The sequence below is a fragment of the Chryseobacterium sp. HNCC26DJ241 genome (assembly GCF_057180505.1).
In genome coordinates, this window is record NZ_JBXUGL010000002.1 from 1 (window position 1) to 57,671 (window position 57,671).

Annotated in this window: 51 protein-coding genes and 1 pseudogene (1 of these 52 running past the window's edge); 24 read left to right on the top strand and 28 right to left on the bottom strand. The window is 33.2% G+C overall.

Annotation, left to right across the window (positions count from 1 at the left end; all coding sequences use genetic code 11):
- Positions 1-1,187, bottom strand: a pseudogene (locus AC2A1C_RS02555) (hypothetical protein); the annotation flags it as partial.
- A 16-nt stretch (positions 1,188-1,203) separates the two neighbouring features.
- Entirely contained in the window at positions 1,204-1,740 is a 537-nt protein-coding gene (locus AC2A1C_RS02560) for a T9SS type A sorting domain-containing protein (protein WP_484023165.1), read from the bottom strand.
- Positions 1,741-1,791: 51 nt separating this feature from the next.
- On the opposite strand from AC2A1C_RS02560, the gene AC2A1C_RS02565 reads away from it, so the two are divergent.
- Together AC2A1C_RS02565 and AC2A1C_RS02570 are read left to right on the top strand one after the other, a co-directional pair.
- The gene (locus AC2A1C_RS02565) at positions 1,792-3,705 is read left to right on the top strand and encodes a tetratricopeptide repeat-containing sensor histidine kinase (RefSeq protein ID WP_484023166.1); all 1,914 of its coding nucleotides are present in this window, start codon (positions 1,792-1,794) and stop codon (positions 3,703-3,705) included.
- Between the two features lie 282 nt (positions 3,706-3,987).
- Positions 3,988-4,584 (top strand): response regulator transcription factor, encoded by a 597-nt coding sequence (locus AC2A1C_RS02570; protein WP_484023168.1) that lies wholly within the window; start codon positions 3,988-3,990, stop codon positions 4,582-4,584.
- A gap of 122 nt (positions 4,585-4,706) precedes the next feature.
- Here AC2A1C_RS02570 and AC2A1C_RS02575 read toward each other — a convergent pair whose 3' ends face one another.
- From AC2A1C_RS02575 to AC2A1C_RS02585, 3 genes are all read right to left on the bottom strand, one after another.
- Positions 4,707-5,210, bottom strand: a complete 504-nt coding sequence (locus AC2A1C_RS02575) for a GNAT family N-acetyltransferase (protein WP_484023169.1) — start codon at positions 5,208-5,210, stop codon at positions 4,707-4,709.
- A gap of 1 nt (position 5,211) precedes the next feature.
- Positions 5,212-5,685 carry a YdeI/OmpD-associated family protein gene (locus AC2A1C_RS02580; protein WP_484023170.1) on the bottom strand — a complete coding sequence of 158 codons (474 nt, stop codon included), beginning with the start codon at positions 5,683-5,685 and terminating at the stop codon, positions 5,212-5,214.
- Positions 5,686-5,759: 74 nt separating this feature from the next.
- Entirely contained in the window at positions 5,760-7,901 is a 2,142-nt protein-coding gene (locus AC2A1C_RS02585) for a S46 family peptidase (RefSeq protein WP_484023172.1), read from the bottom strand.
- 84 nt (positions 7,902-7,985) lie between these two features.
- Here AC2A1C_RS02585 and AC2A1C_RS02590 point away from each other — a divergent pair, with 84 nt between their 5' ends.
- The 12 genes from AC2A1C_RS02590 to AC2A1C_RS02645 all read left to right on the top strand — a co-directional run bounded on the left by AC2A1C_RS02590 (position 7,986) and on the right by AC2A1C_RS02645 (position 22,074).
- Entirely contained in the window at positions 7,986-8,429 is a 444-nt protein-coding gene (locus AC2A1C_RS02590; RefSeq protein WP_484023174.1) for an META domain-containing protein, read from the top strand.
- 159 nt (positions 8,430-8,588) lie between these two features.
- Complete coding sequence (locus AC2A1C_RS02595; protein WP_484023175.1) at positions 8,589-8,912, top strand: SemiSWEET family sugar transporter; 324 nt, start codon at positions 8,589-8,591, stop codon at positions 8,910-8,912.
- A gap of 214 nt (positions 8,913-9,126) precedes the next feature.
- Entirely contained in the window at positions 9,127-10,347 is a 1,221-nt protein-coding gene (gene hflX / locus AC2A1C_RS02600) for a GTPase HflX (RefSeq protein ID WP_484023177.1), read from the top strand.
- 22 nt (positions 10,348-10,369) lie between these two features.
- Positions 10,370-11,089: a DNA alkylation repair protein gene (locus AC2A1C_RS02605; protein ID WP_484023179.1), complete on the top strand. Its 720-nt coding sequence runs from the start codon at positions 10,370-10,372 to the stop codon at positions 11,087-11,089.
- Between the two features lie 66 nt (positions 11,090-11,155).
- A complete protein-coding gene (locus AC2A1C_RS02610) occupies positions 11,156-11,824 on the top strand; it encodes a hypothetical protein (RefSeq protein ID WP_484023181.1) in 669 nt (222 codons plus the stop codon).
- 7 nt (positions 11,825-11,831) lie between these two features.
- Positions 11,832-13,829, top strand: a complete 1,998-nt coding sequence (locus tag AC2A1C_RS02615; RefSeq protein WP_484023183.1) for a hypothetical protein — start codon at positions 11,832-11,834, stop codon at positions 13,827-13,829.
- A gap of 11 nt (positions 13,830-13,840) precedes the next feature.
- On the top strand, positions 13,841-15,115 hold the full coding sequence (locus AC2A1C_RS02620) for a hypothetical protein (RefSeq protein WP_484023185.1): 1,275 nt from the start codon (positions 13,841-13,843) through the stop codon (positions 15,113-15,115).
- Between the two features lie 124 nt (positions 15,116-15,239).
- Complete coding sequence (locus AC2A1C_RS02625; RefSeq protein WP_484023187.1) at positions 15,240-17,759, top strand: ATP-dependent Clp protease ATP-binding subunit; 2,520 nt, start codon at positions 15,240-15,242, stop codon at positions 17,757-17,759.
- 175 nt (positions 17,760-17,934) lie between these two features.
- Complete coding sequence (gene mnmA / locus AC2A1C_RS02630) at positions 17,935-19,122, top strand: tRNA 2-thiouridine(34) synthase MnmA (RefSeq protein ID WP_484023189.1); 1,188 nt, start codon at positions 17,935-17,937, stop codon at positions 19,120-19,122.
- 477 nt (positions 19,123-19,599) lie between these two features.
- Entirely contained in the window at positions 19,600-20,439 is an 840-nt protein-coding gene (locus AC2A1C_RS02635; protein ID WP_484023191.1) for a hypothetical protein, read from the top strand.
- Positions 20,440-21,231, top strand: a complete 792-nt coding sequence (locus AC2A1C_RS02640) for a hypothetical protein (protein ID WP_484023193.1) — start codon at positions 20,440-20,442, stop codon at positions 21,229-21,231. It begins immediately after the preceding gene.
- Positions 21,232-21,237: 6 nt separating this feature from the next.
- Positions 21,238-22,074 carry a hypothetical protein gene (locus tag AC2A1C_RS02645; protein WP_484023195.1) on the top strand — a complete coding sequence of 279 codons (837 nt, stop codon included), beginning with the start codon at positions 21,238-21,240 and terminating at the stop codon, positions 22,072-22,074.
- Positions 22,075-22,332: 258 nt separating this feature from the next.
- On the opposite strand, the gene hemL is transcribed toward AC2A1C_RS02645, so the two are convergent.
- The 6 genes from hemL to AC2A1C_RS02675 all read right to left on the bottom strand — a co-directional run bounded on the left by hemL (position 22,333) and on the right by AC2A1C_RS02675 (position 30,796).
- Positions 22,333-23,613: a glutamate-1-semialdehyde 2,1-aminomutase gene (hemL, locus tag AC2A1C_RS02650; RefSeq protein WP_484023196.1), complete on the bottom strand. Its 1,281-nt coding sequence runs from the start codon at positions 23,611-23,613 to the stop codon at positions 22,333-22,335.
- Between the two features lie 44 nt (positions 23,614-23,657).
- Complete coding sequence (locus tag AC2A1C_RS02655; RefSeq protein ID WP_484023197.1) at positions 23,658-24,935, bottom strand: DUF6080 domain-containing protein; 1,278 nt, start codon at positions 24,933-24,935, stop codon at positions 23,658-23,660.
- A gap of 145 nt (positions 24,936-25,080) precedes the next feature.
- Positions 25,081-26,622 carry a protein adenylyltransferase SelO gene (locus AC2A1C_RS02660; RefSeq protein ID WP_484023198.1) on the bottom strand — a complete coding sequence of 514 codons (1,542 nt, stop codon included), beginning with the start codon at positions 26,620-26,622 and terminating at the stop codon, positions 25,081-25,083.
- Between the two features lie 71 nt (positions 26,623-26,693).
- Positions 26,694-29,075 carry a penicillin-binding protein 1A gene (locus AC2A1C_RS02665; protein ID WP_484023200.1) on the bottom strand — a complete coding sequence of 794 codons (2,382 nt, stop codon included), beginning with the start codon at positions 29,073-29,075 and terminating at the stop codon, positions 26,694-26,696.
- Positions 29,076-29,082: 7 nt separating this feature from the next.
- Complete coding sequence (locus tag AC2A1C_RS02670; protein WP_484023202.1) at positions 29,083-29,547, bottom strand: gliding motility lipoprotein GldH; 465 nt, start codon at positions 29,545-29,547, stop codon at positions 29,083-29,085.
- Positions 29,540-30,796, bottom strand: coding sequence for a PSP1 domain-containing protein (locus AC2A1C_RS02675; protein WP_484023204.1), 1,257 nt, complete (start codon positions 30,794-30,796; stop codon positions 29,540-29,542). Before AC2A1C_RS02675 ends, AC2A1C_RS02670 begins: the two co-directional genes overlap by 8 nt.
- Positions 30,797-31,089: 293 nt before the next feature.
- On the opposite strand from AC2A1C_RS02675, the gene AC2A1C_RS02680 reads away from it, so the two are divergent.
- From AC2A1C_RS02680 to AC2A1C_RS02695, 4 genes are all read left to right on the top strand, one after another.
- A complete protein-coding gene (locus AC2A1C_RS02680; protein WP_484023206.1) occupies positions 31,090-32,331 on the top strand; it encodes an OmpP1/FadL family transporter in 1,242 nt (413 codons plus the stop codon).
- Positions 32,332-32,339: 8 nt separating this feature from the next.
- Positions 32,340-33,857, top strand: coding sequence for an SGNH/GDSL hydrolase family protein (locus tag AC2A1C_RS02685; protein ID WP_484023208.1), 1,518 nt, complete (start codon positions 32,340-32,342; stop codon positions 33,855-33,857).
- Between the two features lie 87 nt (positions 33,858-33,944).
- Complete coding sequence (locus AC2A1C_RS02690) at positions 33,945-34,883, top strand: ribose-phosphate pyrophosphokinase (RefSeq protein WP_484023210.1); 939 nt, start codon at positions 33,945-33,947, stop codon at positions 34,881-34,883.
- A 57-nt stretch (positions 34,884-34,940) separates the two neighbouring features.
- Entirely contained in the window at positions 34,941-35,582 is a 642-nt protein-coding gene (locus tag AC2A1C_RS02695; protein WP_484023212.1) for a 50S ribosomal protein L25/general stress protein Ctc, read from the top strand.
- Positions 35,583-35,661: 79 nt separating this feature from the next.
- On the opposite strand, the gene AC2A1C_RS02700 is transcribed toward AC2A1C_RS02695, so the two are convergent.
- From AC2A1C_RS02700 to AC2A1C_RS02730, 7 genes are all read right to left on the bottom strand, one after another.
- Entirely contained in the window at positions 35,662-36,411 is a 750-nt protein-coding gene (locus AC2A1C_RS02700; protein ID WP_484023214.1) for a LytR/AlgR family response regulator transcription factor, read from the bottom strand.
- Between the two features lie 27 nt (positions 36,412-36,438).
- On the bottom strand, positions 36,439-36,738 hold the full coding sequence (locus AC2A1C_RS02705; RefSeq protein ID WP_484023216.1) for a 2TM domain-containing protein: 300 nt from the start codon (positions 36,736-36,738) through the stop codon (positions 36,439-36,441).
- Entirely contained in the window at positions 36,725-37,003 is a 279-nt protein-coding gene (locus tag AC2A1C_RS02710; RefSeq protein WP_484023218.1) for a 2TM domain-containing protein, read from the bottom strand. Before AC2A1C_RS02710 ends, AC2A1C_RS02705 begins: the two co-directional genes overlap by 14 nt.
- Positions 36,993-38,309: a 2TM domain-containing protein gene (locus AC2A1C_RS02715; protein ID WP_484023220.1), complete on the bottom strand. Its 1,317-nt coding sequence runs from the start codon at positions 38,307-38,309 to the stop codon at positions 36,993-36,995. Before AC2A1C_RS02715 ends, AC2A1C_RS02710 begins: the two co-directional genes overlap by 11 nt.
- 89 nt (positions 38,310-38,398) lie before the next feature.
- On the bottom strand, positions 38,399-38,806 hold the full coding sequence (locus AC2A1C_RS02720) for a DUF2141 domain-containing protein (protein ID WP_484023222.1): 408 nt from the start codon (positions 38,804-38,806) through the stop codon (positions 38,399-38,401).
- A 162-nt stretch (positions 38,807-38,968) separates the two neighbouring features.
- Positions 38,969-39,613 (bottom strand): hypothetical protein, encoded by a 645-nt coding sequence (locus AC2A1C_RS02725; RefSeq protein ID WP_484023224.1) that lies wholly within the window; start codon positions 39,611-39,613, stop codon positions 38,969-38,971.
- 106 nt (positions 39,614-39,719) lie between these two features.
- Complete coding sequence (locus tag AC2A1C_RS02730) at positions 39,720-41,930, bottom strand: TonB-dependent receptor (protein WP_484023226.1); 2,211 nt, start codon at positions 41,928-41,930, stop codon at positions 39,720-39,722.
- 205 nt (positions 41,931-42,135) lie between these two features.
- Between AC2A1C_RS02730 and AC2A1C_RS02735 the strand changes: the two genes are divergently transcribed.
- Positions 42,136-42,636 (top strand): superoxide dismutase family protein, encoded by a 501-nt coding sequence (locus tag AC2A1C_RS02735; RefSeq protein ID WP_484023228.1) that lies wholly within the window; start codon positions 42,136-42,138, stop codon positions 42,634-42,636.
- 201 nt (positions 42,637-42,837) lie between these two features.
- Here the strand turns inward: AC2A1C_RS02735 and AC2A1C_RS02740 are convergent, their stop codons facing one another.
- Entirely contained in the window at positions 42,838-44,988 is a 2,151-nt protein-coding gene (locus AC2A1C_RS02740) for a carboxy terminal-processing peptidase (RefSeq protein WP_484023230.1), read from the bottom strand.
- Positions 44,989-45,113: 125 nt separating this feature from the next.
- On the opposite strand from AC2A1C_RS02740, the gene surE reads away from it, so the two are divergent.
- Positions 45,114-45,884, top strand: a complete 771-nt coding sequence (gene surE / locus AC2A1C_RS02745) for a 5'/3'-nucleotidase SurE (RefSeq protein WP_484023231.1) — start codon at positions 45,114-45,116, stop codon at positions 45,882-45,884.
- 105 nt (positions 45,885-45,989) lie between these two features.
- Here the strand turns inward: surE and AC2A1C_RS02750 are convergent, their stop codons facing one another.
- From AC2A1C_RS02750 to AC2A1C_RS02760, 3 genes are read right to left on the bottom strand one after another with little or no spacing between them, the layout of a single operon-like run.
- Positions 45,990-47,393, bottom strand: a complete 1,404-nt coding sequence (locus AC2A1C_RS02750) for a radical SAM protein (protein WP_484023233.1) — start codon at positions 47,391-47,393, stop codon at positions 45,990-45,992.
- 10 nt (positions 47,394-47,403) lie between these two features.
- Complete coding sequence (locus tag AC2A1C_RS02755; RefSeq protein ID WP_484023235.1) at positions 47,404-47,640, bottom strand: hypothetical protein; 237 nt, start codon at positions 47,638-47,640, stop codon at positions 47,404-47,406.
- 18 nt (positions 47,641-47,658) lie between these two features.
- Positions 47,659-48,399, bottom strand: coding sequence for a prolipoprotein diacylglyceryl transferase (locus tag AC2A1C_RS02760; RefSeq protein ID WP_484023237.1), 741 nt, complete (start codon positions 48,397-48,399; stop codon positions 47,659-47,661).
- 62 nt (positions 48,400-48,461) lie between these two features.
- On the opposite strand from AC2A1C_RS02760, the gene AC2A1C_RS02765 reads away from it, so the two are divergent.
- Both AC2A1C_RS02765 and AC2A1C_RS02770 read left to right on the top strand, forming a co-directional pair.
- A complete protein-coding gene (locus AC2A1C_RS02765; RefSeq protein WP_484023239.1) occupies positions 48,462-49,502 on the top strand; it encodes a GMP reductase in 1,041 nt (346 codons plus the stop codon).
- Positions 49,503-49,528: 26 nt separating this feature from the next.
- Complete coding sequence (locus tag AC2A1C_RS02770; RefSeq protein WP_484023241.1) at positions 49,529-49,972, top strand: GNAT family N-acetyltransferase; 444 nt, start codon at positions 49,529-49,531, stop codon at positions 49,970-49,972.
- 9 nt (positions 49,973-49,981) lie between these two features.
- On the opposite strand, the gene AC2A1C_RS02775 is transcribed toward AC2A1C_RS02770, so the two are convergent.
- The 6 genes from AC2A1C_RS02775 to AC2A1C_RS02800 all read right to left on the bottom strand — a co-directional run bounded on the left by AC2A1C_RS02775 (position 49,982) and on the right by AC2A1C_RS02800 (position 55,894).
- Positions 49,982-51,298 (bottom strand): DUF6056 family protein, encoded by a 1,317-nt coding sequence (locus AC2A1C_RS02775; RefSeq protein WP_484023243.1) that lies wholly within the window; start codon positions 51,296-51,298, stop codon positions 49,982-49,984.
- Positions 51,298-52,041, bottom strand: coding sequence for a 3-oxoacyl-[acyl-carrier-protein] reductase (gene fabG / locus AC2A1C_RS02780; protein WP_484023245.1), 744 nt, complete (start codon positions 52,039-52,041; stop codon positions 51,298-51,300). Before fabG ends, AC2A1C_RS02775 begins: the two co-directional genes overlap by 1 nt.
- A gap of 51 nt (positions 52,042-52,092) precedes the next feature.
- Positions 52,093-52,767, bottom strand: a complete 675-nt coding sequence (gene rsmI, locus AC2A1C_RS02785) for a 16S rRNA (cytidine(1402)-2'-O)-methyltransferase (protein ID WP_484023247.1) — start codon at positions 52,765-52,767, stop codon at positions 52,093-52,095.
- Positions 52,768-52,771: 4 nt separating this feature from the next.
- Positions 52,772-53,365 carry a DapH/DapD/GlmU-related protein gene (locus AC2A1C_RS02790; protein ID WP_484023249.1) on the bottom strand — a complete coding sequence of 198 codons (594 nt, stop codon included), beginning with the start codon at positions 53,363-53,365 and terminating at the stop codon, positions 52,772-52,774.
- A 15-nt stretch (positions 53,366-53,380) separates the two neighbouring features.
- Entirely contained in the window at positions 53,381-54,760 is a 1,380-nt protein-coding gene (locus AC2A1C_RS02795; protein WP_484023251.1) for a UDP-N-acetylmuramate--L-alanine ligase, read from the bottom strand.
- A 63-nt stretch (positions 54,761-54,823) separates the two neighbouring features.
- The gene (locus AC2A1C_RS02800; RefSeq protein ID WP_484023253.1) at positions 54,824-55,894 is read right to left on the bottom strand and encodes a hypothetical protein; all 1,071 of its coding nucleotides are present in this window, start codon (positions 55,892-55,894) and stop codon (positions 54,824-54,826) included.
- A gap of 60 nt (positions 55,895-55,954) precedes the next feature.
- Here AC2A1C_RS02800 and AC2A1C_RS02805 point away from each other — a divergent pair, with 60 nt between their 5' ends.
- A complete protein-coding gene (locus AC2A1C_RS02805) occupies positions 55,955-56,548 on the top strand; it encodes a thymidine kinase (RefSeq protein ID WP_484023255.1) in 594 nt (197 codons plus the stop codon).
- On the top strand, positions 56,548-57,671 hold the beginning of the coding sequence (locus tag AC2A1C_RS02810; RefSeq protein ID WP_484023257.1) for a bifunctional UDP-N-acetylmuramoyl-tripeptide:D-alanyl-D-alanine ligase/alanine racemase. The gene runs 1,324 nt beyond the window's last position; only the first 1,124 of its 2,448 coding nucleotides appear in the window; the start codon lies at positions 56,548-56,550; its stop codon lies beyond the right edge, outside the window. Before AC2A1C_RS02805 ends, AC2A1C_RS02810 begins: the two co-directional genes overlap by 1 nt.

Below are 57,671 nucleotides of genomic sequence, written 5' to 3' on the forward strand. Positions count from 1 at the left end.
GATGAGGTACCGATTCCGACATTGCCATTACCTGCAACTCTCATTCTTTCAGCAATATTACTTCCATTGTTAGTGTAAAATAATATAGAAGCATTTATATCCGTTCTAGGAGCAATTCCTAAATCTCCTGCTTGCGTATTGCTTCCAGATTCTGTCCAAAAAATTTGTGCTGGAATTTTTGCAGAAACACTTGTTAAGCGATTATCAAGAACTATCCCTGCTTCAGTATCATCCCCAACATGAAACTTACCTTTTGGATTAGTTGTCCCTATTCCTACATTACCACCAGTAGGATTAATCAAAGTATTATTACCTACATTAGAAGGATTAATATAAAGAGGACGACTATAATGGCTTTGAATCCAAGAATAATCATTTGTGTTTCCAAATCTTAGATTGGGTGCACTTGTATTTCCAACAATAAGCTCTCCACCATCATTAGGATTGCTAAAGTCACCCACAATATGTAATTTTGCTTGAGAGGTTGTCGTTCCTATTCCTACGTTACCATTGGGTCTAACAGACATATTGATATTATTATTAGTAACGAAATTAATAGCACCATACGTACCTCCTGTTTGATTATTGACCAAATTCATATCAGCATAACTTCCATATCGAAATCCTGTCCCTGTATATAATGAGTTTAATTCTATATCTGCACTACTATGGTATGAAAGCCTTAAAATATTACTTCCACCTGTTGCACCAGCAGTTGTAAACATACCTGTTATAAGGTTTTGATTGTTTGTGTTGTCTTTATAAACGTGAAATTTGGCTGTTGGATCTGCAAATCCTACTCCTACATTACCATTATCATGCAAAAACAATGAAATATCACAGATACCTCCTGCGCAACGATTTACAGCATCATATCTCATAAAACCTAGTCCTTTAAGCCAAGTATTGCCTTTCCATATAGACCATTCCTGTACTTGCCCTGGTTGAGTATACGAATCATCAATAAAGCGTAAACCTGTTGGAATGTACCCTCCGTTACCTCGAATAACAGGAATATTTCCATTGGCATTAATATCTAAAGCACCTTGTGGATATTGAGTGCCTATTCCCACATTTCCTGTAGAAGAATTCAAGGTTGTTCCGGCAACAGCTCCAGTTGGGGTATAAACTTGCGCAGATACCAAACCTGCAGACAATAGTCCTAAACTTAATATTATTTTTTTCATATGTAATTGTTCTTTTTTACTGTTTTATAAATTGCTTTGATAGTTGCTGTCCGGAAGTGGTATCTACGATCAGAATATAATTTCCTGTAGGAAGACTTGTTGCATTGATATCAAACTTATCCTTAGCTGGAGATATCGTTCCTTGCAAGTAAACCGTCTGGTTAAAGTCTACAATTTTATACGTTGTCGCTTTTGTACCATCTATTCCCACATGCATAATATCAATTACCGGATTAGGGAATATTCTAATTCTTCCATTACCGCCACCACCTTTAGTTATCCTTATATCGCCTCCAGACTGTCCTTTTAAAAGAATATCCCATATTGGCTTAATAATTATTCTAAAAGGTCTTTCAGGATTTGGTTTTATGATAACACGGGTTTCAGATTCAATCTGTCCTGAAATAGTAGTATCGATATTGCTGGTAACAATAACTGGAGCAATCCTGTTTATGGATACTACTTCTGTACTTTTACTGATGGTAATAGTATCTGATTGGGCTTTTACTAAACAATTCGCTAGTAATAATAGAATAAATAAAATGTTTTTCATAACTTTTTCGCAAATTTTATAAATAAAGGATTACAAAGTAATAACATAAATATGGTATATTTTAATAAATTTTTAAATAAGGTTCTTTATATTATTTTAATCCTATCAATAAAAGTCGTTTATGCTCAAACCCATGAAAACCCAAAAATTGAAAAATTAATTGAAAAATTTGTTAATAATCTTAATACACAAAAAGATTCTGCTTTGTTTTATATTCAACAAGCTGAGAATAAAAGTGTACAAATAAAAGATAATTATTATTTATCCAGATGTCTTTATAATAAAGGAAGGTATTATTATATATATAATGATAATGTGAAAGCATATAAGCTATTGCTAGACGCTCAAAATTTAGCTTTTAAGGTTCCAAACAATAAAATAGTTGTAAAATCATATGCTCAATTAGCAACTATTGAGATGGAAGTGGGTAATTTTGATAAATCATCCGATTATTTATTTAAAGGATTAAGGTTTGCAAAATCGAAAAAAATGCCCGAACAAGGTCTTATACTTAATGATCTAGGAAGACTTTATCTTAAGCAAAAGGACACCATAAACTCTATAAAAAATTTTAAAGAAGCCGAAAGAATTTTTATTAAAAACAATGATCAACAACAACTTATTAATGTTTATAATAATTTGGCTCTTTGCTATAATATTAAAAACATTAATGAAAGTATTAATTACTTAAAAAAAGCATTGAAGATTGCTTATATTTTGGAAGATAAAAATTCTCAGTACGATGAGTTAATAAATATTAGTGTTACATATAGTATGGCTCATCAATATACTAATTTTTATATATACTTAATGAAAGCGCTAAAAATAGCGAAAGAATTAGATGACAAATCAAAATTATATTATGTATATCAAAACCTTGGGTCTTATTACTTCAAAACCAATAATTTACAAAAAGCATTAAAAATGCATTTGCTTGCATTACAAAATCTACAGGATAATGATTTTGAACAAAAATTAGCTCTTTACAAGGGGCTCTCCGAAACATATGAAAAAACAGGGAATTCTAGAGAAGCACTCAAATATCAAAAGGCCTACCAACAGGTAAAAGACAGTGTCTTCACCATAGAAAAAGATAAAAACTTCAATGAGATCGTTACCAAATATGAAGTAGAAAAAAAGAATGACCAGATCAAACTCTTAAATCAACAGAAAGAAATCGAAAGAAAAAGGAAAAACAATATTATTATTATTTCTGTTTCTATTGGGCTTTTACTGCTTACTTTCGCCTATTTCATCTTCAAAAGAGCGCAGTTGCAAAAAAGACTGAGATTGCAGGAAGAAAAAAACCATAAACAAGAAACCGAAAAACTGATAAAAGAACAGGAGCTGAAAGAAGTTCAGGCATTAGTAGACGGACAGAACAAAGAGCGGAATCGTATCGCCAAAGATCTGCACGACGGAGTTGCAGGTGATCTTGCGGGAATAAAACTAATTCTGAATCAGGAAAATCGGAATTTGAAAAACGAGATTTTGGAAAAAGTACAAAATGATCTCTCCAGTGTTTTTCAGGAAATCCGTAGTATTTCCCACAATCTGAGCCAGAATTATACCCAGAACAAAACCTTGAAATCATTATTGATGGATTTGCAAAGACAATATAAAAGCAAAAAAAGTTTTAATCTCGATATCACCATTTACCCCGAAAATGCAACAGACAATTTGGATGAGGTGAAGAAACAGCATCTGTACAGAGTATTTCAGGAATTATTGCAGAATGTATCCAAACATTCTAAAGCAACGGAAGTAGAACTGAACATTCATAAGAACGAAAACCATCTGAATATCATTTTGGAAGATAACGGAACCGGCTTTGATGTCCAAAATTCTTTAAACGGAATTGGATTAAAAAATATTGAAGAAAGATTAAAAATAATCGGGGCAAAATTATCCATTGACAGCTTTATTGGAAGAGGCTCCACTTTTATAATAGAAATGGAAGAATAGAAGGCTTCAAATAATAATAACCACTCTGCTTGTCATTCCGAGGAACGAGGAATCTATGTCATTATTAAAAAATGAAGACGCTTTGTTTTGTACAAATAACCAGTAATAACATAAAAATTAAAGAACTTGTACAAAGAAAATATAACAATATTTTCTTATTCTCCGTAATCTTTTATCGAATTCTAATCCGGAACAGCATAATTCTCATTTGTCTACGTTATATTGTTTTAATTTTTGTAAATTTAGACTAACATTTGAAAAAAAAATATAACACGGAAGATCATGGAAAAAATAAAAATCGCCATTATTGACGATCACCTTATCTTTTTAGATGGGTTGAAGTTGATTCTACAAAATGATTTTGAAATTACTTATGCATCCAACCAACCAAAAGATTTACTTCATAAACTAAACTCTCTTGAGGTTGATCTTCTGATTACTGATATCTCGATGCCGGAAATCAGCGGAATAGAAGTAGTAAAACTGGTAAAAGAAAAACATCCGAATATTAAGATTCTGGTGATGAGTACTTTCAAAAATATGTTCAATAAAAAGGAAGTGGATGCCTATTTGCTGAAAGACACGGATTCTGAAATTTTGATAAAAACCATAAAAGAAGTGGTTCTTGAAAATAAAAAAATCTTTTATCAGGATCTCAGCAATGTTGAAGGTTTTGATTTTAATAAAAGTCTTGTGAGCAAAAGAGAGCGCGAAATCATTTGCCTTATCAGCGAAGAATACAGTACAGATGAAATTGCGGAAAAACTGTTCATCAGTAGGCACACTATAGAAACACACCGTAAAAATATTTTTGCAAAACTTCAGGTGAATAATATTGCCGGTCTTGTGAAAAAAGCAATTAGTCTGGGAATTATCTAAATGTTTTTTGTATAATCTTAATAACTTGCCATTCTGTAGGAATATCAACTCACTTTGTAGAAATTCCTACGGAATGGCAAAGAAAATTATTATGATAATATACTGAAAAACATATTTATCCATCAATTTTCATAATAGAGCAATTCCTCATCTTCATCAGGAAGTGTCACATATTTCTGAAACTTCAATCCGAGTCTTTCGATAAGTTTTTGTGAAGAAAAATTATTTTTAGAAGTAATGGCCGAAAGTTTTTCAATCCCGAAATCTTTTTTTGCTGCTTCTTTTAATTTATATGCCGATTCATAAGCATATCCTCTTCCTTCAAATTCTTCAAAAAAGGAAAAACCAATATCCAGAATATCCAATCCTTCTCTTTCAAAAATTCCGACTGCTCCTATTTTTTTGTTGGTTTCTTTCAGAATTACTACATAATTTCCGAATCCAAGCTTCTCCATTTGTGGAAGAAAGCGATTCTGAATATAATTTTCGGCATCTTCTTTTGTCCGAATATTGCGATCGCCTATAAATTTTATAAATTTTGGCATATTATACAATTCTAAGAAGAAATCGGCATCTTCCAAATGGGCGGGCTTCAAAATTAGCCTTTCCGTTTCGTAATTTTTCATTTTAAATTCCTTTTTTTCCGGCGAGTATCATTTCTATCATTTTCATTTTCCGATTTTCTCGGGTTTCCGGCTTTTTGGCTTCTGTAATCCAGCGTATATATTCTTTTCTGTGAGTATAACTCATTTTTTCATAAAGTTCAAAAGCAGCTTTATTTTGCTTGAAGATCTCCATTACATCTTCAGGAACTTCTACAACTCTTTCTTCATTATCTTCCCATAATTTTATGAATACTTTATCTCCAAATGTCTTTTCAATATTTTTTCTGACTTCCTGAGTCAGTATTAATATATGGCAATTCGTTTTCATTTTGGCGAGACTTCCACGATATTCAGCTTTATCATCAAATAAAACTTTCACTTTCACCTGTCCTTTCTTTCCGAAAAGCTCTTCTGTGGAAAAAGGAAATTCCACAAATGCTGCATCCATATTTCCATGTTGTTGGATTTGAGCATCAAATTCAATACTTTTTTTCATAAAGTGAATTTAACAAAAAACCGCTGAAAAAATTCAACGGTTCTTTTAAATATTAAAATGGTATCGTCAAATTATTATTTTACTAATTTCATTTCACTAATGAGGTGTCCTGCTTTTCCATATTTTTCAATAATCCACAAAACAAAACGAACATCTACATTTATAGTTTTTTGCCATTCTGGTTCGAAAACAATATCACCACTTAAAGCCTCACTATTTCCGTCAAATGCTAATCCAATAAGTCTTCCATATCCATCCATAATCGGAGATCCGGAATTTCCACCTGTAATATCATTATCAGAAAGGAAATTTACCTGTAGTTGCTTTGTTTTTTTGTCGGCATAGGTTCCATAATCCTTTTTCTTCATCAGATCAAGGAATCCTTGTGGAAGATCAAACTCTTCATCTCCTTTTTTGTATTTAGAAACCATTCCTCTCACATCGGTGTAATAATTATCTTTTTCGGAAATTCCGTAATAATTTCTGTCTGTGCGCACCGGAAGTGTAGTTACTTTTCCATAAGTGAGCCTCATAGTAGAATTTGCGTCCGGATAGAAACTTTTATTAGGTTGAGATTTCATCAATCCGTTTAAGAAAAGACGAGTGTTGTTTTGGAAATTACTGTCAATTTTAGAATATTTTTCTTCCATCAATTTTTGGTCGTTTACATATCCATCTGCAATTTTTTTCATTGGATCTGCATCAATTTTTAAACGATCCGGATTATTAACAAAATTCATTGCAGATTCTTTATTTGCAAAAATGGAAGAAAAAGCGGTATTGGAAACAGTAGAAGCATCAACACCAACAAGTGTTTTAGAAGCGACCTCCTGATCTACTTTTCTTTGGTATAAAGAGATCATATTATTCAGCATATCTCCTTCCAACTGAGAATTGAAGTGTTCATAAGAAGAATTAATAGCGTCTACCACTTTTTGTTTCATTGCCGTTTTTCCTGCATCATCCTGATCTGCATACGTTTTGAAAAGGCTTCCCAATTTATATGCTAAAGAAATATACTTTGCATTTCTTTGCAATTGAGCTCCATAGTTTCTTTCTACATTTCTGTTGGATATCTGCTTATAATATGCTTCGATATTAGGTAAAACTCCACTATATGTTACTTCATTTTCCGGCATGGAAGCCCATTGTTCATAGGCTTGCTCTACTTTTTGCTTATCTCCGATTGTTCCGTTCTTGTTTACAGCATCTATTGTACCTTGTCTGTTTTTCCAATAATTGGCTACAGACGCATATTGGGAAGCATATCCAAGTTTTGTAGCCTGATCTTTATCCATATATTTTTTCATCACATCCATTGCTGTTTTGGATGCTTCTACCCAAGCTGGATAATCTTTGTTTACCATTTGGCTGATTCCATAAGAAGTAAGGTATCTGTTGGTTCTTCCCGGATATCCTACAATCATAGTGAAATCTCCTGGTTCATATCCTTTTAAAGAGACAGGCAAAGAATGTTTCGGTTTTAGAGGAACATTTCCTGCTGCATATTCTGCCGGATTTCCGTTGGCATCACCATAAATTCTGAATACAGAAAAATCGGCAGTGTGTCTTGGCCATTCCCAGTTATCGGTATCTCCTCCATATTTTCCTAAAGAATTGGGAGGTGTTCCTACCAAACGTATATCTTTATAGTCTTGATAAACAAAATAATAAAACTCATTTCCATTGAAGAAATCTTTTACAACAACGGTATATTTTCCGTTTTCAGAATTTTCATTTTGGATGGCTTTATATTCATCTTCAATTGCTTTTTTTCTGTCTTCCGGAGACATATTGTTATTCAGCTTTGCATTGATTCTTTGGGTCACATCATCCATTCTTACTAAAAAACGAACAGAAAGTCCTTTCGCAGGAAGTTCTTCTGTTTTTTTCATTGCCCAGAATCCATTGGTAAGATAATCTTTTTCCGGTGTGGAAAGTTCAGCAATACTTCCGTATCCACAGTGATGGTTGGTAAAAAGAAGACCTTGTTCCGAAACAATTTCTGCAGTACAGCCTCCATTAAATTGCACAATTGCATCTTTAAGACTGGAATTATTTACAGAATAAATTTCTTCGGCTGTAAGATGCAGACCTTCTTTCTGCATATCTACATGATTTAGTCTTTTAATAAGCATAAGAAGCCACATTCCTTCATCTGCACGAAGCTGCAGAAAACTTAATAGAAATGTTGCCAGCAAAAATATTTTTTTCATTTTGGAAAATTTTAATTTGTGCTAATTTAATGAATATTTGCTCTATGTGATATAGAATTCGCTGTTTCTTTATAAATTTATCTCATGAAATTCTTTAAAACCATCACTTTCATTTTTACTGTTATTTTCTTTTTCATTGCTTGTTCTTTTGTAAAGAAAAACGAAAGTGGGAAACAAAATATCCACAGAAAATGGATGATGATTGAGTATAAAGGTTTTACAAAACAAGAATTAATGAGCTTAAATGCTTATATTGATTTAGAGCAAAACTCGGAAGATAAAAATCAATATACCGCTAAAATGGGCTGCAACAATATGTCTTTCATAGCTAAGTTTGAAAATAATGGAAGCGTAAAGTTTTCACAATTGATATCGACGATGATGTATTGTGAAGGAAAAATGAAATTGGAAGAAGAGTTTGGAAAAAAACTGCCCAAAATGAATAATTATAAAATCGAAGGACATTTTCTTACACTTTCTGATGATCAAGGAAATACCATGAAACTTGTTGCCGAAGATTGGGATTGATTATTTTAAAAAATCTTTGACTTTTTGCCTTGTGAACTTTTAACAAGCAAGACAATTTAAGATGTAACAATTTGAAATATAGCACTTTGCATTAAATTATATCTGCTGTTTTTCTGCTGAGTTTATGTAAAAATAAACAGACGTTTTGAAAGTATAAATTTGATTTTTAACATATTAAATGAAAATCTATTACATATAAACCTTACCATTATTAATCTTATGAGTTTTAATCCGGAAATTCTTGGACTTTTCGCAGGGACACTTTCTTGCATCACTTTTGTCCCTCAAATTTTCAAAACACGAAAATCAAAATCAGTGAAAGATATCTCCGTAACTTCTTTTGCTATTGTAGTTGTAAGCACATTAATTTGGCTGATTTATGGAATATTGAAGCAACTTCCATCCGTAATCATTACTAATGTAATTGTCTGTCTATCAGCTATTATTATGTTAATCTTCAAGTGGAAATTTTCAGAAAAATAAAAGTTTTACCTGAAATTTTAAAAAACTGATGATTTTGCAATGTTATAAGCTCAAAAAACAATTTTAAAATATTGAAAACAAATGTTTTAACTATAAAAATAAATAAATTTTTTGCAGAATTTATATCCATGTACATCTATGCAAACAAAGGAAAATAATTTCACTAAATTTGCAAAAAAGCGACAATCCAACTGCTAAAAGCAAACAGCAAACTATGCTAGAAAAAAAAGAACATCAATACGAAAAAGCCGTTTTGGTAGGCCTAATTACCAAAGATCAGGATGAAGATAAGCTGAAAGAATATATGGATGAATTGGAGTTTCTGGCTTATACAGCAGGAGCAACTGTTGAAAAAAGATTTACCCAAAAAATGTCTCAGCCTGATTCCAAAACGTTTGTAGGAAAAGGAAAAGCGGAGGAAATAAAAGATTATGTAAAAGAAAACGAAATCGGAACCGTAATTTTTGATGATGAACTTTCTCCTTCCCAATTAAAAAATCTTGAACGTGAGCTGGAAGTAAAGATCCTTGACAGAACCAATCTTATCCTTGATATTTTCGCACAAAGAGCACAAACGTCTTATGCAAGAACTCAGGTGGAACTCGCTCAGTATGAATATCTTCTCCCAAGATTGACACGATTGTGGACTCACCTTGAAAGACAACGAGGCGGAATCGGAATGCGTGGTCCCGGTGAAACGGAAATTGAAACCGACCGAAGAATTATTCGTGACAGAATTTCCTTATTAAAAGATAAATTGAAAACCATCGACCGACAAATGGCAACCCAAAGAAACAATCGTGGAAAAATGGTTCGTGTTGCTTTGGTTGGATATACCAATGTTGGAAAATCTACATTGATGAACGCCCTTTCCAAATCGGAAGTTTTTGCAGAAAATAAACTTTTTGCAACTTTGGATACTACTGTCCGTAAAGTGGTAATCGGAAATTTACCGTTCTTACTCACTGATACTGTTGGTTTTATCCGAAAATTACCTACGCAATTGGTGGAAAGTTTTAAGTCTACTTTGGATGAAGTTCGTGAAGCAGATTTATTGATTCATGTAGTGGATATTTCACATGAAAGTTTTGAGGATCATATAGATTCTGTACATCAAATTTTACAGGAAATTGATGCGCACAGAAAACCAATGATTATGGTTTTCAATAAAATAGACGATTTTTCTTATGAGAAAAAAGAGGAAGATGATTTGACGCCTTCTACCAGAAAAAATATTTCTTTGGAAGAATGGAAAAAAACATGGATGGCAAAATCCAAACATCCTACCGTTTTTATTTCAGCTTTAACGAAGGAAAATTTTCCGGAAATGAAAAAATTGATTTATGATGAAGTTCATAAAATTCATATTTCAAGATTTCCTTACAATGATTTTCTTTTTGAATATTTCGATAATGATTCCGTTGAAAATCAATAATATATAAAGTATACTTTTTCCTATGTCGGATATTGTAAACGAAATAAAAAAAGCATTAGAAGATTTGGCTATTCCCGAAAAAGCCAAATTTTTTCCAAAATTTTTCAAATCAGGAAAAGGAGAATATGCAGAAGGCGATGAGTTTATCGGAGTTACTGTTCCCGATCAGAGAGTAATTGCAAAAGAATACTGGAAAAAAATTTCTTTAAAAGAACTTCAGGAACTTCTTTCTTCCAAAATCCATGAGCACCGTCATTGTGCTTTGCTGATGCTGGTTTCAAAATACGAAAAAAGTAAGAATCCTGAAGAGAAAGAAGAAATTATAAAGTTCTATTTGGAGAACAAAAAACACATCAACAATTGGGATCTGGTGGATTCTTCTTGCTACAAAATACTAGGAAAACACGCTTTTGAAACGGAAAACCATGATTTGCTCAGAAAACTTTCCAATGAAGAAAATATGTGGAGCAAAAGAATGGGAATTGTAGGAACGATGCATTACATCAAAAAAGGAAAATTCGATCTTACAAAAGAATTGGCGCTTAATAACCTGCATCATTCTCATGATTTGATGCATAAAGCAAACGGATGGCTGCTTCGTGAAATGGGAAATGAAAACGAAGAAGAGCTTTTGGAATTTTTGAAAACTCATTACAAAACAATGCCCAGAACTTCACTTCGTTACGCTATTGAAAAGCTGGAAGAAAATGTGCGACAGGATTTTCTGAATGGAAACATCTGATTTCAATAAACTTTTTACCTTTAACGGAAAAAAGTATCTTTGCAAAAACACAAATTCTATTTTTCTGTGAAATATATTTTTAAATACGCTTTCATCGTTATTGCTTTTCTGGCTTTGACAAGTTGCTTCGATGTTATTGATAAAGTTGCTATGAAAGCCGATGGAAGTGGCGAATATTCTATTGTACTTAATGCCAGCAAAAGTAAGACCCGACTAAATTCCATTTCCAAAATGGAGACTATTAATGGAAAAAAAGTTCCGAAAAAATCTGAAATCGAAACCAAAGTAAAACAAGCGGCTTCTGTTTTCAGTGATGTTCCCGGAATCAGCAATGTGAAGACTTCTATGGATTTTGACAACTATATCATCAAACTGAGCTGCAACTTCAAAAAAATTGAAAATATAAACGAAGGTTTGGAAAGGCTCAAATCAAAAAAAATCATCAGTAAAATAATTCCTTCTCAATTGTACAGCAATAATCTTAGCGGAAAAACCTTTAGCAAAAACAAGTTCAATACTTTTAAGACGGATTATGAAAATCTAAGCAAAGCCGACAAAGAGATTTTTAATAATGCAAGGTATGTTTCTATTTTGCAATTCGAGAATACCATTACATCTCAAAGCAATTCTTCATATACGATTTCTCCTAACAAAAAGGCTTTGAAATTAGAAGGTAATATTCTGGATTTTATCCTTCAGAAAAAACAAATTTACAATACGATACATCTCAACTAATAAAACCATGAAAAAATCTTCAAAAAATTTTTCTTTTTTCTTTTTTCTTCTGTTTCTGATTGTTTCTGCACAAAACAGATTAAAAGTTCCGGAAAATATGGTTTTCTATATGGAAATCAATGGAAAACAACTCGATCATAAAGTGAATTGGGCAAAATTTAATCCTATTTTACAAGATGTAATCAAAGAAAAAAACAAGGAAAACACTTGGAACGATTATTCCAAAACAGGAATAAAATATGATGATGTACAGTATCATTATGCAACTGTTAATGATTCTGTTCAGTCTTATACTGCTCATTTTATTCTTACCGACAATAGTAAGTTTTTGGAATTCATCAACTCCACCAAAAAAGAAGGATTAGAAATTACCAAAAAAAATAAGTATTCCTACATAAGTCTGGATAAAAATATTTTTGTTGCATGGAACGAAAAGCACGCAGTACTGAAAACAATCAATTATAATAAACCCTACAAATGGGACGATTACAAAATTGACAGTGTAAATGTTGCGATAGATAGCGCAACTGTTGCAGTAGACAGTGCAATGGTAGAAACAGATGTACCCTTTGATTACAAAGAAGAAATCAAATATTTGAAAGAAGATTTAGATTATCATCAAGATGAAATCACCAGAATCAAAGGAGATATTCAGTATCTGAAAAAGCATCACAAATATCCGGAACCAAAACCGGAAGAAGAACCGACAGACAAAAACCCTTCTACTGAAGAGGCTGCTCCTTATTATGGAGACAAAGAATATTCTACTCAGGAAGATGAAGAAGTAGATGATAGTTTTCAAAAAAGTTTGGATTCCATTGATATAGAAAATTTTAAAATCGTAAAAAAATTGGCAGAAGATTCTTTCGAAATTCTTTTCAATTCTGATTTCCAAATGGATATACCGATAGAAAAACGGACTTTCAAGGATGAAAAAGCAGATGTTTTTGCCTATACTGATTATGGAAATATGTTTCATAAAAAAGGAATGTACAATCCTATGGACAGATTTTATTTTTTTGAAAACTATCTGAGCAAAATTTACGATTCCAACTCTTCATATAATCTGTATTTTGATAATGATAAAGTAAGGCTTGTCAATAATTACCAAAACAAAGATCCGAAAGTACAAAAAGGAATGTCTGAAGTGTACAAAGGCACATCTAACAAAAAACTGGCAAAACTTCTTTCGGACAAGAGTATTGGATATTATTCCATGAACATCAATGGATATAAAGGTTTCGATGTGATGTACGATTGGATCCAAAATATTGGAAAAGATGACAAATACCAAAAAGAAATTGCACTAATGGTGGAAACCATGAAAATTGCACTGGATGAAAAAGCCATTTCTAAAATTGCTCCCGGCAATGCTATCTTTATCCTGAATAATCTAACTTCCAAAAATGTAGAATACACCGATTATGAATATGATGAAGACTACAACGGAATAGAAGTGAAAAAAACAAAAGAAGTTGTAATGCCCGATTTTACTTTTGCTTTTACTACCGAGAATGAAGGCTACTGGAAAAGAATGTTGGATATGATTGCCTCCAATAAGGAAACAAGTAAAAACTTTGTAAAAAAAGGTGATATCTATCTATTTCAAGAAAAAAACGGGGAGTTTGACCAACTTTTCTTTTTGGTAAAAGACGAAATCGTATACATTACTACCTCTTTGGAAAGTATCGGTGAAAAGCAACAATCTGAGAGAACAAAAAAATGGGCAAAAGAAATCTCCAAACATTCTTTATCCGGCTGGCTGAACGTTCGTAAACTTGCAGACGGAATGGAAAAAGAATTTAAAAGCTCTAAAGATAAAGAAACATTCAATTTTCTTAGAAGAAACATGGGCGAACTCACCTACAAAACGGATGTTAAAGGTGAAAGTATAGAAACGGAAATTGATTATAATATTTATAATTCTTCTGAGAACAGCCTGATGTACTTTTTGGATATTTTTGACGAGTTGTACAAAATGGATAATCCTGTCAAAAAAAATTAATGGTTTTCTAAATGAGAAAAAAAGGCAGAATTGTTCTTTCCCTAATTTTTTTAATAGCCTTCGGAACAATCTATTTTTTGTTTTTCAATAAAGATAAAACACTGAAATACATTCCGAAAGAAGCCGATATTGTTGTACTGATAGATGTAAAAAATGTAACCCAATATTATGTATACAATTTCGTTACTCATCCTTCAGAATGGATCAAACCGAAAAATAAAGAAAACTCTGAAATTCAGCTGAAAGATGCCGGAATAAAAATACCGGATTTCGTCCAAATTTTTCATTTAAAAGATTCGGACATTTTAGAATGGTATACAGTAGTAGAACTTTCGGATAAAAATCGGTTTTTGAAATTTCTGCAACAGGAAAAATTCAGAAATCAAGGAAAAGAATTATTTCAAAAAGACAGAATCCTGATAAAAATAATTGGAGAAAAATGTCTTATTAAAAATAAAATGAAACAAAATGAAAACAACTTTCATTTTGAAAATTTTGCATCCAATATCTTATCAGAAAATTTCCATTCTAATTTTTTGAATATCAATGATTTTTCTAAAAACTCTCATGCTAGTATTTCTTTTATTTCGTCTGGAAAAACAGATACTTTTCCCATTGAAATTGGAGAAGATTGTATCCAAATTCAGAAAACAAAAAATCCTGAAATTTTTACCTCTTTAATACAAAATCTCACTAAAAAAAATCATTTTCTTGATCTTCAGATGGATAAAAACTGGATAAAAAGAGCGGCTTCTTTTTCGCAAAACTATTGGGGAAAAATCAATGTTGATTCTCTTGAAATAGCCACATTATCTGCAAAAGTCTCTCTTAAAGAAAAAAAAGATACCATCATTACTTATGAATATGATGAAAACTTTAATGAAGTAGAAAAAGTGAGTTTTCAAAAAATTCTTCAGCCGGATTACTCTATTTCCTTGCAATCGGACAATCCGGATAAAACTTGGCAGTTTTTTCAAAACAAAAAATGGATCAATCAAAAACAGGAATTCACGTGTATACCTTTTTTACCCAATAAAATTTATAAAAATGGTAAGCAAATTACCATTACATCTCAAAAAAGCCCTCTTCAAAACGATATACAAAAAGGCAGTTATATTTTCTTAAAAAACGATCAAAGATTTATAAACTCATTTTCTACTTTAAGCGATGCCGAAAAAAAATATCTTTCAAATTGGCAGTATCTTTTTTACAGTAGTAATGACTATTCACAATATTTAAAAATCCAATTTACAAAAGAAAATATCCCTCTAATTTTAAGATTTTGATTTTTTTTCGGTATTCTTTGCAATCTGCCATAAAGTCCGAATTGTTTTTTGGTAAACTATTTGTAACTTTGATTTAACATTAAAGGTAAATTCCTATCTTTAATTAATATTGAGAGTTTTTATTATGGATTATAAATTTTCAGATGGTTTGAGCAAAGTGTTCAAACATAGCAAAAATGAAGCAAAAAGATTGAAGAGTGAGTTCCTCAATACGGAGCACTTGCTGTTAGGAATTATCAAAACTGAGAATTCTGCAAAGGAAATTCTACAGAATCTTAATGCAGACCTTATACAGATTAGAAGAAAAATTGAAACTTTAAATGCAGCTAATATAAATCCAATTGCAGAAGAAGCAGCAAATATTTCTTTTACCAAAATGGCTGATCAGGCTGTAAAACGTTCCGAACTTGAATGCAGACAATATCAAAGTACAGAAGTTAATACAGTACACCTTCTTTTAGGAATCCTCTACAAACAGGAAGATCCTACTTCCAATATTTTGGAAGCGTATGATATTGATTATGAAAGAGTTTCTAAAGAATACCAGACAATGCTTAAAAATTCCGGACAAAGCCCAAAAATGAGTGCTTATGACGATGATGAAGAAAGAGAAGATTATGGACAAATGCGTAAGCCAACGGGAAATCTCGGAACCGGAAAAAGTAAAACTCCTACTTTGGATAATTTCGGAAGAGATCTTACTGCGCTTGCAAGAGATGGAAAGCTGGATCCTGTTATTGGTCGGGAAAAAGAAATCGAAAGAGTTTCTCAGATTCTTTCCAGAAGAAAGAAAAACAATCCTCTATTGATTGGTGAGCCGGGAGTTGGAAAATCTGCAATTGCAGAAGGATTGGCGTTGAGAATTCATCAGAAAAAAGTTTCCCGTGTTCTTTATAACAAACGTGTGATTACTTTGGACTTGGCAAGTTTAGTTGCGGGAACAAAATATCGTGGCCAGTTTGAAGAAAGAATGAAGGCGATTATGACAGAATTAGAAAAAAATCGCGATGTTATTCTTTTCATTGATGAGTTGCACACAATTGTAGGAGCAGGAAGTTCAACAGGAAGTTTGGATGCATCCAATATGTTCAAGCCGGCTTTAGCAAGAGGTGAAATTCAATGCATCGGAGCGACAACTTTAGATGAATATCGTCAGTATATTGAAAAAGATGGTGCTTTGGAAAGAAGGTTTCAAAAAGTAATGGTAGAACCTACTACTATTGAAGAAACCATTCAGATTTTGAATCAGATAAAAGATAAATATGAAGATCATCATAATGTAATTTATACACCGGAAGCAATTGCAGCTTGTGTAAATCTTACTGCAAGATATATTACAGACCGATTCTTACCGGACAAAGCGATAGATGCAATGGATGAAGCAGGCTCTCGTGTTTATATCAAAAACATGAAAGTTCCGAATGAAATCATCGAAAACGAAAAGAAAATTGAAGATATCAAAGACCTGAAACAAAAAGCCGTAAAAGCTCAGGATTATCTTGAAGCCAGAAAACTGAAAGACGAAGAAGAAAGATTGCAGCGTGAGCTTCAGGTTGCTCAGGAAGAATGGGACAAAAATGTAAAAGAGAAAAAAGAAACTGTAACAGAAGAAAACGTAGCAGAAGTAGTTTCTATGATGAGTGGGGTTCCTGTAACTAAAGTAGGCAAAAATGAGCTGGATAAATTAGCTCAAATGGATGCGAAGCTGAACGGAAAAGTAATTGGTCAGGAAGATGCTGTTAAAAAAGTTGTAAAAGCTATCCAAAGAAACAGAGCCGGATTAAAAGATCCTAACAGACCAATCGGAACCTTTATTTTCTTAGGAACAACAGGTGTTGGTAAAACCGAATTGGCAAAAGTAATGGCTCGTGAATTATTCGATTCTGATGAAGCATTAATCAGAATTGATATGAGCGAATACATGGAAAAATTTGCGGTTTCCAGATTGGTAGGAGCGCCTCCAGGATATGTTGGATATGAAGAAGGAGGACAACTGACAGAAGCGGTTCGTAGAAAACCTTATGCTGTAGTTCTTTTAGACGAAATTGAAAAAGCGCATCCTGATGTTTTCAATATTTTGTTACAAATTTTGGATGAAGGTCATGTTACCGATTCTTTGGGAAGAAAAATTGATTTCAGAAATACCATTATTATTCTCACATCTAATATCGGAACAAGAGATCTGAAAGATTTTGGAGATGGAGTCGGATTCGGAACTTCTGCAAAAAAATCAACGACAGATGCACGAGCAAGAAGCACCATCGAAAGTGCTTTGAAGAAAGCATTTGCGCCAGAATTCCTGAATAGAATTGACGATATTATCATCTTCAATTCTCTGGAACAAAGCGATATCAGAAAAATCATTGATCTGGAACTTTCCAAACTTTACGGAAGATTAGAAAAATTAGGTTACAAAGTTGAACTAACAGATGCTGCTAAAGATTTCATTTCCGAAAAAGGTTGGGATAAAGATTTTGGAGCAAGACCTCTGAAACGAGCTATTCAGAAATACATTGAAGATCTATTAGCAGAAATGCTTGTGAATAAACAATTCAGTGAAGGCGAAACGGTAGTTCTTGATATAAATGATGCTAAAGACGGACTAACGGGAGAAACTAAAAAAGAAAAAGAAAGCGTGAAATAATTTTTCACTTTAAATGATAAAAACCACCGAGCTTTCGGTGGTTTTTTTATGTTGATTTTTTCTATTGCCTCAATTCACATCATTTTATATTTCTACCTTTTTAAAATCGTATTTTTGCAGTTTAAAAAATAATTGACGCTCGCTTCGCTCGCGTCAAAAAAGTATCGTTAAAATTATGAAAGTAGTTGTAGGTTTGTCCGGTGGTGTAGATTCCAGTGTTGCTGCTTATTTGCTTCAACAACAAGGTCATGAAGTTATTGCGCTTTTTATGCGAAATTGGAATGATGCTTCTGTTACATTGGAAGACGAATGTCCTTGGATTGAAGATAGCAATGATGCTTTAATGGTGGCTCAGAAATTAGGAATTCCGTTTCAGGTAATTGATATGAGCGAACTTTACAAAGAAAAAATTGTAGATTATATGTTCGCAGAATATGAAAAAGGCAGAACTCCTAATCCTGATGTTCTTTGCAACCGCGAAGTAAAGTTTGATGTTTTTCTAAAAACAGCTTTATCACTTGGTGCTGAGAAAGTTGCGACCGGACATTACGCTCAAGTAAATTCTACTTTTGATGAAAATGGAAAGGAAATTTTCCACCTTTTAGCGGGAAAAGACAATAATAAAGACCAGTCTTATTTTCTTTGCCAGCTCAATCAGGAGCAATTGTCAAAATCTTTATTCCCGATTGGCGAACTTACAAAACCACAAGTGCGTGAAATTGCAAAAGAGATCGGTTTGGTAACCGCGGATAAAAAGGATTCGCAAGGATTATGCTTTATTGGAAAAGTAAGCCTACCGGAATTTTTAAAACAACAGCTTCAGCCAAAAGAAGGAGAAATTGTAGAAATTTTTAGAGATTTTCCTGAGTTTTTCAAAGAAAAACCTCAATTTTCTTCAAAATTAGAAGAATTAGAGTTTTTCTCTTCTAAAATTAAATATCAAAAATCTGATGGAAAAGTAATCGGAAAACATCAGGGTGCACAATATTATACGATCGGGCAAAGTAAAGGTTTGGGAATAGGAGGACATAAAGAAAGCTGTTTTATTATCTCCAGAGATATGGAAAACAATATTCTTTTTGTAGGAGAAGGACACCATTTTCCGGGGCTTTATCAAAAAGTTGTAAAAATTGACAATTCTGAACTTCATTGGGTTCGTGAAGATTTACGTTTAAAAAATGGCAAAACAATGGAAGTAATGGCCAGAATCCGATACAGACAGCCTCTTCAAAAAGCAACCTTATATCAATTTGAAAACACTTTTTATATAGAATTTGAAGAACCGCAATCTGCCGTTGCAGAAGGTCAATTTGCAGCTTGGTATATTGGTGAAGAACTTTTAGGAAGCGGAGTAATTAGCTAAATGCTACTATGTTATATTTATCAAATTAACATTCGCAATTCAATACCTTTACAGCATTACCATTAGGGAATTTATGTCAAAAGAAAGTTTCACATAATTTTCGCTATTGGATTTTTCCATCACTTCATAGTGGAAAAAAGAAAAACTATATTTAGTATTCAAATTTTAAACGAAACAGAATTCCAGCTAAATAATAGATTGGAATCCTAATTAAGCGGCTAGATTTTTATAATACTTTTAAAATATATTTCGCATAAAGTGCTTTTTTGGCATATTAAAATCAAAAAAAAAGAAATAAACAAATACTAACTATTGACAACTTCTACTACACATTTCGCAGTAAATTCCTTTCATATATTATAAAAAATATGTTATAATATACTATTTTTAAAAATATTTTATAAATAGGCACAAAATTTGTACTTGAAAAATTAAATAAAATATTAATAATTAGTAAATTAGCACATTATAATGAGAATGAAAATCAGTACTTTCTTTTTTTTCGTCTTACCATTATTTGCAAGTGCTCAATTTGCAATAAATACCGCCTATCCTATTGGAATGTTTCTAGTAGACGGCAGCATCAATGGAAATAAACATAACACAAGTTCTTTACCAACTGCTCTCCAACAAAGTGATGATTTTGTAGTATTAACAAATGGAAATGTGGGAATTGGGAATGATGCTCCTGCCAATAAATTAGAAATTGCTTCCGCAACAGCAAACACTGCCGGTTTGAAATTTACACAAATCAATGCATCTACTCCGATAAGTATCGGACAAACTATTGGCGTAGATGCACAAGGTAATGTGGTAGCCACTACAAATCCTCAAGTTGCCAACCTCATAAGCAACAATGGCAATAATTCATTTGGAACTTCCGGCGCACAGTATGCACCCAGTACCTACAATGTAAATGCCAATTCATGGGTAATCGCAAATGGTACTTCTCAAACATTTACTATCCCAACTGGAGGTAAAATGGTTTTTATAAATTTTGTTGTTGGTATAGATATATATAACAGCGTTAATTCTGTGGGCACACCATATCCTAATAATAGAGATGTATATGAGGCTCGGGTATACATAGACGGACAACCTGCGGATGTATATCAACAATCTATGGTGGGTAATGGAGATGGTAGTACTCAGGTTCAGTATAATCTAAGCTCGTTTGTGCAACTTACCGCAGGTGCGCACACCATAGATATAAGGATGAGAAGAGTGTCTACCAATGCAACTAATCCGACAAGTGCAAGCCAAAACGTATCTTTTGGAACAATGTCCTTTATTTTTAATATTTCCTATTTTAATTAAATGAAAAGAGTCTTTGTTTTTATATTTGTTCTTATACATTTTATAATTTTTGGACAAGTTGGCGTAGGTACAACCAATGTCAACGGAAATTTTGTTGTTGATGGAGCCAAAGACGATGCAATAACGGCAACAAACATACAGCTGCTAAATGATTTTGTAGTTAATACAAGTGCAAATTCTTTAGCAAATGGTGCTGGAAATATTGGGATTGGAAATGCGAAACCCAGTGCAAAGTTAGAAATTACTACCGGAGTGGCTAGTTCTTCTGGTTTAAGATTTACAAACCTTACTTCTGCTAGCCCGGTTTCAACTTCTCTGGGAATTCCATTGGGAGTGGATGCAAATGGAAACGTAATTACCGTGAGCAACATAGTTCCTACAAAACTAACAGCATTAGACGGTAATTTTACAGATTACGGAGCAACGCCAGCAAGTAGTGTTGCACTGCCCAATTTTCCTAATTATTCCTCAGCACTTCCTAATACTTCTCGTAGTATTACTATTCCTTTAGGTGGAAAGTTAGTCTTTATTAATTATGTAGTTTCAATATCCTATGTTTCTGGGAGTAATACAACGTATTATAATGCTCATCTCTTTATAGATGGGCAACAGTCGGGTATATCACAAACCATACAGACTCCAACCAATCTTGCTGGTGGACAGTTTTGTCTTACAAGCTTCCGCACCATGACAGCAGGAACACATACTTTTGACATAAGAATGAATACCAATAATGGCAATGGAACAGTGGCGCCAATTGCCGTCTATTATAATATTTCTTACATAAATTAAAATACGATGAAAAAAATTCTTTTTTTTATAAATATATTGAATTTTTTATATTCATTTTCACAAGTGGGTATCGGCGTAAGCACTCCTGTCACAAATAGCGCTCTTCATATAGACGCATTAAAGAATAATACTTCTGCTACACCTACATCAACACAACAAGCTGATGATTTTATTATTAGAAATTCTGGAAACGTAGGTATCGGCACTACCAATCCTACTGACAAATTAGAAATAAACAGTGGTATATCAAATGTTTCTGGTCTTAAATTTACCAACCTTACCTCTACCAATGCTATAGTTAATACATCTGGAAAAACGATCGGAGTAGATAATAACGGGCAAATAATTCCGATGAATACTGCAACCAGTATTACATTTGTTCCTAATCAATATTCATCTAATACCCAAACTGCCTTTAGTGTAGATGGAACAAAATATACTCTTATCCCCAATACCGTTGTAAATCTCACCAATGTCCCTTCACCAGAAATAGGTAAAATTCTTATTATCAATTTTTCTATCTCCATTAATTTTACCAGTCTTCCTTCCACAGGTACAGGTTCTTCTTATTATGAAGCAAGAGTTTTCTTAGATGGCGCTCCTACTAATGCCATCCAAACGTTCAAGGAATATGTTTTTTTCCAATTAAATACTTCCTTTCGTGTGCCTCCTCCTGCACAATTTAGTATCTCCACGGTTCAGCCTATTGCCGTGGCAAACAATGGAGCACATACTTGTGATGTGAGAATAAGAAGAGTGCGAAATTCCGGAGAAACCAATGCGGATATTGTGAATGCAATAACCTTAACCACATCAAATAGTGTAGCGTATATTAATTTTTGAAAAAGTTACTTTTTTGAAGTAATAAAATTTAAGTTCAACTTTTTAGAATATTTTTATGCATTCTACTAAAAATTAATTAATTCCTAATCTGTTGGATTTAAAAGACGTCCAAAAACAGATTAAATACATGTAGTTGTAGACATTAAAGACAAAATGCCAGAAAAAGTGACAGTTTTTAAACCTAAGAACTTTGCAAAATTCGCTTCAAGGATATAATTGAGTAATACAACACAAAAACTTATTTTTAGTTATGATATTTTATCGTGTAACATCTTCCACAGCTTTTATGGTTTCATCCAAATCTTTATACGTTAAAGCATCGGTAATGAACCATGTTTCGTAGGAAGAAGGAGCTATATAAATTCCTTTTTTCAAAAGTTCGTGGAAAAATTCTTTGAATTCCGGAGTATCGGCTTTGGATGCATCATCGTAATTTTCGATGGCATTTTCGCAGAAGAAAACCGAAATCATAGAACCAACACGGTTGATAACAAAAGTCTTTTTATTTTTAGTTAAAGCTTCTTGCAATCCTTTTTCAAGATAGGCGGTTTTTTCTTCTAATCTTTTGAATAATTCCGTATCAGAATCAATCGCTTTCAGCATTGCTAAACCGGCTGCCATTGCTAAAGGATTTCCGGATAAAGTTCCCGCTTGATAAACAGGACCAATTGGAGCTAAAAAATCCATAATTTCTTTACGTGCAGCAAACGCTCCCACTGGCAAACCTCCGCCAATTACTTTACCATACGTTACAATATCTGCTTTTACTCCGAATAATTCTTGTGCACCACCTTTCGCCAAACGAAAACCCGTCATCACTTCATCGAAAATGAGTAAAGTTCCGTTTGCGTCACAAATTTCCCGCAGTTTTTGAAGAAAATTATTGACAGGAGGAACGCAACCCATATTTCCTGCAACAGGCTCAATAATGATACACGCGATTTCGTTTTTATTCGAATCGAATAATTCCTGAACAGAATCCATATCATTATAATTCGCCAGCAAAGTATCTTTTGCCGTACCTTTTGTTACACCCGGACTGGAAGGAACTCCAAAAGTGGATAATCCGCTTCCTGCCGCAATCAGGAAAGAATCGGAATGACCATGATAACAGCCACGAAATTTTATGATTTTTTCACGACCTGTAAACCCTCTTGCTAAACGAACGGCACTCATACAAGCTTCTGTTCCGGAATTTACAAAACGGATTTTATCAATATTCGGAACCATGGAAACAGCAAGTTTTGCAATTTCGGTTTCTATTTCTGTTGGGGTTCCGAAAGAAGTTCCTTTTTTGGTTTTTTCAATAACGGCATCAACAACAGGTTGATACGCATGTCCCAAAAGCATGGATCCCCAAGAATTGATATAATCAATATAACGGTTATCATCTTCATCATAAAGATATGCTCCTTTTGCTTTTTTTATAAAAATCGGTGTTCCACCAACGGATTTAAAGGCACGAACAGGAGAATTAACACCTCCCGGAATATATTCTGATGCTTCTACGAAAAGCTCACTGCTTCTTTTATACAACATATTTCAAAATTTAAAAAAGAATTGGTTTTCCTTCTATAATTGATTTAACGATAATACTGATTCAGGAATTCAAAAAACTCTTGCATTCTCAGGAAATTATTCATCCCGAAATATACGAAACTAATAACAAGAACTGAAAATATGGCCGACAGATATTTTGGATGATTTCTGTAAGAATAAAATAACCAACCCAACATCAAAGGAACTACAAAAATAAAATGTCCTCCATAAATGTAAGAGGTATGAAGTCCAAACTTTAATACACAATGAATCAAAATATCTACTAAAAATGAAAGCATTAAAATCTGAACTAATTTATTTTTAAAATTTCTGAACCAACTCCATAAAACAAATGTGAAAATCAGTCCTACAAAAAAATAATTCAACCAGGAAGAATAAGTTTCCATATAAAGAGCCTTGAAAAAAAATGTTTTCTCAGCATTGTGATTATCCGAAATTTCGTATGAAGAAAAAAGCATATTTCCGCCAAAAAACCACGAATACATCATGTCCCAAACCGGAGTCGTTTTTACGTTTGAAAATTTTTCATATTGTTCGCCTGCTTTTGTGAAAACCCGTTCGTAATTGAAATCCAGACGATAAAGAAAAAGCAGAATGAAAGCTCCGGCCGAAATCAGAACACGAAAAGCTGCATCGGCCAATTTTTTCCAGCTTCTGAAAAGGCTTTTTTCAAAAAGAATGGGAATATAAATTTTTATAATATTCGTAATAGTTAATCCTCCTATCGAAATTCCCGCAAAAGCAAGGGCAAGAACAGAGTGTTTTTTGCTTTTCTGAAGTTTTGTTGCAGCATAATTGATAAAAAGCGTTAAAAAAAACAGGGAATATGTATACGTTTCCGGTGTGAAGGAAAGCAAAACCGGCGTTACAAAAATTCCAAAAAATAGAATAAGCAAAAAAGAAATTTTAGCAGGAAGATGAATACTGTTTTTTAAATATTTAAAAATCTGAACATTGGCAAAAGAAACTGTAACCGCACTGCACAATGCAAGAACCAAACGAAAAATTTCGTTCATTTTTCCATCTGAAAACCAAAGTGCAAAACTTCGAAGCCCATCGAAAAAATAATTGGAAAGCGGGTGTCTTTCATAGCTTCCTCCTGATAAAATAATAGACCTGTTGTCGAAACTAAAATAGGCATTCCAAGGAATTCGGTCATCAAAAATAATTCGATAATTCAGTGCAATAAAAGCTGCTAAAGTTCCGTAAGAAACCAGAAATAATAAAAAGACTAAAAATTCCTGCAAAGAAGAAGGAAATACTAGCTTGAAAAAATCTTTAATTTTGGTTTTAAAATTCAAATTCTAAAAAGTTTTCGGCAAAAATAAGAATTTAAGAACTGTTTGAGCTTTTTAATAAACACTTAAGTTAAATGTAAAATTGTTAAAAAGTTCATTTAAGAGCATTTAAGTTTTTGAAAATCAAAGATTTTTTCAAAATAGTTTATTAAGAACTGCACGACAACATGGAGCAACCAATGGTTCCTTCATATTCATCCGGTCGTTTTTTGGAAAACTCAGGAAATAATTCCTGATATGGATTTTCTAAGGCTTTTAGCAATTTATTTAGAAGTTCGGTTTTTCCATTATTCAATTCCTCAATACAATTATAAAGGAGATAATTTCGTAGAATAAATTTCGGATTGCTTTGCTGCATCAGTTGTATGCTTTCTATTTTTGAAATGGAATTTTTTGATAAACGATTTTCATATTCATTCAGAAATTGAAACCATTTTTTTTCATTTTCAGGAGAAAGATTTGCATAAGAAATTTTTTCCAAATTGATGGTACTCTTGTTTAAATTCCATCTTTCTAATTCATTGAAAAACAAAGTGTAATCTAATTTTAATTCCTGCATCAAATGTTGCCATTGAGTAAAGAAACTCTCATCTCCTTCAATCACGGCATCAAACCCAAATTTTCCTGCCATCATCTCGTCATGTTTTTGCCAAAAATAAGAACTGTAATCGGTAAGGATTTGCTCTAAAAATTTTTCATCCGGAATTAAAGGATAAAGCGCATTTCCAAGCTGCCATAGATTCCATTGCGAAATTTGCCCTTGTTTTCCAAAAGCGTATCGTTTTCCGGGAAGATCGGTAGTATTGGAAGTGAAATTCAGATCGTATTCATCCAACATGGAAAACGGACCATAATCAATGGTCAATCCAAGAATGGACATATTATCGGTATTCATCACTCCATGCACAAATCCAACACGCAACCATTCTACCATCAAATGAGCGGTTCTTTTACAAACTTCTTCAAAAAAATCTTTGTATTTCTGAACGCCTTCCGTTTTTATTTCCAGAAAATAATTTTTGATTGTAAAATCGGTAAGGTTTTGCAAGGTTTCGATTTCTTTTTGCGCCGACATCAGTTCAAAATGCCCGAAACGTAAAAAACTTTCTGCGGTTCTGATAATTACCGCTCCTTTTTCTTCTTGTGGATTTCCGTTATACATCATATCACGAACTACCTTTTCTCCACTGAAAGCCAAACTTAATGCTCTGGTTGTAGGAATTTTTAAATGATAGATGGCTTCACTCATCAAATATTCCCGAACTGATGAACGCAAAACCGCCCTTCCATCGGCGTGTCTGGAATATGGAGTTGCTCCTGCTCCTTTCCATTGGATCTCGGTTTTTTTTCCGGAATTATTTTCAACTTCTCCGGCAAAAATAGCTCTCCCGTCTCCTAATTGTCCTGCCCAATTTCCAAACTGATGGCCTGCATAAGCTGTTGCATAGGTTTTAATTTGCGATGGAATATGATTTCCGAAAAGAAATTGTTCGTCATTTTTGTTTTGTAATTTTCCAAGTCCAATTTCTTCTGCAAGTTTTTCATTGAAAAGAATAAGTTCTGCATCCGGAAAACCTACTGTTTCTGTTGTAGAAAACAACACTTTCGGAGTTTGGCGTTGCATTGGATTTCCACTAAAATCTCCAGGAAAATTATGTATAAAAGGTTGTTTTATTTTATCTAAATTCATAGATCAAATTTCGGAAAATAAAAACATCCTTCCAAAGTTTTAGAAGGATGTTGTATTTGGTTAAATTTATTTTATTTGTTAAAATCAATTTCTTCTCCTGTGTTGAGGTTTTCATTAGCATTCTCCTCTTTTTTAGAAGTATTTCCATTGCCTTTGCTTTCGGCAGGTGGTTTAGGATTTTTGATTTGGTCAATGGTTTGCAAACCGCCATCATCGCCGTAACCTCCAGTCAATCCTTGAAGATCCGAGCAATTTCCGGTCCAGTTGGAAGGTTTAACGAATTTGTCATCCGGAGAAATTCCGAGAGATTTGTCTGCCCAAACTTTTTTCATGAAAATAGCCCAAATTGGGAGTGCCATTTTTGCACCTTGACCTTCTCCTGTTCCGAAGAAGTGCGTCGCTCTATCTTCCCAACCAACCCAAGCTCCTGTTGCAAGATTAGGTACAATTCCCATAAACCAACCATCGGAATTGTTCTGTGTAGTTCCCGTTTTTCCGGCAATTTCCACAGCGGCAGAAATTCCTTTTCTGCGAAGTTCTCCTGATGCAGTTCCGTAAGCTGCAACTCCTTTCATCAGATCAATCATGGTATAAGCATAGAGCTCGTTCATTACTTCTTTTATCTCCGATTTTACTTCCTTGATAACACGTCCATTCGCATCTTCAATACGCCAGATCATTTCGGGACGAATGTAATTTCCATAATTGGCAAATGTGGAATAAGCTCCCAACATTTCAAAAATGGTAATATCTGATGAACCTAATGCAATAGTATTATTTCTCGGAATATCTTCTGTTACTCCTAAATCTCGTGCAGTCTGAATAACCGCATCAACACCTGTTTCCTGAATAAGTCTTGCTGCAACCGGGTTTTGCGAATGTGCCAAAGCATCCTTCAAGGTAAGCATTCCACCTCTTCCCGGAACGTGCCATCCTTTGTAATTATACGTTCCATTGGAAACAGTAGAACACGGCGTCATTCCCAATTTCATAATGGCAGTAGCATAAACAAATGGTTTGAATGTAGAACCTACCTGTCTTTTTCCTTGCTTAATGTGGTCGTATTGAAAATGTTGCCAGTCTATTCCACCAACCCAAGCTTTAATTTCTCCAGTTCCTGGAACCATTGACATTAATCCTGCTTGTGCAATTTGTTTATGATAACGAATAGAATCCCAAGGTGACATTTCTACCTCTTCTTCTCCGTCCCATGTAAAAATGGATGTTTTTGTAGGGGTTTTGAATTCGAGCATAATAGAATCTTCAGAAACACCAGCATTTTTCAATAATTTATACCTTCCTGTACGTTTCATTGCCTGAACCATTACGCTATTAATCTCTTTGTCTGTAAGAAAATAAAATGGTTTCTGTCTTCTTCCTCTTTGTTCTGCATCAAATCTTCTCTGCAAATCAGTAAGATGCTCTTTTATAGCTTCCTCTGCATATTTCTGCATTTTAGAGTCTAATGTCGTGTAGATTTTGAGACCATCTTTGTAAAGATTCAGTTTTTTACCTGTTTGCTTCTCATAATCAACAAGGTATTTGTCAATTTCTTTTCTTAAATAGAATTTATAATATGCAGAATATCCTTCCGTAATATTTTTAACTGGATGATAGTCCAAAGTAATAGGAGCTGCTATTGCCTTATCATAAATAGATTGATCTATGTAACCTGTTTTTAGCATTTGATCCAATACAACATTTCTTCTTGCTTTTGCCCGATCCATATTTTTCATCGGGTTATTTTTCACAGGGTTTTCAAGCATGGCTACAAACATTGCAGCTTCAGGAAGAGTAAGCTGGTTTGTATGTTTGTTGAAATAAATTTGGGAAGCCATTTCAATACCGTTTGCATTATACAGAAAATCAAACTTATTAAAATACAAGGTGATGATTTCTTCTTTTGTGTATCTTTTCTCTAAACTTACGGCAACTACCCATTCTTTAAGTTTCTGAAAACTTCTTTGAAACTTATTGGTAGAACGTTCTCCAGTAAATAATAATTTTGCCAGCTGCTGAGTAATAGTAGAACCCCCTCCTCTTTTTCCTTGAAAAACAACGGCTCTTACAATGGACTGTAAATCTATCCCTGAATGTTCTTTAAAACGTTCATCTTCTTTTGCCTGAAGTGCATAGACAAGATAGTTAGGAAGCTGCTTATATGTAACGGGCTGCGTTTTTTCTTTTTCGAATTTGCCTAATAATTGCCCATCTGAAGAGTAAATTTCGGATGCTACATAAATATCAGGATTTTCAAGTTCCTTTACATCGGGCATTTCTCCCAAAAATCCTTGGGAAACTGCAAAGAAAATTGCAGCAATACCTATAACGGTAGCGATAAGAGCAAGCCAAATAAACTTAACCCATTTTTTCCAGCCTCTGTTCTTCTGCTTTTTTGGTGGAAGTGGAAAAGCCGGTTTGTTTTTGTTTCCTGTTTTTTGATTATTTTCCATAGAAAAGTTACGGTTTTGCCGTTTCTATTTTTATTCCAATATCTTCAATACCGGGAAGATTGTCATTTCTCATTGCCTGAATAACTCCGATTGAATATTTTCCGTTTTCCGGAAATTTATAGTTCAACTTGTACTGAAAGAGAACTTCTTTCGTGTCTCCAAATCCTTTTCCTATCCATTCTCCATTAGGTTGAGCCATTATGTAATTCAACGTATCAATCGTTTTTTTCTTGGTTTTCAGGTTTGAAAAATTCACAATCAACCTCAAATTACTGTAAGGATAATCATTATTATTTCTTACAACAAATATAATATTTTTTGAAAGCTGTGCATCTGTAATATCGAATTCAAATTTTTGTTCCTTTTTCTTGTTCCATTTTCCGTTCAGGCTATTGATTTTGATATTTTCTGAAGATTTATCACACCCTATTAACAGAAACAGAACGAAAAAAATTGTCAGAATCTTATGCATCACCGTTTTTTTTAGGATGAAACTTTTTTTTGAATTTTTTATTTTTTTCCTTGTTGCCCTCCTGTTTTGTTTTTTCCTGATTTGCAGGTTTTGCAGTATTGGCAGGTTGTTGATTTTGCTGATTATTAGGATTTTTCTTTTGCTGGGGTTTGTTTGGCTTTTTCTTTCTTTCAAAACGATCAACACTGTTTTCCTGAATAAGATCAGCAGATTGTGTCGAGATATTTTTTGAAACAAGATCTTCCAACGGAAGTGTTTTTTCTCCTTTTGAATTTTGCTTCATTAGAGTTTTTATTTGCTGAATATCAATATCATACCATGCTATTGAATTTTCTACATAAGCAAACCACATTTTCTTTTTGAAGACATCAATTTTAATACAAAACGCTTTTCCTTTTTCTGTTTCCAGAGTTGTGGCTGTGGAAGGAAAATCGCTTAAAGCATCCAAATAACTATCCAATTCATAGTTGAGACAGCACTTTAGTTTTCCACATTGTCCTGCCAATTTTTGAGGATTGATACTTAGTTGTTGATAACGAGCAGCATTTGTATTCACAGAACGAAAATCTGTGAGCCAAGTAGAACAGCACAATTCTCTGCCACAAGAACCAATACCACCTACTTTTGCTGCTTCCTGACGAAAACCTATCTGTTTCATGTCAATTTTTGTACGAAAAGCAGCAGCATAATCTTTGATTAATTGCCTGAAATCCACACGATTATCCGCTGTATAATAAAAAGTAACTTTTCCACCATCTCCTTGAAACTCAACATCTGTGATTTTCATTTCAAGTTTTAGGTTTTGTGCAATTTTTCTTGCCTCTATTTTTACAGCGTTTTCTTTTTCGCGCACATTTTGCCAAGTTTCAATATCTTTTTGGTTGGCTAAGCGATATATTTTAAGGGGATTTTCATCAGATGCATTTTTCTTTTTCATCTGAATTTTTACCAGTTCTCCTGTTAGGCTTACAACGCCAATATCATGTCCCGGATTAGATTCTACAGTTACAATACTACCTATATGTAGGGGCAAATGATGTACATTTTTATAAAAAGCCTTTCGGTCGTTTTTAAATCTTACTTCTACAAAATCAGTTTTCGATGGAGCTGGATTATTAATATTGGAAAGCCAATCGAAAACACTTAATTTATAACTATTACCACAGGTATTTACATTTTCACAGCCCGTACTTGCTTTTGTTCCACAAGAATGGGTAGAATCTCCGGATGTTTTACATCCACAACTCATATTTTTTGTTATATAAAATTTAATGCAAATTTAAACTTTATTTTAAATAAATAATCATGAATATTTTTTCTAACTGAAAGACGTACAGATTATATTGTTTAAACCAAACATACTGAAATCACTATGCAAAGAATGGCAATAATTAAATTAATAAATAACTTAAAATCAGTACGTTATAATAAATCAAACAAATTAAACAGTTTCATTTTGAAAATTCTGTTTAAAAATTTTAAGATTATTTAACAGACGAAGGAAAAATAATTTTATATTTGAAACATTAATATCTATTGAATATGAGAAAAATATTTGTTACAACAGCAGTTTTAGCTGGAGCCATGCTTTATGCTGGCGGATTCCGGGTTTCACTGCAGGGTGTAAAACAGCTTGCAATGGCTCATACGAGCGCTCATGCAGAAGATGCGAGTGTAGCATTCTTCAATCCGGCTGGAATTTCCTTTATTCCTGCAAAGCTAAGTGTTGCAGCTGGAGGATTTGGAATTAATTCAGAAGTTACGTACCAAAATCCTTTAACACATGAATCTTACACGACTGATAATCCAATAGGAACGCCGGTTTATGCAGCAGTCGCTTATAAAATGATGGATAATCTTTCTGTTGGTTTTAGTCTTTCCACGCCTTTCGGTAGTAGTGTAAAATGGGATGAAAACTGGGCAGGAAGAGAAATTGTTCAGGATATTGAACTTAAAGCGTTCTTTTTTCAACCAATGATTTCCGTAAAATTAGCACCTTGGGTTTCTTTAGGAGGTAGTTTTATTTACGCAAGAGGTTCAGTGGATTGGAATAGGTCAATCACCCAATTTGGTGGAAGCCTCAACTTAAACGACAAAAAAGCTAGCGGAACCGGTTTTGGTTTTGGTTTTTATTTTCAACCGGATAACAAATGGGATATAAGTGTTGCGTATCGTTCCCCAATTGATATGGAAGCAAAAAGCGGAACAGCGACATTCAATCTTCCTAAATCCATACTTGATAATCCATCATTTGGACTTAACGGAAGTAGTACAGATGGCTTCAAAGCTACTCTTCCTTTATCTGATGAGATAACTTTGGGAGCAACATACAAGATCACTCCGAAATGGTTAGTTTCAGCAGATTTTAATTATCATGGTTGGTCGAATTATTATAAACTCAAATTGGATTTTGACAATGCTACAGTAGGAAATCAGGCATCTGATCCAACAGTTTCTGTGATTCCGAAGAATTTTAAAAACACCAAAACTTTCAGAGTAGGAACGCAATATATGCTTTCAGAAAAATTTGCAGGAAGATTAGGGTATTATTATGATGAATCTCCATATCAGACTGGTGACTTTAGTCCCGAAACACCATCTTTAGACGCAAATGTAGTTACAGGCGGGATTGGATATAAATGGAAAGGTTTAGGAATTGATTTATCTGGAGCCTATAATTTCCAGAAATCCAGAACTTTTGATAACACATTTTATAATTTTAGTGGCCAGGTTAAAGCCAGAGCATATTATTTTGGTTTAGGCCTTTCTTATAACGCATTTTAATTGACATTATGAAAAAAATACTTATTTCTGTACTAACGTTAGCTATTTTTGGAATAACTACAAGTTGTGACACAGAATTTGAATCGGACGTAAATGATATAGTCATTACCAGTGGAGACGCAAATTTCAGCAAATATGTTTCTATCGGGAATTCTCTTACTTCAGGATACAGAGACGGCGCATTATATTCTGATGGACAAAATGAATCTTATCCGTCCATGATTGCTAAGCAAATGCAACTCGCAGGAGGAGGTGCTTTTACTCAGCCATTAATGCCAAATAATGTGGGAGGTTTTACAAGTTTGTTTACTGCATCTGGAGGAACAAGTTTTTATGGAAAACTTACTTTAAAAGTTGTAAACGGTTCTTTATCTCCTGTTGCAAGTGCTCCTGCTGCAGACGTTGATATCATTGGAGGAACTGGAAAATATTTCAATAATATGGGTGTTCCTGGAGCGAAATCTTATCACTTGCCTGCTAATGGTTATGGAAATCCAGCCGGATTGGCAGTAGGAGCAGCAAATCCATATTTTGTGAGATTCGCAACTTCAGCTTCTACAAGTGTATTGGCTGATGCAATGGCACAAAAACCAACTTTTTTCTCTCTTTGGATTGGTGCGAATGATGTATTAGCATATTCTACTTCTGGAGGTACAAATTCTACAACAACAGGTGGAGTTACTACTTACACCGCTGCTACAAACCAAATAGGAAATACAAATCCTTTAACTTATAAATCGAACGATATCTCCGATCCTAATGTTGTAGCTGGTTCCATAAAAGCTGTTTTAGATGGCTTAAAAAGCGTAGGCTCTACAAAGGGAGTTATTGCTAATATTCCGTATGTAACATCTATTCCTTTTTTCACGAGAGTTTCTGCTAAGCCAATTTCAGGTCTTACAGATACTCAAGTTACTCAACTTAATACTGCTTATTCCACTTATAATGGTGGTTTAGCACAGATGAAAGCATTAGGAAAAATAACAGATGCTGAATACCAACAAAGATTAATTAAATTTAATGCTGGAAATGTAGCCAATGGAGCTGTTATTATAGATAAAGATTTAACAGATCTCTCAGCTTATGGATTGCCTTCATACCGACAAACAACAGTTAAAGACTTAATTTTATTAACTGCAGCAAGTGTGTTACAATCTGGTGGAGGAACGGTAACTGCCCTTGCAAACCAATATGTTTTGACAGAAATTGAAGTTGCTGCAGTAAAAACAGCAACTGATGCTTACAACACAGCTATAAAAAGTTTAGCAGATTCTTATGGATTAGCATTCGTAGACGCTAATGCAAAAATGAATGAACTAAATTCTCAGTCCGGAATTCAATGGGATGGAGTACGTTATACTGCTACATTTGTAACTGGAGGAGCTTTTTCTCTTGATGGAGTACATCCTAGTGGCAGAGGATATGCAATTATTGCAAATGAATTTATAAAAGCAATAAACGCTAAGTATAAATCCAACCTACCACAAGTAAATCCTAACAAATATTCAGGAGTAACTTTCCCTTAATATTATTTCAATGAAATAAATTTTAAAACCACTTGATTTTTCAGGTGGTTTTATTTTTTTAAATTTGCAACATCTAAAAAAAGCAAAATGGCTGATCAGGCAACCTATCTATTTTCTACAAGAACAAGTAAAGAACTGGCGGAAAAAATAGCCGAACATTATGGACAGAAACTTGGAAAAATTAATTTTCAAGAATTCAGTGACGGAGAATTTGAACCAGCTTTAGACCAATCCGTAAGAGGAGGAAGAGTCTTTCTCATTGGTTCCACGTTTCCTCCTGCAGACAATCTTTTAGAACTTTTACTAATGATTGATGCAGCTAAAAGAGCTTCCGCAAAAAATATTACTGTAGTTATTCCTTATTTTGGATTAGCAAGACAAGACAGAAAAGATAAACCAAGAGCTCCAATCGGTGCAAAACTTGTAGCCAATCTTCTTACGGCAGCAGGCGCAACAAGAATTATGACAATGGATCTACATGCGGATCAAATTCAAGGGTTTTTTGAAATTCCGGTTGATCATCTTTATGCATCCACTATTTTTGTAGATTATGTCAAATCTCTAAACATTGACAATCTTACTATTGCTTCTCCAGATATGGGAGGTGCAAAAAGAGCAAAAAACTATGCAAGCCATCTTGGAGCTGAAGTAGTAATTGCCTACAAAGAAAGAAAAAAGGCAAATGTTGTGGAAGAAATGTTCCTTATTGGTGATGTTCAGGATAGAAACGTAATACTTATTGATGACATGATCGATACTGCCGGAACTCTTTGCAAAGCCGCAGATATTCTAATGAAAAACGGTGCAAAAAGCGTAAGAGCAATGGCTAGTCATGGTGTTCTCTCCGGAAAAGCCTATGAAAATATTGAAAACTCTCAACTTTTAGAAGTTATTGTAACAGATACTATTCCGGTAAAAAAGGATCTTTCTTCTAAAATTAAAGTACTTTCATGTGCTCCATTGTTTGCTGATGTAATGAAAAGTGTTCATGAGCATCAATCCATCAGTGATAAGTTTATTATTTAAAAAATAATTTATATCTTTGCAAACCAAAATTTTAAAACAATTTTTAATTTTTTATAAATGAAATCTATTACAATTCAAGGTACAAAAAGAGAAAGCGTGGGCAAAAAGTCTACAAAAGCTTTACGTGATGCTGAATTAGTTCCTTGTGTTGTTTATGGAGGAAAAGAACCTTTGAACTTCTCTACTGAAGAGAAATCTTTCAAAAATTTGGTTTATACTCCTGAAGCACACACGGTATCTATTGAGGTTGACGGACAAACAATTCCTGCCGTACTTCAGGACATTCAATTCCACCCGATCACAGACAAAATTCTTCACGTTGATTTTTATCAATTAGCTGATGACAAACCTGTTGTTATGGAAGTTCCTGTGAGAATTACAGGACGTGCAAAAGGTGTTGTTGCAGGTGGTGTTCTTCGTCAATCTTTCAGAAAATTGAAAGTAAAAGCAATCCCTGCAAACTTGCCAGACGAAATCGTTGTGGATGTAACTCCACTAAGAATAGGTAACAAACTATATGTTGAAAGCCTTAAAAATGAAGCATATTCTTTTATGCATCCTGATAATGCAGTAGTTGCTGCTGTGAAGATGTCTAGAAATGCAATGAAAGGAGGTGCTGCGCAAATGGATGATGAAGATGAAGAAGAAACTACTGATGCTCCTGAAGCAGAAGTACAAACTTCTGAAGCAGCAGAATAACTTACGAAAGTTTTTCAAATAATAAAAATCCTGTCGATGACAGGATTTTTTTCTATTATTACTATTATTGATTATAAAATCATTGTACTAACCATTCTTTAAAATCTTTCACTCGATCTCGGCTCACTGTAATTTCTTCTTCCGGCTGAAATTCCAGTTCCGTTTTATAATATGGCGAAGTGTGAATATTCTTAATATAATCTGAACTAATAATAAATTGTCGGTTTACCCGAAAAAATTTCTTTTCATCCAGAACGTCTTCCAATTCGTCCAAAGTAAAGTCAGTAGGATAATTTCTATCTTTGGTTTGCAAGTAAACAATTTTATTTTCGCTGAAGAAACAACTTACTTCATTCGTAGAAACCACTTTCAAATTATAACCAATTTTCACTAAAATACGAGAAAGTTTAGATTTTTCTTCTTTAATTAATTGTTTGATTTCCTGAATGTTATTTTCACTTTCATTCGGCAGGAAAGATTTGAATTTTTCAATTGCTTTCGCCAGATCTTCCTCCAGAATAGGTTTCAGTAAATAATCAATACTATTTAGCTTAAATGCTTTCAAAGTATACTGATCAAAAGCAGTGGTATAAATGATAAATCCCTTTGTAGAAACTTTCTCAAAAATATCAAACGACAATCCATCACCTAAAACTATATCGGAAAAAATCAATTGCGGATGATCGTTATTTTGAAACCAATCAATGCCTTCTTCCACAGAATTGACACTTGCAACAACTTCTAAATCAGGAAATAAACTCAACATTCTTTCCAGTCTTCTTACTGCTGGTTTTTCGTCTTCAATGATGATTGTTTTTATTTTTGTCATGCTTCTACTAATATATAAAAATTGCTACTAATTATATTTATCCATCAGTTCTTTTATTTTTCTTTCCTCCCAATCACTTCCGAGAATAAAGCCCGGCATGAAAACACTCAGTCCATCTGCTAATAATCCGATTCCCCAGAAAAATGGTGTTGCAAAAAAATTCAAACTCCAGATTGATTCTCCCGAATCTAATTCATTAAATTTTAAAAGTAAAATAATACTATTTACTACTACATATACAAGAGCATGAATATAAAATCCTTTCAGTCTTTTTACTCTTTTTTCAGCTACTAAATATTTTATATTGTTTTTGTCAAAGGTTTCCATTTTTATTTTTTTTAAGTTCCTTATTGATTATCTTCTTTTCCCAAGCTGCATTGAAAATAAATAATTTTGTCGCTTTTATTATCAATATTACCATCCAGATTGTCAAAATAATAGACCTAAAAGGCAATTCTACAGAACCTATTTTTGAATAATGTATGAAAAACAGTATTGCATTCACTAATACGAACAAGACCAAACTGGTGTAAAATTTTTTTAATGCTTTCACATGATCTTGTGCTAAATCGTAATCGATATTATTTTCCATAATTTTCTTTTTCTAAAATTTCACGAATCTTTCTTTCTTCCCATTCTTTTCCTACTCCAAAAACCTGAATGGCATGCGAAATAACTCCAATTCCCCAACCTAACATTGGCCACCAAAACCAGTAATATTGTGGAGAGGTGTAGATATTTATAAATATTAAAAAGGGAATAACTAGGCAATAAGATGTTAGGTTTCCATAAAATCCTTTTAGTTCTCTTACTCTTTTTGCTGCTCTTTCGTAAGCAAAATTTTCTTTGTCTGAATTTGTTGGTATCATGTTCGATGTTTTTTCTATTAATATTGGTATTTTAACCTTAAAATAGTTTTCCGATTTTTCTACGAAAACATTTTTCTTGGTAAGTAAGGCATATCGTTGTACAATATTTGCCAAACCTATTCCTGCGCTTTCTTTTACTTGTTCTCTGGCTTGAAGATTATTTTCTATATAAAGGAAATCATTTTCTACGCCTATTTTTATGGTAAGTGGTTTTGAGGATGTTGCAAAATTATGCTTAATACAATTTTCCAATAAGAGCTGTAAAGACAATGGTACTACATAGTTTTTCATTGATTCTGACGGAATATCGAATTCAAAATTCACGCTGTCTTCAAATCTGGTTTTCAGAAGTTCACAGTACGTTTTAGCAAAATCAATTTCATCTTCTACACTTACCAATTCTTTATCTTTTTGCTCCAAAACATATCTGTAAATCTTTGACATTGAAGCCGTAAACTTTTGTGCCTGATTTGGATTTTCATCAATTAAAGCACTTAAAACATTCAATGAATTAAAAAGAAAATGTGGATCAAGTTGATTTTTAAGGCTTTCAAATTGTGCATTGGCAGATTTTGCAATAAGTTTTTGTTCTACTACTTCTTTGCGTGAAGATTTTTTCCATTCTTCCATAAAACCTTTTGCATGAAGAAAAGCCGAAATCATCAAAGCAAAATTGATCATAAACCAAGTAATGAAATTGTATTTTCCCGAAAAGAAAACTTCTGTTTTCACTCCCTGAATTAGCACAAAATTGATGTAATTGCAAAGATAGACCACTATGAAATTAACGATTACTGTAACTATAATTCCTAAAATAGTTCTCAACCTAGTCTGTTCTGTCCAGGAAAATTTTTTATTAAGGAAATTATTAATAAATCCATTACTAAGTCCTAAACTAAAAGAGTACATTGCAGAAATCAAAAAACCAAATCCAAAATTTTTCAGGTTCTTTTCATCTGTCAAAAAGGTGAAAAAAAACAGATTGGAACCAAATGTAATCCAAAGTAATGTTTTGATCGTCTTATTCATGGTCTAAATTCTTGAAACAAATGTATGATGATTAAATACAGAAATCAATTTTTTGTCACTCAAAGGTCAATTTACTCGTCTGAATTGTATTAAAGTTTCACCGTAATTGTTGTGTTTTTACTCAATGTAAATTTAGCATCTTTATAATTGGGTGGTCCCATAAAACCTTTTGCCTGATTAGAGAATGCGTACTCTTCTTTCGGAATTCCGAAAGTTCCTTTGTCTAATTTTTTATTATTGTTTTCATCATGATATAAGGAAACCGCATATTCTCCTTCCGGTAAATTAGTAAATAAGACTTCTGCTTCATTTCCATTGATTTCTGAAATTTTTCCTTGAATATTTTTTTTCAAAAAATTATCTTTAGAATCATACAAGCCAACAATAATGCTTCCTTTATCGTTTTTAATTTGCTGAATTTTTACTTTTAACTGATAACTCTGTGCAGAAGCAAAACTTACAATTGATAATGCTAAAATACTGAATGCTGTTTTCATAATAATTTTGATTTTTTATTACATCAAAGGTATATTGAAAATATGCCGTTTAAAACTTTAACTGACCGAATAGGTGTTTTTTGCTTCTGAGCCGTAATTTCTACATTTTTATAAAAAAGAAGCGCGCCAATATTTGGCGCGCTTCTATGCTGTTATAAAGGTTTATGGCTTATTCGCAATAAAATATTCTGCTTCCGGTTTTCCCCAGTTTGGTGATAGATCAGATTGTGCTTTGTAGGCATTAAATTGAGCAAGTGATTTTTGGAAAAGTTCTAATCCTTTTTCTTTACTACCCCCGAATTGTTCCGGAGTATAATATGTATCTTCAGCCTTTAGAAGGGTAATTCTCGGGTTTTCCGGGTCTAATTTTTCAGCTTTTGAAAGAGCTTCCATTGCTAAAGCTCCCTCTGTTCTGTATCTTTCCATAGGATTCACCATCATTTTCAAAGAATGAATCATTTTTTGTAGGATATAGTTTTCTGCATTTTCACTATTCAGTGCAATAGATTTATCCAAATATTTCTGTGCTTCATCTGCGATAGGATCTAGCTCGGAGTTTTTACCTGTCATCATTAATCTTCTCCCTTTCTGGATTGTTGCAAATGCCGAATAGTAATACGGAAGCCATTGTGATTTTTCTTTATCTCCGATTCTTGAAAAATCATTGGCAAGAGCCGTAAATTCTTCCGGTGTTTTGCATGCTTCAATTTTTCCAATTTTTTCTGCCATTGCTTTGTCAAAAGCTGTTTGTGAAAAAGCAAAAATGCTTGTTACTACTAATGCGAGGGTTAAAAATAATTTTGCCATGTTTTTTAAGTTTTATATTATTTAATTATTGATGTAAAAATAGAGTAAAAGAATTTTTCCTGATAAAATTTCTTACCGAATGGTAGATTTATACAACTGAACGGTTTTATAAATTATTGTTAATAGCATCTTGCGTTTTGTCTACCCCAAAACTGATGAAAGCACCTACAAAAACAAAAGTATTAACAGGAGGACGAACCGCAGAACTTCTTGCACCATCCGAAGAAAAATTATATCCATAGATGTTTTTATTTCCTAAAATATTTGAAACACTCAATACCAAAACAGTGAATGCTGATGCTCCTTTTTTCCCGAGATTCGGAAGATAGTTTACACTGAAATTCAGTGCGTTGTAATCTTTTAATTTACCTTCATTTCTTACAATATTTGATGCATTCTGTGTAACAATATCATAATATGGTCTTCCTGAAGCGTATGTATAAGAAAAGTTAAATCCTGTTTTCCATTTGGTTACAAATTTTTTAGCAACAGCAGAAAGAGTATGCTTTGCAGCAAATGTAGGAGTAAGACTAAAAGGATAATTTAAATAATTTCTTTTTGTATCCAGATAAGAATAACTCAGCCAGTAATCGATGCTTTTAAACGTTTTCTTGTCTCTCCAAAAAAATTCAATCCCTTTTGCAGAACCATTACCATCATTGTTTTCAGCATACTGAAAAAATTGATTCCCTTTTGTTCGGATAAGATCGTCGTATTTTTTATAAAAGGCTTCCATTCTGAGGCTTCTTCCCTCCATACTTTTCTGAATCTGAAAAATATAATGCTCCGCTTTCTGAAAGGTAAGATCAGAAGAACTATTAGTGTATTTACTTTCAGGATTTTGGTAGAAAATTCCGTAAGCAATAGAACTTGTCCATGTTTTGTCAAAACGATACGCTAAAGCCAGTCTCGGAGCAAAATTCCATTGATTGAGGAAAGAGGAGTTTTCTGCTCTTGCTCCCACTTTCGCAGAAAAACGATTGCTAAATCCTAAGTCCGTTTCTGCAAAAAGAGAAGTGGTAAAATCTTTATATGTTCCGGTAAAATAAGCAGATTCGTATTTTTCATTGGCTGAATTCATTTCCACACCACCACGAACAGCGCTTATAATTCCTATTTTTCTTTCCAAAACTCCTTTAAAGTTCAAATAATTACTTTTGGTATCAATATCTTGTTCTTCTGTTTGTCCGTCAGTTTTCTGATTATCAATTTCTAAATTGGTCTTATTGTACGAATAAGAAGTACTGAGATTCAACAAATATTTTCCCAATTTTTGTCGAAAAGAAAGCGTATGAAAGGTATTGGCTCCTTTTATTCCAAAATCGGTAAAATTATAATCAGTTTCCAGGCTTTCATTTTGCACCCTCATCTGATTGTTGTCAAAACTTCCGTAATATTTTAGCATTCCTCCCGATTTTGTTTTTATTCTGAAATTAAAGTTAGAATCAAAACCTTGCGGAGCTTTTATAAAATTAGTATTGAAATTAAAAACTTTCTTCATCAGGTCAAGATTGGTGTAGCCAATTCCAATTCCGAAAGAATGGGTTTTCGCAGAATCTACTTTTTGATAATTTGCATTTAAAAAAATGGGAGAAACTCCGATATCATAAGAACTTTGTTCCGGAAAATCAATACTTTCCAAAATCAAAACTCCGGATAAAGCCTGACCATAAAGTGCAGAATATCCGCCACTTGAAAAAATATTTCCTTTAAAAAGTGAAGTATTAAAACGATCTCTTCCTGCAATTCCGGGAACAGAACTTGTAAAATAATTATTGATCAAACTTCCGTCCATAAAAATTTTTGCTTCAGTTCCTGTACCTCCACGAATGAAAAGACCTTCACTTTCTCCAACATTTTGTACACCGGGAAGAAATGTAAGCGCAGAAGAAATTTGTGCATCCGCTCCTGCTGTTGTATAAATATCTATGGGCGTAAGTAAGGCAGTTGCACGTTTTTTGTCGCTTGCTTCGATAGAACCAGCAGAAATAACCACAGCATCAATTTCACTGATTCTTTCTTTTATTTCAGCATTTACTGTTAAAGGTTGATCGCCGATTTCAATGTTTTTCTCAATTTCATTGTACTGTGAACTTGTGAAAACTAAAGTCCGGTTTCCTTTTTCAGAAGTTTCAAAAGAGAAATTTCCATTGGCATCGGTAGTTGCACCATCATAAGTGTCTTTCAGTGTTACATTTACGTCTTTCACCCCTTTGTTTCTGAAAATTACTTTCCCGGAAATTTTTACTTGGGAAAATATAGATACTGAAATTGTACTAACTACGAGTAATAATGTTTTAAAGAATAGAGTTTTCATTTATATAATTTGAAACAAATGTAACGGAAGGAAATTACTACAAAGAAATAAAAATTACTGAATCGTAAAAATTACATACTGAATAGTAAAAAAATTCGGTTCCTAAAAAAATTTATGCAAATATAATAACGCAATACTACTAATTGTATAACTATTTCTTTCCCTTTTTTGCTATTTTTATATTACCTATTTTTAAACTTTTTATATGAAAACTCCAATATCTGCAGCTATTTTCGCAATACTTGCTTTAGTATCTTGTTCAACAACAAAAACGTACAAAATTAATTCTAAAAGTGGAACTCAAGTTCAGGGAACTGCTGCCTTTACTCAAAAAGGGAAAAATGTAAAAATGGATCTTATGGTTTACCATTTATCTCCGGGAATTCATGCTGTACACATTCATGAAAAAGGAGATTGTTCTGCTACAGATGCAAGTTCTGCTGGTGGACACTGGAATCCTGCAAAAGATGAACATGGGAAATGGGACACCGAACATTTTCACATGGGAGATATTGGCAATATTATAGCTAAAAATGATGGATCTGTTCGTTTTATTTTTGATACCGATAAATGGTGTCTCGGTTGTAACGATGATAGCAAAAATATTATGGGGAAATCCTTAGTGATTCATGCCAATGCTGATGATTTTCATACCCAACCGACAGGAAATGCGGGAGGAAGAATAGGATGCGTAGAAATTAAATAATATCAAAAAAGCTTTGGAAAATACTGTAAAGCTGGTTTGCTCCGTAGGAGCAAAATCTGTGTAGAATAAATATGCTATTTCAAACGCGCTCCATAGGAGCGCTATATTATTAAGGAAAATTTAATGATTAAAGCATAGCATAAACCAAAAATAATCCGTCTCACAATCAAGACGGATTATTTTTTAGTTACTCTATAATAATTAATTATTATTGGTGTATGTTGGTGCTCCTTCATTCATTTCAGAAATGATATTTACACTTTCCTGAAGATAGAAGTCTCTCTGAAGATTTTTTATCCAATTATCCGTTTTCTTTGCAAAGGCTTCATCGGTTTTTTCACGAGTGGCTTCATCCGGATGAATGAAAAATTTCAGACCATTGTTCATTTTATCTAAAGATTTGAATTTATCAATCTGCGTTTTTCTTTCTTTCATCAGATTGAAAAACTTAGTCTGATTTAATGTGATTTTTTCCTCTTTATCCAGCTTTTCTTTCCACTCTGCCGATTGCTGAAGAAGCTGATAGTATTTATTGCTTCCTATTCTTGCCTCGCTGTTTGTACGAAGTTTATCAAGATTAAAATAATTCATTTTTGTGAATTCGGTAGATACAATTTTATCCCAAGACAAAGGATAATCTTCATAACGCTCTCCTACTTCTGTATAGCTGAAGAAATCTTTTACTTTAATATCAGATTCAATCCCTTTTCTTTGGGTAGACTCACCTGTAATTCTGTAAAATTTCTGAATTGTTAGTTTCAATGATCCAAAATCTTCATTGGTATTCAAAAATCTATTGAGATCAACAAAGGTTTGAACTGTTCCTTTTCCAAAAGATTGCGGAGATCCGAAAACTACAGCTCTTCCATAATCCTGCATTTCTCCTGCAAGAATTTCGGAAGCCGAAGCAGAAAGTTCATTCTGCATAATAAGAAGCGGACCCGTCCAGATCGGCGCATTATTTTTATTTTTTAAGGTTTGGATTTTCCCGTTTCCATCTTTCACCTGAACATAAGGGCCTGCATTCATAAAAAGTCCCATAATATCTCCAACTTCGGTAAGTGAGCCTCCTCCATTATTTCTTAAATCCAGAATAATTCCGGAAATATTTTGTTTTTTTAGTTTAATAATCTCATTCTTGATATCATCAGAAGCATTTCTTCCTTTTGAATCTTCAAAATCAGCATTAAAGCTCGGTAAATTAACAAATCCATATTTTTTTCCGTTTGGAGCATTGATAATAATACTTCTGGCAAAAGTATCTTCAATGGCTACTTCTTCGCGAATCATGGTAACATCTTTAATTGTGCCATCTTTTTTCTGAATCGTCAAAGTTACAGGAGTTCCTTTTTCGCCACGAATCAATCGAACTGCTTCATCAGAAAGCATTCCTACTACATTTACAGCATCTTCATTCGGTTTGGATTTTACTTTCAAAATTTTATCTCCTTCCGTCAATTGTTTTGATTTCCAAGCCGGAGCTCCAATTGTAAGTGGTCCCAAATATAAATATCCTTTTTTCTCCTGAATAATGGCTCCAATCCCAATAATTTTTCCCACAAACTGAGTATCAAAATCTTCCTTATTCTTTGGAGAATAATAATTAGTATGAGGATCAAAAACTTCAGTATATGCATTCATATATACCGTAAACCAATCCATCTTATTTCTTTTCTTAAACCTGCGGAATGTATCTGCAACGTTGTCTTTTACTTCTTCGGTTGCTTTTTTTATTTTTTGTTCAGGAGTGAGAATTACCAGTTTTATGGTGTCTTTCAGTTTATATTTTTGAACAGAATCCTTTTTTTCTTTCTGCGCCTCTTCCTTATTATTCATCGTTTCCATTTCCAAAAGAATGTTGTACTTGATGTACTTTTTCCATTCATTATACAAATCTTGTTGGCTATTAGGAGACTGCTTCAGTTTTGGTTCCAATATCAGTTCATCATCTTCATCCAGATTGATGGGTTTGCTGAAAATTTCCTGCGTCATTTTATCAATTTCATCTACTCTCTGGTACAGACGATCAATGGTTGTTTTATAAAAAACGAGATTGCCCTGATTGAGATAATCATCCAATTTTACTTTATGTTTACTAAACTCTGTCATGTCCGATTTCAGGAAAAATCTTTTGGAGGGATCAACCATATCAAAATAGTGGTCGTACACTTCCTGAGAATAGGCATCATTAATTGGCTTTGGACTATAATGAAGATATGAAAGGGTATTTTTTACGCTTACCATAATGGTTTGCATTTTTTCATCATCATTTTTAGGAGAGTTAAAGCAAAATATAAGTGTTGTGAGTGGTAAAAACCACATCAATCTATTTAATTTAAATTTTTTAAACATCTTTAAAATTTAGAAATAAGTTGAAAAATAATTTATTTTGTTACAAACAGCTACATCTTGTCAAAGTTAATACCTTTTTATATAAGTACATTATTTTTTGAGTATTTTTGTTAAAAATTTACTTAATGCAAAGACCTCTGATTTTAGTAACCAATGATGACGGAATAACAGCACCCGGAGTACGAAATCTTGTAGAATTTATGAACGAAATAGGAGAAGTAATTGTAGTCGCGCCTAATTCTCCACAAAGCGGAAAAGGACACGCTATTACCATTAATTCGACATTAAGTTACGAAGAACTTCATCTGGAAGGTCCACAAAAAGATTTTTCATGTAGCGGAACTCCTGTAGATTGTGTAAAAATGGCTCTTGATAAAATTCTCCCAAGAAGACCTGATATTGTGGTTTCCGGTATCAATCATGGAGCAAATTCTTCTATCAATGTTATCTATTCCGGAACAATGTCTGCTGCTGTAGAAGCAGGTGTAGAAGGACTTCCGGCAATTGGATTTTCACTTCTGGATTTCAGCTGGGAGGCAGATTTTACACAAGCTAAAGAATATATCCAGAATATTGTGAAAAAAACATTGGAAAATCCTATGCCAAAAGGAATTGTCCTAAATGTCAATATTCCAAAACTTCAAAAAGAAGAAATAAAAGGGGTGAAAATTTGTAAACAGGCAAATGCAAAATGGGAAGAAAGTTTTGACGAACGAGTAAATCCTCACGGAAAAAAATATTACTGGCTTTCCGGATATTTCAACAATATGGATGATTCTGAGGATGCTGATGAAACGGCTTTAGCAAACGGATATATTTCTATTGTTCCTGTGAAGTTTGATTTGACTGCTTATGAATATATGAATACGCTGAACGAAGTGATGAAGTTTGATTAACAAATTAATTTCCCACAAATTTTACGGATTAGCACAGATTTCATGCAATCATCTGTGAAAATTTATGAAATTTGTGGGAAACATATTATTTACAGACAAAGCCTTTTAAAACAACACCTTATCCTCCTTCCTTAATTCCTCCAAATACTTATTCTTGTCATCACGATAAAAAAGATTCATGGTTTCAAAAGGAATCATTTTCAGATCTTTATTCACGATATGTACACACGATTTCTTCACGGCGCGAACATCAAAATCATGAGCGTCCATAAAATTCATAATGATGATTCTAAACAAATTATCATAGTCTAAATTTGGTGCGCTTACTTCTGGTAAACAGCAAAGTAGCTGATTTACTTTAGGCTTCACTTTATCTACAGAAATTCCTGTACTGAAAATATCTAAAAGCTGCATTTGTAAACCCGTGTCTTGTTCGTAAACGATAGTATTTCGAGTCTCATTATTCAGTAAATCAGCGGGATTGATGTATCTTGTTAAAGGAATGGTTTCACCTTCTAATTTTAAAATATATCCCATTGCCAAAGCATCGGGATTACACGGAACAGGAATAATGTCATCTGGATTTAATAGCGGGTATTGACTGAGAATTTCCTGCCTTACTTCGGTTAAAGTTATTTTTTCGTGGGCAGAATCTTCTCTGTTTCTTCCTGCAATTTCTACAGGCTGAAAGGTAATTCCACGGACGCATTTTTGTTTTAAGGCAAAATCAATAATCTTTCCGATTTCGTTGATATTTTTCCCCTTCTGAAGAACAATAACCAATGTTGTAGAAAGATTTAAGGCATTTAATTTTTCCAAAGCCTTCATTCTTACATCTGTTAAATCTTTTCCTCTGAAATCTTCCAAAACTTCAGACTTAAAAGAATCAAATTGCAGATAAATTTCAAATTCCGGAGCATAAGTTGCCAATTTTTCTGCAAAACCCGGATCATTAGCAATTCTTACTCCATTAGTATTGAGCATCAGATGTTTAATTGGTTTCGACTTTGCAATATCCATAATTTTAAAAAAATCAGGATGAATGGTCGGTTCTCCTCCACTAATTTGAACTACATCCGGCTCTCCTTCGTTTTTCACAATCACATCAAACATTGCTTCAATTTCCTCTAAACTTCTATGGCTTCCATAATGTGAAGAAGACATGGCATAACAAGTGGGACAAGTCAAATTACATCTATCCGTTACCTCCACAATTGAAAGACAGCTATGTTGTTCATGATCAACACATAAACCGCAATCATAAGGACAGCCATATTGTACGTCCGTTCCGAAATGCAAAGGCATTTCTGAGGCTTTATTATAGTTTCTGATATTTTTATAGTAGTGAACATCCGAAGCTATTTTTGTTTTGAAAAATCCATGATCGGGGCATCTTTTTGTCATGAAAACAGCTTCATCTTCTATAATGATCTTCGCTCCAACTCTTTTCAAACATTCCGGACAAAGACTAATTGTATAATCGTAATAGGTATAATTTCTTACTGGCATACATTCTTTTTTAAATTCCGCCACCACAAATGAACCCACTTACCAATCCACACATTAGCAAACAGATAAGCATTGTTTGAAGAAATTGTTTTCTGGAAAATTTTCTCTCCCCTTTCATTTCATACATAACTTTCACAAAAAATGCAAGAATCAGTGAAATGAAGAGCGCCCCAATAATCATCATTCCAACGATCATTACAACTATACCCCAAAGATTTCCAACTTCCATTAGAGTTAAACATCCCATATTTTGAATTTTTTAATGTTAATTTACAATTTTTGCGCTTTTAATTTTATAAATGTAATAAATAATTACACAAATGCATACTATTTGGATTGTTCCTAAATTAGCAAAGATCTCTACTCTTGGCTTTATGAAATCTTGAAAAAATCTAAAGATAAAATAGCTGAGCATAAATATCTGAAAAATAAAACCTGAAGGATATTTTCTTTTCTTCTGAATCATTTTTAAAACAATCCAAAGCAAAACTAAAAAGGCAATTTCATATAATGCAACAGGATGTCTTAAATATTGATCTCCAAGATACATTCCAAAAATAGAGTCTGTTGGAATTCCATATGTTTCTTCATAAGTTCCTGTAAGAAAGCAACCGATTCTGCCTATAATCATTGCTAATAGTAAAGGAAAAACAATCAAATCTCCTGTACTTTCTTTGTGTCCGACTATTTTTTTTGCCAGTTCTACTCCAATTAATCCAAATGCAAGTCCACCAACAATTGTGTTATTAGTCCAGATTGTTTTTAAATCAAAATGCTCGAAAAGTTTGTACGGATTTTCTAAGTTTCCAATCAGTTTTGAACCTAATAAAGCTCCGGCAGTTGCTCCAATTAAAACTGCCGCAGAAGTATTGAATGAAATTTTCTCTTTGGACTTCCGCTTTAAATAAAAATAATACCGCATTCCTATAAACATTCCCAATGCTTCAAAAACAGGATGCGCAAGAATGGTTTTACCAAAAATATGAAAAGCAATAGGAAAATCCATATTTTCAAAAATACTACATTAATATTTATTTGCTATTTTTATTGAACAAAATTTTTTATAAAATGCGTATAGAATACGACATCAAATTAGGATTCAAAGACGTAATGTTTCGCCCGAAACGTTCCACTTTAAAATCAAGATCGCAAGTTGATCTGGAAAGAGAATTCACATTCAGAAATTCCGGAAAAAAATGGAAAGGAGTTCCCATAATTGCCGCAAATATGGACACTGTCGGAACTTTTGAAATGGCTGTCGCTTTAGCCAACGAAAAAATTCTAACAGCCGTTCATAAGCATTATTCCATTGATGAATGGTCTGATTTTCTCAATGCACAATCGGAAAATATTTACGAATATATAGCATTAAGTACCGGAACAGGAAAACAGGACGAAGAAAAAATTTTTTCCATTCTTGAAAGGCATCCTAAAATTGAATTTCTGTGCATAGATGTTGCCAATGGCTATTCTGAACATTTTGTAGAATTTGTAAAAAAAATAAGAAAAAACTATCCCACAAAAACCATTATTGCTGGAAATGTAGTAACCGGAGAAATGGTAGAAGAACTGATTCTTGCCGGTGCAGATATTATAAAAGTCGGAATTGGTCCCGGTTCTGTTTGCACAACAAGAGTGAAAACAGGAGTTGGTTATCCTCAACTTTCCGCAATTATTGAATGTTCCGATGCAGCACATGGTTTAGGCGGACATATTATTGGAGATGGCGGTTGTAAAGTTCCGGGTGATGTTGCAAAAGCGTTTGGAGGAGGCGCAGATTTTGTAATGTTGGGTGGAATGCTTGCAGGTCATGATGAAAGCGGTGGAGAAATTATTGAAGAGAATGGGAAAATTTTTAAACTTTTCTACGGAATGAGTTCTAAAACTGCTATGGATAAACATTCCGGTGGTGTTGCAGAATATCGTGCTTCTGAAGGAAAAACAGTAAAAGTTTCCTACAAAGGCTCCGTTTCAGAAACCGTGAAAGATATTTTAGGAGGTGTGCGTTCTACCTGCACTTACGTTGGAGCTTCAAAACTGAAAGAACTTTCCAAAAGAACTACTTTTATTAGAGTTCAGGAACAGGAAAACCAAGTGTTTAATGATTGATTTTCAAAAATTTATAGAGCTGATTTATGCATAAAAAAAGAACCGATTCCTCCGATAAGGATTTTCAGAATTTGGTAAAATCTCTGGATGAATATCTTGCCATTATGGATGGTGATGAGCATGATTTTTACGATCAATACAATAAGATTGATTCATTAAAATATTGTATCATTTTTTATGAAGATGAAATTCCTGTTGGTTGTGGAGCGATAAAACCTTTCGATCAAAACTCTATGGAAATAAAGCGGATGTTTGTGAAACCAGAATTTCGCGGAAAAGGTTTTGCTTCTAAAATACTTTCCGAACTGGAAACTTGGGCAAAAGAATTAGAATATCAATACACTATTCTCGAAACCGGAAAAAGACAGGAAGAAGCCGTTAAATTATATTCTAAAACCTACAAAGTAACTCCTAATTACGGGCAATACATTGGAGTGGAAAATAGTGTTTGTTTTAGGAAAAAATTGTAATTCTTTTTTCTATTTTTTAGTTCTCCAAATTCCGATTTTTTTATGATATTTTGAAAGTCCGGTATTTACATAATCTAATGTGTCTTTCATCGGAAGTTCTTTAAAATAAAGTGTTTTGGGAACATCTGTGATTTCCGGACAAAAAACTTCGTTTCCAGAAGTTTGTTTTATTTTTTGTATTCTTTCTTTATACAGTTTTTCAAACTTTTGCATTCTTCCCGAAGCAATATCTGAAATAAGATCATTATAATGAAAATTAATTTTAATGAATTCTCCCATTTTTGGAAAAATAAAAATTTTTGGCGTAAAAATCAATATTAAAAAAAACAAGAAAAATAATGTCTTTTTTGTATTCGTAATCTTTTGAACAGGAAAATAATACTCCATTAGCAAAAACACGTACAGAATACTTGCCAAAAGCATTGCATTGTATGTTCTCCCCTCCATCATCATTAGTTTCAATAAAAACAAATACGGGACTATCAACATTATTCCTAAATGAAGAAGGTTTTTCCTTGTAATAGAAATTTTTACATCTAAGAAAAGCCAAATTATTATAGCCGGAAGTATGGTCTTTAAGAATAAAACGATCAATATAAAAGGTGAAATTTTCAATGAGAAAAAAAGACCTCTTGAGAAACTTATATCATTCATTCTACGAAAATTTCCGGGAGCTAAAAATTCTATCAATAAAAAAAGAAAAGATATCAAAAAAATTATTTTTTCAGATTTTCCTTTTTTGTACAATAACAGAAATGTATTGATTCCTAATAATATAAGTGCCGAAACTTCATTGGAAAAAATGACAAAAAACGATACTAAAGATAAAAGAAAAATCTTTCTATTTTCATTCTTTACTTTTTTGTAAACATAAGCATAAAGAAGTAAGAACAAATCTGCAAAAAAATAAATCTGAGAGCCAGAAAGCCAAAATACCACTTCATCTAAGCGGAAAAATGAAATTAAATATAAAAATGAAAAAATTATACTTTTTACAAATGCTTCTTTTGATGAAATGTTTAAATATATCTTACTATTCAGATAGAACAATACAACCAATAATGCAATTGAAATAATAACATATACTGAAGGAAACCATGTGCTTTCTAAAAAATGATAGCTCAAAAATCCAATGGTAAAAAAAGACCATATCCTTCCTCCCCAAGTTGTATACATCTTTAAGGAATTTTGTAAAGCTCCCAATCTTTCAGAATCTACAGCATAAAGATAATCATCGGTCTGAAATACATTGAATTTTGCAATATACATCAGACCGACAATAAAAATGAAAGATATTATGAATAGTATTCTTTCTTTAGTGATCATTACGTCAGCATTCCACCATCTACATTCAGAACCTGACCTGTAATATAAGAAGATTTATCACTTCCTAAAAATACACAAGCATTGGCAACATCTTCCGGTTGACCTCCTCTTTTCAAAGGAATTCCTTCTCTCCAACCTTGTACTGTTTTCTCATCCAAAGCTGCCGTCATTTCCGTTTCTATAAATCCTGGAGCAATTGCATTACAACGAATATTTCTGGAACCTAACTCCAAAGCAATAGATTTTGAAAAACCAATAACTCCTGCTTTGGAAGCAGCATAATTGGCTTGTCCTGCATTTCCCTTTACTCCAACTACGGAAGTCATATTGATGATAGAACCCGATTTTGCTTTCATCATTGGTTTAATTACCGCTTTTGTCAAATTAAAAACAGAATCAAGATTTACTTTGATGATGGTGTCCCAATCTTCTTTGGACATACGAAGCATGAGATTATCTCTTGTGATTCCGGCGTTATTCACCAAAATATCTATCGTTCCGAACTCTGCCAAAACCTCTTCCACCAATTTCTGAGCAGCATCATAATCCGATGCATCCGATTGATAACCTTTGATTTGTGTGATCGTACTTAATTCAGATTCTAATTCTTTCGCTTTTTCTACAGAACCTGCATAAGTGAACGCAATTTTTGCTCCTTCTTTAGCAAAAACTTCTGCAATTCCTCTCCCGATTCCACGCGTTGCTCCTGTAATAATGGCAACTTTTCCTTCTAATTGTTTCATATAGTTTCTTTTGTTTCTTTTTTGTTTTTTGACAAAAATAATTTATTTAGATTATATCGAATTATTAATCACCAAAACTATCTCTCCTTTTAAAGTTTTGCTTTTAGAAAATTCTATTAACTCATTGATTGTCCCCCGTTTGGTTTCTTCAAATTTTTTGGAAATTTCGCGACTTAGGCTTACTTTGGTTTCTTCTCCGAAAAACTCTTTTATATTTTCTAAAGTTGTATTTATTTTGTGTGGGCTTTCGTAAAGAACAATTGTTTTTTTCTCTTGCGCAAGTTGTTTTAATTTAGTTTGTCTTCCCTTTTTTTGAGGCAAAAATCCTGCAAAAAGAAACTCATTATTTGGTAAACCGGAAACCACCAAAGCCGGCACAAAAGCTGTTGCTCCCGGCAAACAGATCATTTCTATATTATGATCGGCACAAGCTTTTGCCAAAAGATAACCCGGATCCGAAATTCCCGGAGTTCCAGCATCGGTAATTATTGCAACATTCTGTCCGTTTTCCAAATCCTGAATTACTTTATCTGTTGCTTGATGTTCATTGTGTAAGTGATAGGATTTCAATGGTTTGGAAATTTCGTAATGCTTTAGCAAAATACCTGAAGTTCGAGTATCTTCACATAAAATATAATCCGCTTCTTTCAGAACATTCACAGCTCGGAATGTCATATCATCAAGGTTTCCTATCGGAGTCGGGACAAAATAAAGGATTCCGCTCATTAAATTATTTTATTTGTTCTACTAATTCAAGCCTTTTTATGATGCTTGCTTTGTTTAGGATAGTTCCGGGAGAAAGAACGGCATTTGCTCCAATTTTGGAATGGTCTCCTACAAGAGCTCCAAATTTTTCAATACCCGTATTTATAATTTCATTTTCTATTCTTGCAAAAATTCTTTTATCTTCCCTTTCATTGTAATGATTTGCTGTAAGAGAACCTGCTTCAAAATTTACATCACTTCCAATAATGCTATCTCCAATAAAATTGAAATGAGCAATGGCAGAATTTTCAAAAATAACAGATGATTTTATTTCGCATCCGATTCCAATTTTCACATTTTCTGCAAGATAAGTACCGTTTCTTAAACAAGAATTTGAACCAATGAAACAATTTTTACCAATAATTGCAGGAGCTTTTATGACTACATTATTTTCAATAATTGCAGTTTTGTGAATCGCAACTCCATCTTCAATTTCAAATTCTGAATCTAATTTCTGAATTTTTTCTGCAATAATAGAATTCATATTCCGAGTAACTTCCCAAGGAAATTGCTCTTCCGAAAAAAATAAATAGGATGAAATATAATTTTGGAGATTCATTTCGGTTGGAATGTATTATAATTTCTCAAAAAGTTCTTTGGAAAAATACTCCAAACTCGGATCTCTTGCTCCCATTAAAAGCAAAACTGTTCCGTTTTCAGTAAAATGTTCCGGCAAGAATTTTATTAAATCTTCTCTATACTCCACAAAGTAGGCATTTTTCCCTTTTCCTATAATATCCAGAATCAAATCATTTGCAGAAATATCTTTAACGGCAGTTCCTCCTGCATAGAAAATTTCGCTCATCCAAATCTCATCTTGTGGACGAAGAGCATGAGAAATTTCTTCAACAAAATCTTTTTTCAAAAATCTTGTAGGTCCATAACCATGAGGCTGAAACCAAGCTATTACTTTTTCAGCCAGAGGTTGGCACGCTTTTATGGAAGCTGCACATTTTGCAGGATTATGGGCATAATCATCAATTACCCAAACTCCGTTTTTTTGTCCGAGAATCTGGTGTCTGCGATAGATTCCTTCGTATTTTTCCAAACTTACAGCACAAATTTTTAAATCAACTCCTATTTGATTGGCTACAGCAACAGCAGCTGTAGCATTTTCTACGCTGTGTTGCCCGATTGCATTCATTTTAAAAATTTGACCTTTTATTTCAAATTGCAGATGAAAACCTTCTTGCTTAAAATTTGTAGCATTATATTCAGCCGAAAAATTTTCAAATCCAAAATCTTGTTTAGCATTTTCCGAAAGATTTTTTGCTAATGTATTTGATTGATTTACAATAAATAAACCTTTTGTATTATTTTTAAAAATAGTAAACAAATCAATCAATTCTTCAATTTCCTGATGATCCTTGTCAATATTCAATAGCAAACCTATTTGGGGTTCGTACTGAACAATAGAACCGTCACTTTCATCGGCTTCAATAATGAGCCAATCTCCATTTCCGACGGCTGCATTTCCAATTTTTCCTTGTTTAATAATGCTCGTCAATCCGGCTCCGGAAATAATACTTGGTTCCAATTTGGCATCAAGAAGAATTTGATATAACATTGCTGAAGTTGTTGATTTTCCGGAAGTTCCGGCAACTGCAATTGTTTTCTTGCTTTTGGCAATAATAGATAAAAGCTGACTTCTTTTGATAATGGGAATGTTTAGTTCTTTTGCTTTCTGAACTTCTAAAACTGTATCTTCAATAGCAGTAGAAACGACTACCAAATCTGTTTTTTCGGTGATTCCGCTTCCATCTTGAAGAAAACAGCGGATTCCTTCTGCTTCAAGCTGTTCTTTGGTTTTGTTGTATTCATCAGGTTTAAAATACCGATCGCTTCCGGAAACATTTTTTCCGATTCCTTGAAGATACTGAGCAATTGCGCTCATTCCAACTCCCGCTACTCCGATAAAAAAAACATTTTGAAAGTCTGAAATATTTTGAATCATTTTTTAGTTGATGGTTATCTGTTGATAGTTGATAGTTCTGGTAACGAGCAACTATAAAATCATTTACAAAAATTTATTTTCTACAAGAGACCAAAGTCTTTGTGCATATTCGTCTACTTTTTTCCAGTCTTTTTCATAATAGAGATCGCTGAGATATTCTTTAGCTTCTTCCAAAGTTTTAAAACTATTGAGTTCTCTTATAACATCATTCAGTTCAGACTGGCTTCCGTTAAAAAGCATTTTAGAAAAAGCAATCTTGTCGTTTAAATCCAGCTTGAATTCCGGTTTTTGTTTTTCTGCCTCCATAAAATCTGTCGGCATATTGGCTTTCAACAAACTTCCGGAATCTTTTGCTTCTTCTTTATCTTTCGGAATTTCAGTATGTTTTTCCTGAATTTTTTCCAAAGGATCTTCATCAAACAAAGATTGTACAGCTTTCAAACCTTTGATATTGGCTATTTTGAATTTTTTGGAATGTTCTTCTTCCGTATTATCTGAAGTTTCAGGTTTTTCTTCGGGTTCAATTTCTACCGAATTTTTGACCACTTCTTCTTTTGTGAATTCTACAATTTTTCTTCTTCTTTCTTCCAGCTCCCTCAGTTCTCTTTCTTTTTCTTCTACATTTCGACGATATTCTTCGTCAAAATCATTTGCAATTACTGATTCTTCAGCTTCAGTATCCTCCTTTTCTTCTATATTTTTCTGAATTTCAGAATCTTGTATTTCATTATTTTCTACGACAGTTTCTACAATTTCAGGAATTTGAAAATGGATTTCTTCCGGCGTTTCAGATGTGGAAACTTCCGGCTCAAATTCATCTTCCTTATCTATTTCGTTCAGTTCATTCGTAAAAATTACTTCTTCTTCCATTTCTTCTTCTGGAACTCTATTATCTATTTCCGCATCAGTAGAATCGTTTGATTCTTGATTTTCAATCAATTGAAAGGATGGTTCACTTATAAAAAATTCCTGATTTTTTTCTAATATTTTTAAAAATGAAATTCTTTCATTCAATTCTTCAATTAAATCTTTTTTCAAGAGAAGTTCTTCGGAAGTAGAAATTTTAGAAATGGTATCTATGATATTTTTAGCTTCGAAAAATATTTTTTCTTTTAAATCTTCAAGGTTTTGCATAATAAAATAAAGCCAATTTTGCTTACTTTTGATGTTATATTATTACGGCTAAGTTAAAAAATGTTTTTAGAAAATACAATTAATCATTCCAAGCAAAGCGGATGGATGGAAGTAATCTGTGGATCAATGTTTTCAGGAAAAACCGAAGAATTGATCCGAAGATTGAGAAGGTCTGAAATGGCCGGACAAAATGTAGAAATTTTCAAACCGCGAATTGATACCCGATATTCTGAAGAAGATGTCGTCTCACACAATCAAAATAAAATTCGGAGTACTGCTGTAGAAAGTCCGAATGAAATTTTGTTGCTTGGTTCTACCTGTGATGTAGTCGCTATTGATGAGGCCCAATTTTTTGATGAAAGTATTGTGGATGTTGCCAATCAGCTCGCCAATAACGGAATTCGTGTAATAATTGCCGGTCTGGATATGGATTTTATGGGACGACCTTTCGGACCGATGCCCGCTTTGATGGCCACTGCAGAATATGTAACAAAAGTGCACGCTATTTGCAAAAGAACTGGAAATCTTGCCAATTATTCGATGCGTACTTCCGAAGGTAAAAATTTGGTAGAATTAGGCGAAACCGAAAATTATGAAGCCGTAAGCAGACGTGTTTTTGTAGATGAAGTACTGAACAAAATGGACGAAAAATAATGAATTATACCTCCGGAAAAATTGCTGAGATTACAGATTCCAAAATTATTGGAAATGAAACAATTACGATAAAAAATATTGCTTTTGACAGTCGTAATATTTACTCTGTAAAAAATACAGCATTTCTGGCGATCAATACTTCAAAAAATTCTGGAGAAAAATATATACAATCGGCTGTAGAAAAAGGAATTACAGTAATCATTTCGGAACATTATATTCCTGATTTAGAAAATATTACATGGATCATTGTTGAAGATTCCGTTCAGTTTATTCAAAAACTGGCAAGATATCATCTTCAGCAATTTCCAAACCTTGAAACTATTGGAATTACCGGAAGCAATGGAAAAACCATCGTAAAAGAATGGCTATATCAAACATTTTCCGAAGATTTCAAAACCGTAAAAAGCCCGAAAAGTTTTAATTCCCAATTGGGTCTTCCCATTTCTTTATTGCAAATCAAAGATCGACACGAGCTCGGAATTTTTGAAGTAGGAATTTCCAAACCCGGAGAAATGGAAATTTTGGAACATATTTTCCCTCCTAAAATTGGAATTCTTACGCATATTGGTTCTGCTCATTCTGCAAATTTTGAAAATGAAGAACATCTTATTGATGAAAAAATAAAACTTTTCAAACATTCAGAAATTATAATTTTCAATGGAGATAATTTACTGTTAAGTAATAAAATAAAACAATTATATTCAAGTAAAAAATTAATCTGTTACGGATTAGAAAAACATAATGATATTTTTATTCAATCCGACTGGAAAAATAAAAATGAAGAAATTACTGTCAGTTGTTTCGGAGAAGAAATTGTTTTCCCTGTAAACCAACGAGATGAAGCAACATTAAGCAATGCTCTCTGCATCATTTCCGTAATGCATATTTTTAATTTTGATAAACAGAAAATCATCGACAAAATCAACCAGCTGAAAGCAGTGGAAATGCGTCTGGAAAGTTTGGAAGGTATTCGTAATAATTTGATTATCAATGATTCTTATAATTTAGATTTGGATTCTTTGATTATTGCTTTTCAGTTCATCAAAGAATATAACAAACCGGGAAAAAATTTGATCCTTACAGATTTTGTAGAAGGTAAAAATTCAGATGAATTGTATCAGGA

What these genes read in the sequence shown, in the direction of transcription:
- AC2A1C_RS02695 (WP_484023212.1), top strand. Translation starts at nt 34,941, where the DNA reads ATGAAATCTATTACAATTCAAGGTACAAAAAGAGAAAGCGTGGGCAAA.
- surE (WP_484023231.1), top strand. Translation starts at nt 45,114, where the DNA reads ATGCAAAGACCTCTGATTTTAGTAACCAATGATGACGGAATAACAGCA.
- AC2A1C_RS02670 (WP_484023202.1), bottom strand. Translation starts at nt 29,547, where the DNA reads ATGCATAAGATTCTGACAATTTTTTTCGTTCTGTTTCTGTTAATAGGG.
- AC2A1C_RS02615 (WP_484023183.1), top strand. Translation starts at nt 11,832, where the DNA reads ATGAAAAAATCTTCAAAAAATTTTTCTTTTTTCTTTTTTCTTCTGTTT.
- AC2A1C_RS02740 (WP_484023230.1), bottom strand. Translation starts at nt 44,988, where the DNA reads ATGTTTAAAAAATTTAAATTAAATAGATTGATGTGGTTTTTACCACTC.
- AC2A1C_RS02705 (WP_484023216.1), bottom strand. Translation starts at nt 36,738, where the DNA reads ATGGAAACCTTTGACAAAAACAATATAAAATATTTAGTAGCTGAAAAA.
- AC2A1C_RS02560 (WP_484023165.1), bottom strand. Translation starts at nt 1,740, where the DNA reads ATGAAAAACATTTTATTTATTCTATTATTACTAGCGAATTGTTTAGTA.
- AC2A1C_RS02735 (WP_484023228.1), top strand. Translation starts at nt 42,136, where the DNA reads ATGAAAACTCCAATATCTGCAGCTATTTTCGCAATACTTGCTTTAGTA.
- AC2A1C_RS02760 (WP_484023237.1), bottom strand. Translation starts at nt 48,399, where the DNA reads ATGGATTTTCCTATTGCTTTTCATATTTTTGGTAAAACCATTCTTGCG.
- AC2A1C_RS02580 (WP_484023170.1), bottom strand. Translation starts at nt 5,685, where the DNA reads ATGAAAAAAAGTATTGAATTTGATGCTCAAATCCAACAACATGGAAAT.
- AC2A1C_RS02725 (WP_484023224.1), bottom strand. Translation starts at nt 39,613, where the DNA reads ATGGCAAAATTATTTTTAACCCTCGCATTAGTAGTAACAAGCATTTTT.
- AC2A1C_RS02700 (WP_484023214.1), bottom strand. Translation starts at nt 36,411, where the DNA reads ATGACAAAAATAAAAACAATCATCATTGAAGACGAAAAACCAGCAGTA.
- AC2A1C_RS02805 (WP_484023255.1), top strand. Translation starts at nt 55,955, where the DNA reads ATGTTTTTAGAAAATACAATTAATCATTCCAAGCAAAGCGGATGGATG.
- AC2A1C_RS02590 (WP_484023174.1), top strand. Translation starts at nt 7,986, where the DNA reads ATGAAATTCTTTAAAACCATCACTTTCATTTTTACTGTTATTTTCTTT.
- AC2A1C_RS02710 (WP_484023218.1), bottom strand. Translation starts at nt 37,003, where the DNA reads ATGGAAAATAATATCGATTACGATTTAGCACAAGATCATGTGAAAGCA.
- AC2A1C_RS02645 (WP_484023195.1), top strand. Translation starts at nt 21,238, where the DNA reads ATGAAAAAAATTCTTTTTTTTATAAATATATTGAATTTTTTATATTCA.
- fabG (WP_484023245.1), bottom strand. Translation starts at nt 52,041, where the DNA reads ATGAAACAATTAGAAGGAAAAGTTGCCATTATTACAGGAGCAACGCGT.
- AC2A1C_RS02585 (WP_484023172.1), bottom strand. Translation starts at nt 7,901, where the DNA reads ATGAAAAAAATATTTTTGCTGGCAACATTTCTATTAAGTTTTCTGCAG.
- AC2A1C_RS02605 (WP_484023179.1), top strand. Translation starts at nt 10,370, where the DNA reads ATGTCGGATATTGTAAACGAAATAAAAAAAGCATTAGAAGATTTGGCT.
- AC2A1C_RS02665 (WP_484023200.1), bottom strand. Translation starts at nt 29,075, where the DNA reads ATGGAAAATAATCAAAAAACAGGAAACAAAAACAAACCGGCTTTTCCA.
- AC2A1C_RS02765 (WP_484023239.1), top strand. Translation starts at nt 48,462, where the DNA reads ATGCGTATAGAATACGACATCAAATTAGGATTCAAAGACGTAATGTTT.
- AC2A1C_RS02640 (WP_484023193.1), top strand. Translation starts at nt 20,440, where the DNA reads ATGAAAAGAGTCTTTGTTTTTATATTTGTTCTTATACATTTTATAATT.
- mnmA (WP_484023189.1), top strand. Translation starts at nt 17,935, where the DNA reads ATGAAAGTAGTTGTAGGTTTGTCCGGTGGTGTAGATTCCAGTGTTGCT.
- AC2A1C_RS02565 (WP_484023166.1), top strand. Translation starts at nt 1,792, where the DNA reads ATGGTATATTTTAATAAATTTTTAAATAAGGTTCTTTATATTATTTTA.
- AC2A1C_RS02770 (WP_484023241.1), top strand. Translation starts at nt 49,529, where the DNA reads ATGCATAAAAAAAGAACCGATTCCTCCGATAAGGATTTTCAGAATTTG.
- AC2A1C_RS02575 (WP_484023169.1), bottom strand. Translation starts at nt 5,210, where the DNA reads ATGAAAAATTACGAAACGGAAAGGCTAATTTTGAAGCCCGCCCATTTG.
- hemL (WP_484023196.1), bottom strand. Translation starts at nt 23,613, where the DNA reads ATGTTGTATAAAAGAAGCAGTGAGCTTTTCGTAGAAGCATCAGAATAT.
- AC2A1C_RS02680 (WP_484023206.1), top strand. Translation starts at nt 31,090, where the DNA reads ATGAGAAAAATATTTGTTACAACAGCAGTTTTAGCTGGAGCCATGCTT.
- AC2A1C_RS02685 (WP_484023208.1), top strand. Translation starts at nt 32,340, where the DNA reads ATGAAAAAAATACTTATTTCTGTACTAACGTTAGCTATTTTTGGAATA.
- AC2A1C_RS02750 (WP_484023233.1), bottom strand. Translation starts at nt 47,393, where the DNA reads ATGCCAGTAAGAAATTATACCTATTACGATTATACAATTAGTCTTTGT.
- AC2A1C_RS02570 (WP_484023168.1), top strand. Translation starts at nt 3,988, where the DNA reads ATGGAAAAAATAAAAATCGCCATTATTGACGATCACCTTATCTTTTTA.
- AC2A1C_RS02720 (WP_484023222.1), bottom strand. Translation starts at nt 38,806, where the DNA reads ATGAAAACAGCATTCAGTATTTTAGCATTATCAATTGTAAGTTTTGCT.
- AC2A1C_RS02715 (WP_484023220.1), bottom strand. Translation starts at nt 38,309, where the DNA reads ATGAATAAGACGATCAAAACATTACTTTGGATTACATTTGGTTCCAAT.
- AC2A1C_RS02790 (WP_484023249.1), bottom strand. Translation starts at nt 53,365, where the DNA reads ATGAATCTCCAAAATTATATTTCATCCTATTTATTTTTTTCGGAAGAG.
- AC2A1C_RS02795 (WP_484023251.1), bottom strand. Translation starts at nt 54,760, where the DNA reads ATGATTCAAAATATTTCAGACTTTCAAAATGTTTTTTTTATCGGAGTA.
- rsmI (WP_484023247.1), bottom strand. Translation starts at nt 52,767, where the DNA reads ATGAGCGGAATCCTTTATTTTGTCCCGACTCCGATAGGAAACCTTGAT.
- AC2A1C_RS02635 (WP_484023191.1), top strand. Translation starts at nt 19,600, where the DNA reads ATGAAAATCAGTACTTTCTTTTTTTTCGTCTTACCATTATTTGCAAGT.
- AC2A1C_RS02800 (WP_484023253.1), bottom strand. Translation starts at nt 55,894, where the DNA reads ATGCAAAACCTTGAAGATTTAAAAGAAAAAATATTTTTCGAAGCTAAA.
- AC2A1C_RS02620 (WP_484023185.1), top strand. Translation starts at nt 13,841, where the DNA reads ATGAGAAAAAAAGGCAGAATTGTTCTTTCCCTAATTTTTTTAATAGCC.
- AC2A1C_RS02755 (WP_484023235.1), bottom strand. Translation starts at nt 47,640, where the DNA reads ATGGGATGTTTAACTCTAATGGAAGTTGGAAATCTTTGGGGTATAGTT.
- AC2A1C_RS02660 (WP_484023198.1), bottom strand. Translation starts at nt 26,622, where the DNA reads ATGAATTTAGATAAAATAAAACAACCTTTTATACATAATTTTCCTGGA.
- AC2A1C_RS02690 (WP_484023210.1), top strand. Translation starts at nt 33,945, where the DNA reads ATGGCTGATCAGGCAACCTATCTATTTTCTACAAGAACAAGTAAAGAA.
- hflX (WP_484023177.1), top strand. Translation starts at nt 9,127, where the DNA reads ATGCTAGAAAAAAAAGAACATCAATACGAAAAAGCCGTTTTGGTAGGC.
- AC2A1C_RS02730 (WP_484023226.1), bottom strand. Translation starts at nt 41,930, where the DNA reads ATGAAAACTCTATTCTTTAAAACATTATTACTCGTAGTTAGTACAATT.
- AC2A1C_RS02625 (WP_484023187.1), top strand. Translation starts at nt 15,240, where the DNA reads ATGGATTATAAATTTTCAGATGGTTTGAGCAAAGTGTTCAAACATAGC.
- AC2A1C_RS02775 (WP_484023243.1), bottom strand. Translation starts at nt 51,298, where the DNA reads ATGATCACTAAAGAAAGAATACTATTCATAATATCTTTCATTTTTATT.
- AC2A1C_RS02675 (WP_484023204.1), bottom strand. Translation starts at nt 30,796, where the DNA reads ATGAGTTGTGGATGTAAAACATCCGGAGATTCTACCCATTCTTGTGGA.